39 protein-coding genes and 2 pseudogenes (1 of these 41 running past the window's edge) are annotated in these 42,949 nt (G+C 34.7%); 13 read left to right on the top strand and 28 right to left on the bottom strand.

Annotated elements, in window-relative coordinates:
* Positions 1 to 444 precede the first annotated feature (444 nt).
* Positions 445 to 1,674, bottom strand: coding sequence for a helix-turn-helix domain-containing protein (locus DN408_RS20180; RefSeq protein WP_002017151.1), 1,230 nt, complete (start codon positions 1,672 to 1,674; stop codon positions 445 to 447).
* 481 nt (positions 1,675 to 2,155) lie between these two features.
* On the opposite strand from DN408_RS20180, the gene DN408_RS31525 reads away from it, so the two are divergent.
* Both DN408_RS31525 and DN408_RS32545 read left to right on the top strand, forming a co-directional pair.
* Positions 2,156 to 2,299, top strand: a complete 144-nt coding sequence (locus DN408_RS31525; RefSeq protein ID WP_000132592.1) for a hypothetical protein — start codon at positions 2,156 to 2,158, stop codon at positions 2,297 to 2,299.
* Positions 2,300 to 2,426: 127 nt separating this feature from the next.
* A complete protein-coding gene (locus tag DN408_RS32545) occupies positions 2,427 to 2,603 on the top strand; it encodes a SpaA isopeptide-forming pilin-related protein (RefSeq protein WP_157835323.1) in 177 nt (58 codons plus the stop codon).
* Between the two features lie 743 nt (positions 2,604 to 3,346).
* On the opposite strand, the gene DN408_RS20165 is transcribed toward DN408_RS32545, so the two are convergent.
* Positions 3,347 to 4,228 (bottom strand): CPBP family intramembrane glutamic endopeptidase, encoded by an 882-nt coding sequence (locus tag DN408_RS20165; RefSeq protein ID WP_147740322.1) that lies wholly within the window; start codon positions 4,226 to 4,228, stop codon positions 3,347 to 3,349.
* 360 nt (positions 4,229 to 4,588) lie between these two features.
* On the opposite strand from DN408_RS20165, the gene DN408_RS20160 reads away from it, so the two are divergent.
* The 3 genes from DN408_RS20160 to DN408_RS20150 all read left to right on the top strand — a co-directional run bounded on the left by DN408_RS20160 (position 4,589) and on the right by DN408_RS20150 (position 8,610).
* On the top strand, positions 4,589 to 5,926 hold the full coding sequence (locus DN408_RS20160) for an erythromycin esterase family protein (protein WP_078179038.1): 1,338 nt from the start codon (positions 4,589 to 4,591) through the stop codon (positions 5,924 to 5,926).
* A gap of 203 nt (positions 5,927 to 6,129) precedes the next feature.
* Positions 6,130 to 6,708 carry a sensor domain-containing protein gene (locus DN408_RS20155; protein ID WP_016127249.1) on the top strand — a complete coding sequence of 193 codons (579 nt, stop codon included), beginning with the start codon at positions 6,130 to 6,132 and terminating at the stop codon, positions 6,706 to 6,708.
* A gap of 114 nt (positions 6,709 to 6,822) precedes the next feature.
* A complete protein-coding gene (locus tag DN408_RS20150) occupies positions 6,823 to 8,610 on the top strand; it encodes a helix-turn-helix transcriptional regulator (RefSeq protein WP_078179037.1) in 1,788 nt (595 codons plus the stop codon).
* Positions 8,611 to 9,107: 497 nt separating this feature from the next.
* Here DN408_RS20150 and DN408_RS20145 read toward each other — a convergent pair.
* A pseudogene (locus DN408_RS20145) lies at positions 9,108 to 9,422 on the bottom strand (tyrosine-type recombinase/integrase); the annotation flags it as partial.
* A 528-nt stretch (positions 9,423 to 9,950) separates the two neighbouring features.
* Entirely contained in the window at positions 9,951 to 11,429 is a 1,479-nt protein-coding gene (locus DN408_RS20140; RefSeq protein WP_078179035.1) for a DHA2 family efflux MFS transporter permease subunit, read from the bottom strand.
* A 477-nt stretch (positions 11,430 to 11,906) separates the two neighbouring features.
* On the opposite strand from DN408_RS20140, the gene DN408_RS20135 reads away from it, so the two are divergent.
* The gene (locus DN408_RS20135) at positions 11,907 to 12,509 is read left to right on the top strand and encodes a hypothetical protein (RefSeq protein WP_147740321.1); all 603 of its coding nucleotides are present in this window, start codon (positions 11,907 to 11,909) and stop codon (positions 12,507 to 12,509) included.
* A gap of 803 nt (positions 12,510 to 13,312) precedes the next feature.
* On the opposite strand, the gene DN408_RS20130 is transcribed toward DN408_RS20135, so the two are convergent.
* The 6 genes from DN408_RS20130 to DN408_RS20105 form a co-directional block, all read right to left on the bottom strand.
* Entirely contained in the window at positions 13,313 to 13,942 is a 630-nt protein-coding gene (locus DN408_RS20130) for a class I SAM-dependent methyltransferase (RefSeq protein WP_016127255.1), read from the bottom strand.
* 129 nt (positions 13,943 to 14,071) lie between these two features.
* A complete protein-coding gene (cuyA, locus tag DN408_RS20125; RefSeq protein ID WP_003190388.1) occupies positions 14,072 to 15,067 on the bottom strand; it encodes a D-cysteate sulfo-lyase in 996 nt (331 codons plus the stop codon).
* Between the two features lie 268 nt (positions 15,068 to 15,335).
* On the bottom strand, positions 15,336 to 16,568 hold the full coding sequence (locus DN408_RS20120) for a DUF4073 domain-containing protein (protein ID WP_016127256.1): 1,233 nt from the start codon (positions 16,566 to 16,568) through the stop codon (positions 15,336 to 15,338).
* Between the two features lie 402 nt (positions 16,569 to 16,970).
* Entirely contained in the window at positions 16,971 to 17,429 is a 459-nt protein-coding gene (locus tag DN408_RS20115; protein ID WP_000615631.1) for a VOC family protein, read from the bottom strand.
* A gap of 537 nt (positions 17,430 to 17,966) precedes the next feature.
* Positions 17,967 to 18,602: a LysE family translocator gene (locus DN408_RS20110; RefSeq protein ID WP_147740320.1), complete on the bottom strand. Its 636-nt coding sequence runs from the start codon at positions 18,600 to 18,602 to the stop codon at positions 17,967 to 17,969.
* Positions 18,603 to 18,818: 216 nt separating this feature from the next.
* The gene (locus tag DN408_RS20105) at positions 18,819 to 19,400 is read right to left on the bottom strand and encodes a DJ-1/PfpI family protein (RefSeq protein ID WP_016127258.1); all 582 of its coding nucleotides are present in this window, start codon (positions 19,398 to 19,400) and stop codon (positions 18,819 to 18,821) included.
* 142 nt (positions 19,401 to 19,542) lie between these two features.
* Here DN408_RS20105 and DN408_RS20100 point away from each other — a divergent pair, with 142 nt between their 5' ends.
* Positions 19,543 to 19,980 carry an Lrp/AsnC family transcriptional regulator gene (locus tag DN408_RS20100; RefSeq protein WP_000372086.1) on the top strand — a complete coding sequence of 146 codons (438 nt, stop codon included), beginning with the start codon at positions 19,543 to 19,545 and terminating at the stop codon, positions 19,978 to 19,980.
* A gap of 95 nt (positions 19,981 to 20,075) precedes the next feature.
* On the opposite strand, the gene DN408_RS20095 is transcribed toward DN408_RS20100, so the two are convergent.
* Together DN408_RS20095 and DN408_RS20090 are read right to left on the bottom strand one after the other, a co-directional pair.
* Positions 20,076 to 20,210: a hypothetical protein gene (locus DN408_RS20095; protein ID WP_016127259.1), complete on the bottom strand. Its 135-nt coding sequence runs from the start codon at positions 20,208 to 20,210 to the stop codon at positions 20,076 to 20,078.
* 67 nt (positions 20,211 to 20,277) lie between these two features.
* On the bottom strand, positions 20,278 to 21,198 hold the full coding sequence (locus DN408_RS20090) for a class I SAM-dependent methyltransferase (RefSeq protein ID WP_078422476.1): 921 nt from the start codon (positions 21,196 to 21,198) through the stop codon (positions 20,278 to 20,280).
* A 213-nt stretch (positions 21,199 to 21,411) separates the two neighbouring features.
* Here DN408_RS20090 and DN408_RS20085 point away from each other — a divergent pair, with 213 nt between their 5' ends.
* Together DN408_RS20085 and DN408_RS20080 are read left to right on the top strand one after the other, a co-directional pair.
* The gene (locus tag DN408_RS20085) at positions 21,412 to 21,993 is read left to right on the top strand and encodes an AAA family ATPase (protein WP_078422473.1); all 582 of its coding nucleotides are present in this window, start codon (positions 21,412 to 21,414) and stop codon (positions 21,991 to 21,993) included.
* Positions 21,994 to 22,138: 145 nt separating this feature from the next.
* A complete protein-coding gene (locus DN408_RS20080) occupies positions 22,139 to 23,263 on the top strand; it encodes an LPXTG cell wall anchor domain-containing protein (RefSeq protein WP_078422474.1) in 1,125 nt (374 codons plus the stop codon).
* Between the two features lie 72 nt (positions 23,264 to 23,335).
* On the opposite strand, the gene DN408_RS20075 is transcribed toward DN408_RS20080, so the two are convergent.
* Both DN408_RS20075 and DN408_RS20070 read right to left on the bottom strand, forming a co-directional pair.
* Entirely contained in the window at positions 23,336 to 24,007 is a 672-nt protein-coding gene (locus tag DN408_RS20075) for an ABC transporter ATP-binding protein (RefSeq protein ID WP_002128101.1), read from the bottom strand.
* On the bottom strand, positions 24,007 to 25,071 hold the full coding sequence (locus DN408_RS20070) for an ABC transporter permease (RefSeq protein WP_016120494.1): 1,065 nt from the start codon (positions 25,069 to 25,071) through the stop codon (positions 24,007 to 24,009). The genes DN408_RS20075 and DN408_RS20070 overlap by 1 nt, the downstream gene beginning before the upstream one ends.
* 183 nt (positions 25,072 to 25,254) lie before the next feature.
* On the opposite strand from DN408_RS20070, the gene DN408_RS20065 reads away from it, so the two are divergent.
* Together DN408_RS20065 and DN408_RS20060 are read left to right on the top strand one after the other, a co-directional pair.
* The gene (locus DN408_RS20065; protein WP_078203565.1) at positions 25,255 to 25,878 is read left to right on the top strand and encodes an ArsR/SmtB family transcription factor; all 624 of its coding nucleotides are present in this window, start codon (positions 25,255 to 25,257) and stop codon (positions 25,876 to 25,878) included.
* 224 nt (positions 25,879 to 26,102) lie between these two features.
* Positions 26,103 to 27,362: an MFS transporter gene (locus DN408_RS20060; protein ID WP_078203566.1), complete on the top strand. Its 1,260-nt coding sequence runs from the start codon at positions 26,103 to 26,105 to the stop codon at positions 27,360 to 27,362.
* Positions 27,363 to 27,479: 117 nt separating this feature from the next.
* On the opposite strand, the gene DN408_RS20055 is transcribed toward DN408_RS20060, so the two are convergent.
* From DN408_RS20055 to DN408_RS20030, 6 genes are all read right to left on the bottom strand, one after another.
* Positions 27,480 to 27,950: a DinB family protein gene (locus tag DN408_RS20055; protein WP_147740319.1), complete on the bottom strand. Its 471-nt coding sequence runs from the start codon at positions 27,948 to 27,950 to the stop codon at positions 27,480 to 27,482.
* 237 nt (positions 27,951 to 28,187) lie between these two features.
* The gene (locus DN408_RS20050; protein WP_002185432.1) at positions 28,188 to 29,564 is read right to left on the bottom strand and encodes a sensor histidine kinase; all 1,377 of its coding nucleotides are present in this window, start codon (positions 29,562 to 29,564) and stop codon (positions 28,188 to 28,190) included.
* Between the two features lies 1 nt (position 29,565).
* On the bottom strand, positions 29,566 to 30,243 hold the full coding sequence (locus tag DN408_RS20045) for a response regulator transcription factor (protein ID WP_002013739.1): 678 nt from the start codon (positions 30,241 to 30,243) through the stop codon (positions 29,566 to 29,568).
* A 235-nt stretch (positions 30,244 to 30,478) separates the two neighbouring features.
* Positions 30,479 to 31,318: a YitT family protein gene (locus DN408_RS20040; protein WP_003190353.1), complete on the bottom strand. Its 840-nt coding sequence runs from the start codon at positions 31,316 to 31,318 to the stop codon at positions 30,479 to 30,481.
* Positions 31,319 to 31,668: 350 nt separating this feature from the next.
* Complete coding sequence (locus tag DN408_RS20035) at positions 31,669 to 31,938, bottom strand: 2TM domain-containing protein (RefSeq protein WP_002128109.1); 270 nt, start codon at positions 31,936 to 31,938, stop codon at positions 31,669 to 31,671.
* A gap of 179 nt (positions 31,939 to 32,117) precedes the next feature.
* Complete coding sequence (locus tag DN408_RS20030) at positions 32,118 to 32,759, bottom strand: F0F1 ATP synthase subunit alpha (protein WP_002128110.1); 642 nt, start codon at positions 32,757 to 32,759, stop codon at positions 32,118 to 32,120.
* A 290-nt stretch (positions 32,760 to 33,049) separates the two neighbouring features.
* Between DN408_RS20030 and DN408_RS20025 the strand changes: the two genes are divergently transcribed.
* Both DN408_RS20025 and DN408_RS20020 read left to right on the top strand, forming a co-directional pair.
* Positions 33,050 to 34,081 (top strand): S66 family peptidase, encoded by a 1,032-nt coding sequence (locus DN408_RS20025; protein ID WP_147740318.1) that lies wholly within the window; start codon positions 33,050 to 33,052, stop codon positions 34,079 to 34,081.
* A gap of 222 nt (positions 34,082 to 34,303) precedes the next feature.
* The gene (locus DN408_RS20020) at positions 34,304 to 34,699 is read left to right on the top strand and encodes a DUF3224 domain-containing protein (protein ID WP_002128116.1); all 396 of its coding nucleotides are present in this window, start codon (positions 34,304 to 34,306) and stop codon (positions 34,697 to 34,699) included.
* Between the two features lie 231 nt (positions 34,700 to 34,930).
* On the opposite strand, the pseudogene DN408_RS32125 reads toward DN408_RS20020, so the two are convergent.
* The 8 genes and pseudogenes from DN408_RS32125 to DN408_RS19980 form a co-directional block, all read right to left on the bottom strand.
* Positions 34,931 to 35,071, bottom strand: a pseudogene (locus DN408_RS32125) (enoyl-CoA hydratase); the annotation flags it as partial.
* Between the two features lie 69 nt (positions 35,072 to 35,140).
* On the bottom strand, positions 35,141 to 35,650 hold the full coding sequence (locus DN408_RS20015) for a DUF4303 domain-containing protein (RefSeq protein ID WP_033730804.1): 510 nt from the start codon (positions 35,648 to 35,650) through the stop codon (positions 35,141 to 35,143).
* A 144-nt stretch (positions 35,651 to 35,794) separates the two neighbouring features.
* Positions 35,795 to 37,042 carry a DUF1015 domain-containing protein gene (locus tag DN408_RS20010; RefSeq protein WP_033730805.1) on the bottom strand — a complete coding sequence of 416 codons (1,248 nt, stop codon included), beginning with the start codon at positions 37,040 to 37,042 and terminating at the stop codon, positions 35,795 to 35,797.
* Between the two features lie 13 nt (positions 37,043 to 37,055).
* Complete coding sequence (locus DN408_RS20005; RefSeq protein WP_002185427.1) at positions 37,056 to 38,228, bottom strand: 3-phosphoglycerate dehydrogenase family protein; 1,173 nt, start codon at positions 38,226 to 38,228, stop codon at positions 37,056 to 37,058.
* A 12-nt stretch (positions 38,229 to 38,240) separates the two neighbouring features.
* Positions 38,241 to 39,323, bottom strand: coding sequence for a 3-phosphoserine/phosphohydroxythreonine transaminase (serC, locus tag DN408_RS20000; RefSeq protein WP_002128120.1), 1,083 nt, complete (start codon positions 39,321 to 39,323; stop codon positions 38,241 to 38,243).
* Between the two features lie 209 nt (positions 39,324 to 39,532).
* Positions 39,533 to 39,724: a DUF378 domain-containing protein gene (locus DN408_RS19995; protein ID WP_002084566.1), complete on the bottom strand. Its 192-nt coding sequence runs from the start codon at positions 39,722 to 39,724 to the stop codon at positions 39,533 to 39,535.
* Between the two features lie 88 nt (positions 39,725 to 39,812).
* Positions 39,813 to 40,880 carry a glycoside hydrolase family 113 gene (locus DN408_RS19990; RefSeq protein WP_002165418.1) on the bottom strand — a complete coding sequence of 356 codons (1,068 nt, stop codon included), beginning with the start codon at positions 40,878 to 40,880 and terminating at the stop codon, positions 39,813 to 39,815.
* A gap of 175 nt (positions 40,881 to 41,055) precedes the next feature.
* Positions 41,056 to 42,949, bottom strand: partial view of a penicillin acylase family protein gene (locus DN408_RS19980; RefSeq protein ID WP_033730806.1) — the 3' portion only. The gene runs 497 nt beyond the window's last position; 1,894 of the gene's 2,391 nt are visible here — the last part of the coding sequence; its start codon lies off the right edge, out of view; its stop codon occupies positions 41,056 to 41,058.

The following is a 42,949-nucleotide window of genomic DNA, read 5'->3' as shown; positions in this document are numbered from 1 at the left end:
ATGTATAATTGCATATAATATAGATATATCAAGTGATATATGTTATTTTGTTAAATTTTATGTAATAGCCCCTAATATCACCATTAATAAATACTTAACATGAAGATATTAATCTATAAACTTATCCATCGTTATTACTATAGGTTTTAAAATTTTAAAAAGCCGCAAAGCTTTCTCGAAAAGAACCTTTGCAGCCTTCTGTTTTTTGTTTCCTTAGAAAAATGATGGTTAGTGTACTCTTTAAAATTAACAACATGGTATAAATCTTTCCATTGTCCTTTAGCTTGGCTATATGTTTCATGGACTCTTCAAGATCTATTTGAATACATATTCCTTTTCTAGATCAATCACATACCCTTTCTAGAGTAAAAGAAACAGTATGCTCAAGTTTTAGAGTTACTTGGGCATATATTAAAGTTTTTGCACAAGAAACTGATACTAAGCTTATATTACGGTATATTTTTCACGATACTGTCTAGGGGTCATGTTAGTTGATTTTTTGAAAACCCTTGTAAAATAACTTTGGTCGTTAAAATTAAGCCAAGCACAAATATCTGATAATGGATATGTAGTGAGTGTTAATAATTTTTTTGCTTCTTCCACTCGTTCCCTTTGAATAAATTCACTTAAAGGAATTCCCACTTCTTTTTTAAATAATTTAGATAAATAAGTAGGCGTAATATCCAAATGATTAGCGAGTTCATTGAGAGATATTCCATCGTAAACATTTTTACTAATATGGTTCATACATGTAGTAACCGCATTTGAAAATTTTTGCGCATTGAATTCTTTCACCCGATCTGCAAAAGTACGTAAAGCATCTCCCGACAATCGCCTTACAGAGTCCACGTTATCTAGTTGTTCCATGGTTTGGATATACAAAATACTAAGAGCAAAAGCAATGTCTGGTGGGAGATTACCTTCTATCGCATATCGAGTAGCTAAAGTAATCGCAATAATCCCATGGTTTTTTTGGTTTCTGAGTGGATCCGCTGTTAAAATTAATTCAGTATCTTCCTGCGAAACTGCATACATATATTGCAATAACTTCTTTTTATCTCCTTCTTTGATTGCTGAAAAATAATTATGTACTAATGCCATGTTGTGAGTTTTAGGTTTATTTTGTTGGCGTTTTAAAATATATAGATCAGGTTTCACAATTTTATAGGGAACTTCCTCTAGCACTTTATTTTTTTCTAAAACAATATCTACATCTAACTTTTCATTGAAAATCATGTAATGTAATAAAACTCCCATATCAATTAAAGTAGTTTTTTTAATCTCAGGTAGGCACTGATAATAGGCTAGTCTTTCTTGAATATTATTATTTAAGTTAAATTCTTTCCGAAGTTTAAAGGTTATATCATCTGAGCCCTTTGGATGTATAGTGGGACCGATTATAATAGTCCCTTTTATGTAATCATGATTTGCTATATGAATTAGGACGAAATTTTCAAGATAACTGTTACATCTGAAAAGTGGCAAGTTATTGGGATCATTTTCTTGATAAATGTCACTAAGATGTTCTTCTTTAGAAGAATAAAAAGGACTACAAATATCATCAGAAGTAGAATGATATAAGATTTTTTTGTCTGTGGATAAAATGTGAACAGGTACATTAAAGACTTTATGTGCGAGATCACACAAGTGTTGTATATCGATAGAATTATTCATTACCTTCTCCTCTTAATTAGATTAAATGATAAATTTTTACATCGTTACTGTATAAATTCCTAAATTTTTTTCCGTCAGGTATAACTCACGACAAAATATTACTATAAAATATCAAAATAGTACAATTCACGACAAAATATTACTATATTTTTTTTATGAAAATCATATATTATTTATTTGTAATTAGCATCTACATATCGGAGAAGTTAGGAAAAGTGTGAAAGAAATAGATTCTTTTCTTATAAGTTTTTAAACGACAATGAAATGAGCGGGGGTCGTTTCTTAATTCTCCAAGATCTAATCATAGAACTTGAGAAAACAGTGAAGAACCTACAAAATACAGAAACAAGGGATGATTGGAGTATACAACTCTAGTAAGTAATAGCTTCTTGCTAATCCTGCGAAAAATCTAGCCTTTGCGGATACATTGCCAGACGAACTAGAATATGCCCCAGGTACATTACAAATAGTAGGCTAAACAGTGACAGATACATTCGATACAGACAAAAGTAAATTTAATGTAGGAAAAGAAAACGAAGAATTTTGGGATGTGACACATACAGAGTGGCATACAATGGTACTCCATGCGAGGGACAAGCTGGAAAAAAGATTAAAAATACAGTGAAAGTCCAAGGAGATACTGTATCACCGTAAGAACTAACAGCCAAAAATTCAATCACTTGGACAAACTGAGATTAAAAAAGTGGATGCTGCAAATTCGAATATAAAACTGATAAACTGCTGTATTCCAAATTTTTGACAAAGATAATAAAGAAGTCGAAAATTTAACAGCAGATGAAAATGATAAAGCTATTTCTGAACCACTATGCTTCGGAAAATTCACGTTGGAAGAAATTCAAGCACCAAATAGGTCTACGTTATTTAAAGATCTAATTGAGGGAAAGGTCTTATCATCAGTACAAAAATAAAAATAGAAAACACAAAAAGCGAATGGAATATTAAAAATACTGACGATATAGGTCCAACTATTTTTATCTAATTGGCACTATATTACTGGTCGCAACATTAGTTTTAGTTTCCGCAAAAGCGGAAGAAATAAATAGATTCCAAAATTATTAGGAATAGCAGCGGTGACACAACATATAAATAATTTTTTTATATGTTGTTAATCTTTGTAGTATCAGTCTTTATGCTACCTAGCTTTATTACTCCATCACATAAACATATTATTTATTTTCTAAGTACAATGGCTATTAATTAACAAAAACAACACCTCTAATTAAGAGGTGCAGTAACATAAATCCAAAGTAATAGTAGACATTAGACACTTATTTCACTGTAAATTGACCTCAAAATAATAGTTACTGCAATATCAGGATTTGTTTATTCTATAACAAAAGAAATGTCACTTAAGCATTCTTTGTATGCTACTTTTAATTAATATATATGACACCCTTAATTTCCCACTCTATTTTTAGTTAAGAATCAAAATACTGAAGCCAATGAAATTGTATTACATTGGCTTCAGTATTTCAGATTTAAAATTACGAATAAAAACAAAATATTGTTTAAACACCCTGTTTTTAATCGTGTGGAATTTAATCCTTATCGATACGTATGACATTCACATGACCACTAAAAACCCTTAAAAAGCAATCTGAGAGTCCGTTTTTCTGATTCACAATCATTTTTTTAAAATTTATGTAAAAAATCAATATTTAGTAAATCTTATTATCCGAGACACAATTATTGCCGTAATCAAGATAATAAGGGCGGTTATCAATCCAGATTCTCCAATCCAAATCTCAGTTTGATATCCTGTACTTGCACGTGCGAAAGGTCCTTGAATAATGGCATTCCAAGTAGTATGGATGATAACCGAAGGCCAAATGCTACCTGTGATAAGTCGTAAATAAGCTGTAATATAACTGAATGGTACAATACAAAAATAGATGCCAAGTACTGAAAGAAAGACAGATGGTCCCTCTACATATAGACCAGCAATAACAATTGGAACATGCCACGTTGCCCAAATCAATCCACTAATAAGGATGGGCCTTGAAAACTCTGCATCGACTAGCCTTGTGAGCATATAACCTCGCCAGCCCATTTCTTCTCCTAAAACTGGGATTAAGTTAAGCAAACTTCCTAAAATGCCGCTCAATATTACTAGATAAATGAAACTGAATGGTGCCGATAGATACTGAAGTCCAAGTATATTGTAGATTGGTTCTAACATACCACCTTCGGGATGCTGAAACTTCGCAATTCCGCTCAACCAGGCGATAGAATAAGTAATTCCACAAATAATCATAGGTATTAGCAGAGCAAGACCAATTCCCTTCCATATCTTTAAGTTACCGAGACTAAAAGATACATCTTTAAACCCTTCTTTCAGTATTATGCGAGTCAAAATAGAAGAAAATGCTGGGGTAAACATATATACCACAATAAGCGGTATACTTTTAGTAATCATTACTACTAAATTTAGAATAATAGAAGTAATGAACAAGATAGTTAAAAAGAGTCGAAGTCCTCTTTTTGCACGTTGGACTTTATCTTTATTGCGGCATGATTCTGCATGTAATATCATTGTAATCCGCCCTTCCCCTTTTATTAATTTGTTTATCGAACCGACTTCCTGTCATTTCAACAAATTCAACTTAGAATGAAAATATTTTGGCATATAGATTAATCCATCTTTAAAACCCCTCTCAAATTTATAATCTAGTCTTACTTGCGACTCATCAATGTAATTATTATTTATAAGTTGTCATAGCCGATAGTACAAAAGTGTAATGATTAGCCAATGACCTGTGTCAATTAACCTTATGACAATATGTAACTAGAAAATATGATATGGGATAGATAACAATTGAATTAAGGCAATTGATTCGTGCAAGTACATGAATCAATCTCGCTTTTAAAAACAATTCAATTGAGGTGGAAAAAAATGAATAAGAAAAGAATAATTGCAATGGTTAGTACAGCTTTATTAGTCACAGGATGTGGAGAAGTAGGAAACGCTCAAACAGTAGCAGTCGAAAATTCAGGTCAATCAATCCAAAAAAATATAGTTAAATCAATACAATCACAGGCTTACCCATTAAAAACGATAGAACCGTCAAAATCATTTGAGGATTTAAAACCACTTAAGAAAATGATTGGGAGTGCACAATATGTAGGATTAGGAGAGAATACTCATGGAAGCTCTGAAATTTTCACCATGAAATTTCGCCTTGTGAAATATTTGGTTACTGAGATGGGTTTTACGAATTTTGGAATGGAAGAAGATTGGGGAAACGGCTTAAAACTAAATGAATATATCCAAACAGGAAAAGGAAACCCTAGGGAATTTTTAAACTTGTTATATCCTACTGATGAAATTATTGCCATGATTGAATGGATGAAGGATTATAATGCTAATCCTTCCAATAAAAAAAAGATCCAATTTATTGGACTAGACTTAAAGACGCTGGACCAAAGTGTCTTTAATAAAGTAATTGATTACGTAAAGCTGCATCGACCAGATTTGCTGGCAGAAGTAGAAGAAAATTATAAAGAACTGTCATCTTTCACTGGAAGTGTACAGGAATACATGACGCTTGCTCCTGAAATGAAAAAAAAGTTCAAGGCAAACGCTGAGAAAGTAGCCCAATTACTTAAAGATGATAATGGGCAGGCAAACACAGAAATAGTTTCATCCGAGTATATCTGGGTAAAAGCAACAGCGAATGCAATAGAGAAATTCACCACAATGCTGCTTCCTAATGACTATCCAAGTATGATAAAGCTACATGAGCAATACATGGCCGATCAAGCAATGTGGGCACAAGAGACATTGGGTGGTAAAACTATGGTATGGGGACACAATATTCATATAGCTAAAGGAATTATCGATGAGAAATTATATCCTTATGCTGCGGGGCAGTTTTTGAAGGAACGTTTAGAGAATAATTATGTCACAATTGGTAGTACAACTATGGAGGGGACATTCACATTATACAGCGAATATAATCCTTCCACCGGAGGTAAGATTGCAACGGATACTATTCCACAAGATGTAAATAGTTTCAATTATACCCTTGGAAAAGTCCCGTATCAAATGTTTTTGTTAGATAACCGTCACCTTAAAGGGCAAGCAGATAAATGGGTTAGAGAAAAAAGGCCATTACTGAGTATTGGGGGACAACTCCTCCCGAACGGTTCGTTATACTTTGATACTTCATTGCGTGAGCAATTTGATATTATTTTTCACATTCGAAAAACAAGTCCATCTCATATTAAATAAAAGTACAAAACAATCCCGTTCTTGCATCTGCAAGAACGGGATTGTTTTATGGAGATTAATATAAGCATCTTTTTTAACCAGAAGTAGGTTACTCTCCCCTTTTTAGCATCATTTAAAAATGTCATATGACATTTTTACACTGGTGAATTTGACAAAAAAAGCAGTATGATGCGGTTATTACACAGAGAGGAGCGATGAACTTTATGAAATCAAGATTCATCCAGAATGGTTATTTTTTATTGCTAACTTTCGTTACAGGATTGTTTTATTTTTGTTTTTACCTAATAGCTTTGCTATTCAGTTTCACCCTTTCATTTACGGTAGTTGGGATTCCATTAGTTATACGAGTACTACAGACTACCACACCTTTTATCCAATTCGAGCGTATACAGACGAAAATTTATACCGATATTTCGATTGACTCTTACGATAGAAGTATAACAACGGATACATCAAACTGGGCTCAGGTGAAATTAGGACTTACGGATCGTCGCACCTGGTCTGCTGTATTTTGGTTAATGCAGAAATTTGTGATTGGCATTTTCAGTCTCATTAGTGTAATCATTTTTTATATAATGCCACTTATGTTCCTGTTGGCACCACTACTGTATCGATACATCGATATGAATATTATTTTCATACAGATAGATACTTTTTCCAAGTCACTCTTTGTCATGTCTATGGGTATAGTGTCTATCGCCATAAGTATTCGAATAGTAGATGGTTTGACAAAGAAATTTGGTGGTTATACACGTAGTATGATTCGGCAACTAAATCGATAGAAGTTTGCAGTCTGTGAGAGGATCGCAGTGTAAAATTAAAAAGTATAACAATGCATAAAGGATTAATTTATAATATAAGAAGTAAAAAGGTAGGCTACTTAGGGGGTAAATAACTTGTTAGATATGGTTAAGTATTGGTTTTGGTATGATTGGATTATGTTAGGGGTCCGTCTAATTGCTAGTGTGTCTATCATCCTAGCTACATTAAATTTTCAGGATGGTTTAACATTGCCACTTTGGATTATTATTCTTTGGGAGGTTGTTGCCTTCTCTATTCCATGGGTAGCCTTACTGTTCAATTATAAATATTACTTGTTCACAGAAATACTGCTATATGGTGGACTGTCTATATATTTAACCTCTTTATTTCCGGAAGCTTACAACACATTTCTTATATCGGTATTTCTTATCGCTGCGAATAGTAAGCATTCGTCCTATTATTGGACAGCTCCAACAACAGTTTTTATAACAACTGGAATTTTTTATGCAGTTGCGCCAAGTAATAACTATTGGATTATGGTCACCTACTACGGACTCTCTTATGTAATGGGGTTTGCTTTTCATTTATTAATCGTCAATCATAAACAAAATGAAGCGATTCGTAAACAAAACGCGGTACTTGAGCAATATATGTCTCAAATCGAACGCATTACACTGGCAGAGGAACGAAACAGGCTGTCGAGCGAGCTTCATGATACAGTTGGTCACGCTTATACTTCTATTATTATGGGGATGGAAACGATGCGCACCGAGCTTGCTACCGAAATGGGTATTCAGAGGCTAGATTCTCTGCTTGAAATGGGACGTAAAAGCATCGAGGACGTGAGAGGTTATCTACATCAAATGGAGTCTCCGTGTCAATCGCCTTCCTTGATTCAATCTCTACAAAATCTTGGAGCCGAATTTCAGGAGCACGCTCGGGTGAATGTAAGCTTTCGAGCATTCGGAGAAGAATACCAACTGTCTCGGCAAGCGAAGATAGCGTTTATTCGTTGCTTACAAGAGTCCCTTACGAATGCAGTACGTCATGGTCAGGGGACTGAAATTATAGTTTCATTGCAGTTTGAACAACAATATACGAGGCTGGAAGTTCAAGATAATGGAAAGGGAAATGTAGAATGGCAGGAAGGCTTCGGTATGAATGCTATGAAAGAGCGGGCAATGAATTTACAAGGTCAATTGTCTGTATATACAAAGCCAGAGGAAGGAATGCTTGTTACATGTACCATACCGCGACAAACTGAAATAAGAGATGGACTTATTCGTTTGTTAATTGTAGACGACCAGCCATTTGTTCGGGAAAGTTTGAGGACACTACTCGATAGATATGAAGATTTAAATGTAGTCGGTTTGGCTGAGGATGGCAATCAAGCCATCGATTTGTGTGGGCGCCTTCAACCCCACGTTGTACTTATGGATTTAGATATGCAGCACATGGATGGAGTCGAAGCAACCAAAAAGATAAAGCAACAATGGCCACATATCCGCGTATTGATTTTTACAACGTTTCAGGATACGGAACAGGCGCTGGACTCGCTTCGTAACGGTGCGGATGGTTTTTTACTTAAATCTATTGAAACATTGGAGCTAGCTAATACGATCCGACTTATTCACAGAGGTGGGACACTAATTGATCAGGGAATGTCTCACAAAATATTTGAGAAGTTTGATGAGCAAATCGAGACACCAAAATCAAAAGCTACTGCTTATGAGCTAACAACCAGAGAGATAGAAATATTGCAGCTAGTAGCAAAAGGACTCCGATACACTACAATAGCTTCAAGGTTATATTTGTCGAGTGGTACAGTCAGGAACTATGCTTCCTCGGCTTACACAAAGTTAGGGGTGCGTAACAAGGAAGAAGCTGTCCAGAAGGCTCTAGAAATTGGAGTTATTGAATAAGAAAAATGTTTGTTGTTTCTTTAGAGCTAAGTAAGCTGTAGTTACAAGATGCCGTAAAGGATAAAACTACGAATTTTATTGAATATCATTTTTGATAGATAATTTTAGAAAGATAAATTCTGTTTTAATAAACTTTAAATAGCGTTACTACATTCAATATGTAATAACGCTATTGTTGTCTATATTGGAATTACACGTCTTTATTATCACTATACAGAAGACAGTTTCAAGTCTTTTCATCTGATAATTATTCCTTTCTAATTCAAAATAAATATCTCGTAATTTCTCCACCTACAGAACTATTTACATGTGAGAATCCCTCTAATCCAAATGTCTCCTAATTCACTAGCTGTCTCTATACTTATCTACCCAATAACAGGTGAAATTATAATTTTATTTCTTTACCAATAATTATCCATTTATATTTCCGCATGAATAAAACCTTATTTAATTATATAAAAAATACATAATTAAATAAGGTTTGGAGTGTTTCAAATTCACATCAACATATCCGCATCGCATCCGCATGAAGTACCCACATTATTCTCCCGTTTCATATGCTTCTCTAAATAGATTTTTGTTGTTTGGATATTTTCGTGGCCCAGCGTTTGCATTAAATGATATAGATCCGCATTTCCTTGTTCAACTGCCATGATTGCAAATGCATGACGGAATGTATGTGCCGTTACAGGATTTTCACGATACTGTAGAAAATCTAGATTTGTCTTTTTTATCATGTCTGTTACTTGATTTGATAACGTTTTTGGATTATAAAAATTCCCTCTTTGATTTACCAATAAAGGACATTCTTCTCTATTTACCTATATCTACATTTTTTATAATTTATTATGAAATATATATTGATTTAAAATATTTTGTTCAAAATGTTCAATTGGAATTTTTAGGGACTTAAAACAGTTATTTGTTCTCTTTTTTAAAATTCACATAATTTCCAAATATCTAAAGGGCATATGTTAAGGTTTGGTATATAATAAAAGCAACCCGTGGTTAGAGTGTTTGCTCCGATTCAAGTTATGAGATAGTTTGTTTCACTTTTTATTTTCAAATTCAATATTACGGGTAGTACCAGCGAAGCTGCCACTACCCGTAATAAGGTGAAAAGATCATTATCATGGCTAGTGTTGAACACCTTATTAATGTTCACATAAAAAAACGTAGAGGAATCCCCTACGTTTTTCACTCACTCCTATTTTCAATATTTTTCAATGCAAATTTCACTGGAAGTTTCTTTGATTTGATAACTACCAGATAAAAGCTTCCTTGTCTAACTAATCAGCAAAAAAACTTGTAGGAATCATTATCTAGAGTTTTATTTTTCTCTATCGATTTAACCTCTCGACAGCTTCCGCGCTTGTATCTACACGTTTAACGAAAAAAACTAATAGCAGTGCAACAACATTCATGCCAAGCGCTACATAGAATGAATATTGAATTCCCGATAATAAAGCCTTCTGAGTTAATACTGCCTTCGTAGCTTCTGTGAAGGTCGTTGGATCTACATCCGACATTAGACTTTCAGCTTTTGTTGTTGTTACAGAATTCATAATCGTAACAAGAATAGCAGTACCAATCGAACCGGACACTTGTTGAGCTGTATTATTAACAGCCGTACCGTGCGGATTTAAGCGAGTTGGCAATTGATTAAGACCATTTGTCATAAGTGGCATCATCACCATTGCCATCCCAAACATCCGCAGTGTGTAAATAAGAATAATATGTGTGTGACTAGAGTCAATTTGCAGGTTTGCCAACATATAAGTTGAAACAGCTGTAATGGAAAGTCCTACTATGCCAAGAATCCGAGGGCCATATTTATCAAATAGTTTACCTGTAATTGGTGACATAACCCCCATTATTACCGCACCTGGAAGCATCATCAGCCCAGAGTTCAGCGGCGAAATACCACGGACGTTTTGTACATAAGCTGGTGTTAAAATCATACCCGAAAACATGGCCACCGCGTTGACAATTGCAATTACAGACGCAAGTGCAAACATTGGGTACTTGTAAACACGTAAATCCAATAACGGCTCATTCATTTTTAATTGACGGATAATGAAAGTAATTAGGGCAATAGCGCCTATGATTAAGGTTGTTAAGACAACTTTATTCGTCCAACCATCGGAGCTTGCAGAACTGAATCCATATAACAAACCGCCAAAACCGACAGAAGATAATAGTAATGAGAGATAATCAAGTTTTGCATTTTTGTTTTGTTTCATGACATTCTCAGATTTCCAAATCCCTAACAGTAAACTAATGATTGCTAACGGTAAAATCATTTCAAAAAGCAAACGCCAGTCATAATACTCTACAATATAACCTGATAGTGTCGGTCCAATTGCTGGAGCTGTAATCATAACCAATCCAAAAATCCCCATTGCTGTTCCCCGTTTTTCTCTTGGGAAGCTTACTAGCATAATATTCATTAACAAAGGCCCCATGACTGAAGAACCTGCTGCTTGAACCATCCGGCCAGTAAGTAATAAACCAAAGTTCGGTGCTAAAGCCGCTAAGGCCGTACCAAGAATAAAAATCACCATAGATGTAATAAATAAGCTCCTATTGGAGAAGCGGGTTATTAAAAATGCTGATGCCGGAATTAATATACCACTTACAAGCATATACCCTGTAGAAAGCCACTGGATCGTTGAATAATCTTTAATGTCTAAATCCTTCATTATTGATGGCAAGGCTACATTTAAAAGCGAGTTGTTTAGAAATGAAACAAATGCCCCAATAAAAAGTATTACAAGCATTAAATATGGTGGTTTTCTTTTATGTAATGTTTCACTCATATATTTATTTGCCCCTTCATTATAAATTCCATTGATTAGTTTAAATCGTTTGCATATCTGCAAACGAATACATTATCCTTGCAGTATTTTGCCAAACTCTTCGAATGGATATTCTCTTTTTAGCAATTCTATTTGCTCAACATAACATTTTAAAATCTTTTTTATTGATTAAACCTTTATAAACATTTAAATAAGATTTTGAATGAATATTTAAACACGTTTTTTAACCGAAATTAAATTAGGCTGAAATAAACAAAAGGAGCAACTGAAAATACCCTTCTAAAATAAAGTGAAACTTTACTCAGTGGGACTTTTACAGGCAGTCCCCCCCTCAAACTTCTTTGCTTTCGCTGACAAGACCAGACACCCATTCTTTTAAATACGGGCTTGTAAATCTAGTTATGTAACCATCCATAAAAAGGAATATTACATAGGCTAAGTCTAACATTACATTTTTAAAGTGAGGGGAATAAGCTTATGCACCAATATTGGTATTTGAATTCAAAGGGAAACGGTGGGCAATATAATAACCAAATTTCAATGTCATCATTATATTCACAGCCCCAAATAACTAAAGCTGAGGAAATGAATGGTCTGAAGATTCCTGAGAATTGGAGTTGTCGAGTCTATCCATTTGGTTGGGATTCACCAACCAATTATACGGGTTTCAATCCCCAACCCCCTCCCTTCCCTTGGGGTCAGCCAATCCATTATGCAGGGATGATGCCCCAAGGACATCCTGCTAATTGGATTCCATTACCAGGCCATGCAGGTTTTAATTTTCAAAAACATCCCTTCCCCTGGGCCCAACCATTCAATCATACAGGGATGTTCGCACAAGGTCATCTTGCCGCTTTACTATCGCCGCCAGCCAAGCCTTTTAATTTTAATACCAATAACTGGGGTGTTTTTGGAAACCCTCCAGGGTGGGGAGGACAGGTAAGTCCCATGGGATGGGGGAATAATGGAGGTAACGGTCAGGCAGGAATGCTTGGAAACTTACTTACAGTAGGAAAAGGCACCATGAATGGAATAGGAATGCTTAGTAGTCTAATCGGTATGGGGAAGTTCTTCTTTTAGTTAATTAGAACGGGAGGATAGGTCCATAGCCCAGACTTAAAAATCATTTCCTTTTCCATTGATTTAATCTTCTCAAACATGCCCCCTCAATGTATTTATTGTATGCTTCCAATACTCCCTCCAAGTGTCTTTCAAATTATAAAAACATCTGTTACCTTGTATCTGATAAGGGATAGTTGAAGGTGATTGCATCTGTTAGCTTAATAGAGATGTGGTCGCACCAACAAAACGCGAATTTCGTACGCTAAGATTCTTTCAACATAAAGATTGTTGATAACTTGTACGTGTCAGTAATACCATCTAGCTGTAGAGTGCCGAAAAAAAGTGAAGCAAACAAAATATTAATCTCTTTCTCCCTATTTTAGAAAGAGTTGGAGTAGATTACGTAGTTCCTTTCGCGTACTTCATATTAACTTCCGCTGTTATAGCAATTATATTAGCAGTTTGTGTTTTACTCTATTTAATACAGCAATTATTTTATTTTCCCTTTGGTTCGGTTACCATTTCACTTAAAATACAAATATAATCCGTAACCTAAAAAAATTATTAATATTATAGAAATACTGAGTATTGTGTATATGACCCCTCTTAATGTTGTACTCATATAATCACCCCTCTCACGCTTCAACAATTCCATTATATAACAAATAATTCGTTGGAAGTTTAAAACATGTTTTAAACTAAATTAAGCGAAGTAAGGGATGCCATTTGACTTCCCTTACTTCGCCTTTAAAGAATAATTAGTGAGTAGCTTACACATCAAGCTTATTAAGTAACCTTTCACTATTTTTACACAATTGTAATTATAGTGTTTTTTGACATTTGATCATTATAAATTTAAATGGAGGCTTACTTTCCATATTTTTATGCGGCTCCACAATTTCCGTAGTTTCTATCAGTCCATATTTTCCAAAGTCTTGTTTTACCGAGTCAACATCATAAAAATACATTTTTACCCCTTCCATTATTTCAAAGTAGTCTTTACCCAGTTGTTTCCCCTTCCCAAACATTGGGGCATCTTTAGAAATAGTAATAAAAATCATATATCCGTTTGGTTTTAACTGACTATAACAATCTTTAATAAACTTCTCTCTCTCATCCTTATTCAACAAATGAATAAGTGCATAAGAAAATATGCCATCATACAGTTTGTTATCAAAAGGCATATCCGTAACTGAACCATGGAATAAATTAGCATTAATTTCATTTTCCCTCGCCAATTCGATCGCTGTTTTTGAAATTTCAATACCTGTTACATGTATTCCGTTATCAATAAAAACCTTTGCATTTCTTCCATATCCAATACCAGGAATCAATATATCCTTCACTTTCTTTTCAAGGAAAAAATCCTTCGTCAAAATTGCGGAATCTGCAGCTTCAAATCCCCACATCATTTGATTTTCTATAAAACTTGCTTCCCAAAACTCTGTCATACATCAATCTCCTTTATATATCGTTGTTTACCGTTGAATGTTGAAAAATCATCGCATATTCACGAAATTGTATCAAATTTCAACATTAATTCAAAACAAAAAGCATTGGATACCCAATGCTTTTTACACTTACGCAAACAGAGACGTATTCGCATATAAAGCTGGTGAGCCACCTGAATGTACGAATAAAATGTTGTCCTCTTTATTAAATTTGCCTTTTCTAATTAAATCAATTAATCCTGCTACTGCTTTACCTGTATAAACTGGATCAAGTAAAATACCTTCTGTTTTCGCAAGTAATTGAACTGCTTCTACCATTTCTGGCGTCGGTAACGCGTATCCTGGTCCTACATATTCATCAAAGCATGTAACTGCCTCGCGTGAAATAGAGTTTGGGATACCAACGTGAGCTGAAGTTTCATCTACAAGTTTTGCTACTTTCTCTTCTTGCTCCGCTTTTCCTCTACTTACGTTAATTCCGATTACAGGAATTTTACTTTGTGTTCCGGAAAAACCAGTAATTAAACCAGCATGCATACCAGCGCTACCACTTACACAAACAACTGAACTGAAATCAATTCCTTGCTCAAATGACTGAGCCATAATTTCTTGCGCACAAGCAATATATCCCATTGCGCCAGTAGGGTTCGATCCACCAACTGGAATGACATATGGTGTATTTCCTTTTTTACTGACTTCTTTCGCTACTTTATGCATCTCTTCCATAAGGTCTGTTCCGTTTGGTACAACAATTACGTTTTCAGCACCTAATAAATGATATAAGAAATAGTTTCCATTAAAGTCTGGCTTTTCTTCTGGCTCAAGCCCTTCCTCTAACACAAGAATACATTTCATTTTTTCTTTTACCGCAGCTGCAAGTGTTAGACGGCAATGGTTTGACTGAATACCACCAGCTGTAATTAACGTATCTGCACCCTTTTCCTGTGCATCCGCAACTAGAAACTCTAACTTTCTCGTCTTATTACCGCCAGCTGTTAAACCAAGTAAATCATCTCGTTTAAAATAAATAGTCGGCCCACCAAGTACTTCAGAAAAATTGTTTAACTTTTCAATTGGTGTATATGATTCTGTATATTTTTTTCTCGGGAATTTAGCTAAATTCATCAATAACGCTCCTTTTATACTCTTTCACAGTAAATGTAACCATACTATTATTACATGGAAAAATGATGAAGTCACCTTTCTGGATTAAAAATGTATTAGAATTCGGTAAATGCAATTTATATCAATGATTTTTAACTCCAGTACGGTAAATGAAATTATATGAACGGTTTTCTTAATATATCGATTCAACGACAAAAATATACAAATAGAGGCCCGTTTCTCATCAATCAAAAAAGAACCCACACATTTAAATGTGGGCTCTCTCCAATCACTTATTTGCCGAAAAACGAAGAAGTTGCGTTAATCCTGCTTCTAAATTCATTTCTCCTTTATGGCGTACATATACAATCTTGTCCCCATCAAATTTTGGCGGGTTTGCTGTATAATACGTATGCCACTCATTCGTTCCTTCTACAGAGTACTCCATATATTCAGTAGCACCAACGATTACATTTTTATTATCATCTGCTGTTACATCTGGTGCCATTTGTGCAATTTTTGCGTCACTAATTAATAAGTTCTTTATGCCCTTATCCCGTTTATAATCGTAAGCCGTTACGACAACATCGTTACCGTATGCTTTCACTTGCAATCCTTGTTTGAAAGAAGATCCATCCGGAGCAGTCTTCTCTCCGCCATTTGGTCCAGCTGACATCCAGCCTGTTTCAATTCCGCCCGTATTTACAACCGTAAATCCTTTTTCATCTCCGCCTGTAATTTTCTTTTTACCAGCCCAGTCTGGCAAGTTTAAATCCCAATGCGTATGACTCGTAAAGAAAACAACTTGCGGGTAGTCTTTTAATATATCGTACAATTTATCCACGTTTAAATAGTCTTTTAAATATGGTGATTGTCTTGATCCGGATACAGAATCAGGTAAAACGTGATGAGAGAAAATGAAAATTGGCTTATTTTTATCTTTTTGACTATACTCTTCTAAATTTTGTTTTAGCCATCCTAATTGCTCATCACTCATATATACTTCATCCCACATTTTCGAATCGTGGTATTTCATATATTTTTCAGTTCCTAAAAATAAAAGCGGATAACCGTCTAATTCTTTTTTATGATATACCTTATCTTGTCCGCTAAATTTTAAATATCGATTAAACAATGTTTCTTCCGTTACACCATTTGGCCATGTATTTTGAGAGAGTTTCCCATCAGCTGTCCATTTACCAGCGTAAAATTCATGATTCCCAACAGTTGACCATACATTTTCCGGATGCTTATTCTTGTTTAACACACGCTTCACATCATCATATTGTGACTGCTGCCCAGTTTGCGTTATATCCCCATTCATAATAAGCGCTCTGGAAAGTGGTGTCACTTTGTTCATATCTTTTAATACGTGATCAAAGTCCCCTAAATCTCCTTGAATGTCACTAATAACGTTAAAAGTTGTAGCTGATTTTCGAACTTGCTCTTTCCCTTCCGCATGCATCGAAAGTGTCGGTAATAAAGCTGCCATAACAGCCAATGAAGCAACTGCCTTTTTCATACAATTTCTCCCCCTAATAATAGAATGTATAAACTGACATGTTTTGCGTTCTCTTAGTTGCTTGTCCAATTCATATTATAAAGAGGGATTGTAAAGATTGATGGAGTAAAAATTTAAGTGTTTTTTAAGAGATTTTGTCTTTTTTTCGCACTCCACAATTACCGAATCGCGCCAATCTTGCTCTCTATTCACTAACATTAAATAAATGTAAATTTATACTATAAATCTCTTAGTTAGGTACGTTGTGTTTTAATCTAAATTATATAACCGCAACACAATACTCTATCTTTTTAAGTTCTCTTCATTTAATCCGAATAACTCTGGTAAAGTAAAACGTCCATCTTTTCTGTATATTTTTCACAAAAAAATAACGTTTTCCCCCCTTTATAGATACAATCTCATTTATTTTTCTTGGTGCTCCGCATCCCATTCACTTAAATAAGATGCATATTCTAATTCATCCGGATTATCATGTAACATAGAAATAAACTCTAATTTATTCCCATCACAATCCAGAAAGTATACACTTGCAGCTGGCATCCACCTTTGGACAATTGGCTCTTGATTTCCTTTCCCTTGGCTCCCCACCACTTCTATTCCACGATTCTCTAACCACAATTTAGAAGTCTTTAGAAATTCTAAATCTACACCAAAAGCAAAGTGTTTTATCTCAAAATCTTCAATATTATGTACTTCCCATAGTCCAAGCATTTGCTTTTTACTTTCTCCTACCCAAAAGAAAGCCACTTTTCTTTTCGATAGTTTTCTTGCTAACGCTAACCCTAACTTATTTTGATAGAAATCTATCGCCTTTTCTAAATCTCTTACATGTAAATGTGTTTCATATATGTTCTGTATCATTCTGCTTATTCCTTTCTTTATTAGTTAAGTAGTTACTGTAATTCTAAATCTGAAGTATGTATAATCATTGTAATTTATCTCCATATCCAATATACCTATTTACTATTCTATCGAAATTGAAATATGATAAATCCAACTGAAGTAGTAAATTCAAATAAAAATTCTACTACTTTTGCAGGAGAAATTTCCAATACATTCAGATGAAATCATACTAAAATAATAAAAAAGCGCTATTCTTTTAGTAAGAATAGCGCTTTTCACTCTTGAATTCAGTTAATATTTTCCAGTAAATAGATATGTGTAATTACCCCATCGCTATCAAGCTAAGTTCATACACCGTCAATTATAGTAGAGGTTGTTTCTTTTTCTAAAGCCTATATGTAAGGAATTTAACCCTCCCCTAGAAATCAAAGAATTCCTAAGGGGATACCTACGTAATATAACATATTTACAATTACGTTGCGTTTGGGTTTAAAATGCGTATCTTTTTCATTTACATTACAACCGCCATGTTTAAGTTTATAAAAGTTATGCTTTTTAAATAAAAGTAATTACTTGTTTTATAAACTCGTAACCAAAATAACCACTAAATCCGAATAGTACTATTGCGGTAAATATAGATACCCATTTAATAAAGGTTGGATTTAGAAACCGTCTAGTAAAATGAACAAAGCTTAATAAGACCATATCATGCATAAAGATACCTAATAAAATACCTACAGCTATTAATATAAATGTTGATGTACTTGCATTACCTAATGAAGAAACTAGAACCGGCCCAAAGACCCCTATCCAAAAGACAATATTAGCCGGTGATATAGCAATCATAAAACCAGATAAATAAGCTGTTAATAAAGATTTATTAGGATTTTCTCCCTCTATGTTAACTTCTGACTTTGCTTCTTTAATACTTTCTATTCCAATAAACATTAAAAACCCAAAACCTAGTAACCACATAACTGCTTCTACCCACGGATTGGTTAATACACTAGAGAACCCTAGATAAATCAGAACTATTAAAGATAAATCTACAGTCATTCCTCCTATACCTACAAACCAACCATGTACGAAACCATTTCTCATTCCTTGTTTAGTCATTTGGACAGTCATAGCACCTGCAGGTATTGATAAAGATAAACCTAACAATATATATGTAAAGAGTGTTACAATCATAAAAATTCTCCTATTTTAATCAATTATTATTCTTTTTATTAAATTATGCATGAAAAGGGCACTTACCTTTGATCGATTCATTACCATCTGTTATTACATATTATTTCCATTCTCTTTTATCTGGAGCAATCACCCAATTAGATGACCACTCTTTTGGGCCATGTTCGTTAAGATATTTTAAAATACTCCAAGTATCCCTTTGTTGAAGAGCAATGCCTAAAACCCCATAAGATCCTTTACATGTTTAACGTTCTTTTTAGATGTTAGTTTTTCAAGTAATAAAAATGCAACATCAAAAGCTGTACCTGGATTTGAAGATGTAATAATGTTTCCATCTTGAACGATTAAATCATTTTGTACTATTGCACCGAAATTCTTTAACTGCTCTTTTCGTTTACTCGTTGGATGACTGTATGTGGTGGCTTTTTTATCTGTAAGAATCCCGCTTTTTCCAAGCGCTAATGATGCGACACATATACTGGCAATAGGCTTCTGCTTGGCATAAAAATGTTGAATAACATGTAAGAATTCTCTACTATATGCATCCCGATAAAAACCAGCTTCTTCAAAACCTCCTGGAATAGCTAATGCATCAAACTCATCTAATTGAATATCATCAACCGTTTTTTCGGGTATGACAGTAAAATTCCAAGTACAGGTTAATTTATTCCGAAGGCCAACTGTTACGACCTCAGTTGATCCATCTCCCTCCCATTTATTCCAACCTAGTACATCTGTAAATACACTAGCTTCTACTGCTTCAAATCCATCAGCTAATAATAATAAAACCTTTTTCATATCGTAAATCGCCTCCTGTTATCCTTATTTTATACAAATATATAAGGCTGATAAATGAGTTTAATAAGGATATTCGATTGTTTGGCTTTATTATATAAGGAATTTAGGTTATCCTATTTTATAAAAAAAGGTTGGATAATTTATGGATCAAATTGATAAAAAAATCGTGGGATTATTACAGTCAAATGCAAAAATTTCAATGAAGGATCTAGCAGAAGCCGTTCACTTATCTGCTCCGTCAGTAACTGAGCGAGTACGGAAGTTAGAGGAGCAAAAAATTATTGAAGGTTACCATGCACATGTTTCTCTAAAAAAAATAAACCGTCCAATTTCTGCACTTATATTGTTTAAATCAAAGGATTGTAAATCATTAGCTAACTTTTGCTATAATCATCCAGATGTACTTGAGTGTTACAGAGTAGCAGGGGAAATTAGCTATATTGTCAAATTAGCAACGTATTCTGTAGAAAGTTTAGAACAATTTATTGATGATACAATGCAATATGGTACACCATCAACGAATATCGTGTTATCTTCTTATGAAAAAAAAATAATTGCTCCCTTTATTAGTGAAGAATAAAAATACTGGCACAATCAATTAACTATTACTTACTCAATAATCCTTAATCCTTTAAAAATAGCCCTGATTTTTTGACTGTATAAAAATCAGGGTCTCTAATCATTTTTATCGTTTTTGGGTAACCCATTTTTATTAGCTGGGTAACGATGTGCACTTCCCCCTATATAAACATTTAAATTATTCTTCACAATCCCTCTACTTCCAATAGCAACATGCTTATTACTTCCCATCACTACACCTCATTTCCTTTTTTACAAAAAAAAGACACAGAGATCCCTCCCCATGCCTACTAATTCTCTACTTCTTCACCGCATGTACATAATGCACCGTCTCAAAAGCTTCTAAATAATCGTTTCGTCCCTCAAAATATAATTTATTAATATCCTCTGGTGATAAGTGCTCATAAATGAGTAAGCCCACCTTCTCTAACAGTGCTTCCATTTCGGTATAAGAAAAACACGATTTCATCGGCTCTCCGCCTATCTCAGCCATCTTTATCATATTTTCAACTCGATTGGATAATCCTTTTTCCGTAAATAAGTTTTCATCGGGATAATCGAAAACGATAGAACTTCCTGCTGGAACTATCTCGAATAAATATTCTATTAAACTGGAAAGTTCCTCTTTCGTTAAATAATACGTAACACCTAAAAGGCTAAAGAAAGTTTTTGTATTTTCAAATCCTTCATTACGTAACTTTTCATAAGGAAATTCTTTTGTAAAATCTATCGAAACAAAATGAAGATTACTTGGAATTTCAAGCCCTGCTTCTTTCACTCTTTCCACCTTAAAACGCTGCGTAGAAGGATGATCCACTTCAAATATTTCTATTTTATTCTCTAACTCTCTATGTCTAAAACTAAATGTGTCTAAGCCCGCACCGAGTATGACGTATTGCTTTGCACCTAATGCAATTTCATGTAATAGCACTCTTTCACAATATGCCGCGCGTGCCAAAGGTGTTGGTGATAATTGAACTTGTGTAATCCATTTTAAAATTCCTTTCGGATTGTCTTGAAACTGCTGTGCAATGTCTTTATTGAAAAAATGTATTCCTTGAACCATGTTCGTTTCAATATCATTACGTTCTTTTTGTGAAATAAGATCTCTAGCTACATAATCATCAAAGATTTTAGAACTATCAAATTCACTATGATACGCCCTTCCGAAAGCTGATACTAACGACGTTACACTTGCTTCACCTTGTTTCATGCACATACACTCCTTCATTTTCACAACAAAAATAGGGTTCCCCTGGCCAGGAGAACCCTATTATACACTTTATTTTTATATTGGTAAATTATAGCATAAATAAGTTTTTTTGTCAAGTTTTCAACCCATTACCGCTCCAACAATTTATGTATTCCTTGGCAGGAAGATTTCGATCCACATCGAATATTCCAGATTATAACAATACATATGGAGGCCAATATGAAACGACTAGTCATTATTACAGTAGGAAAAACGCACAGCGGAAAAACTACATTTGCAAGAGCGCTAGAAAAAGAGTTCCCCAACTCTTTCATTATGGATCCAGATAACCAAGCCGAATTTATTAACACGCATTATGAAAAATTACAGCCAACTGAAGGCCCTAATACATTTAAGCACGTTCTTTCGAAATTCATTGTTGATTATGCAAAAGAACATACGATTTTACACCTTATTATTTGCAACTCAAATAGAACCCGAAACGGACGAATGTATTTGCTGAATGAGCTGTTTAAGGAAGAGGAATATGTACGCATATTAGTTCATTTTGACATCCCAGATGATGTTCTTTATGAAAGAGTGACTCGTAGCAAGCGAAGTACAAATATATTTAGAGGTAACTATTCTAGTTTCAAAGAGGTACTCAATCGCCAACAGGCCGAATCACTGCATGAAGATGTGGTAGATCCTGTAGAAAATGAGGCTGATTATTTGTTTGTTATTCGCGATAGTAAAGATGTAAAATCTACTATAGAAGAAATTGTTCATCTTGCTGAAGATTTGTCCCCTATCCCAAAATAAGAGACTATAAGAATCACATAATCATAGATTATTATGCAAATACTTCCTCTAAGCGCCGAACATGGTATATAATGATAAAATAATCTACTTCTATATGCTCAATTTTACACAATAGAGTTCACTCATAGGAAAGAGGTACAAAAATATGAAAACAAAACAAACAATCGCTGCTTCTACACTAGCTTTAGCAATGATTGCGGGATCTACCCCTACTCATGCAGAAGTAAATGAAGCTACTCCCCAGCAAAGTACTGGAGATCGATTAGCTGAAATTAAGCAACATAAACAAGAGTTAGATGCGAAATTGCAGCAGCACAAAGAAAATGTGGATCAAACATTAAATGAACTTAACCAAGTTAAGGAAAATGTTGATACAAAGGTAAATGAACTACATGAACGTAAACAAGTTGCTGATGAAAAAATTGGCGAGATTAAACAACATAAACAAGAGTTAGATGCAAAACTTCAGCAAGACAAACAAATCGCCGAAGATAAAATCGCTGAAATTAAAGAGCATAAAAAGCAAGTAGATGAAAAAGTTGCTGAAATTAAAGAGCATAAGCAAACTGTTGATGAAAAGGTTAATGAGATTAAAGAACATAAACAAACTGTCGATGAAAAAGTGAATGAAATTAAGCAACATAAAGAGAACATCGATCAGAAGGTTAATGAACTTAAGGAAGTAAAAAAACAGGTAGATGACAAATTAGCTGAGTTAAAGAAAGCGAAACAAACTGCTGAGGACAAACTTGCTGAGCTAAAAGAAAATAAGCCGAATACTGGGAACACGTTAGAGGAGCTTAAGAAAATTAAAGGCAATTTAGATAGTCTTTCCGCTAACTTAGAACTAGCTAAACAAGATGTAAAAAACAAACTAGCTGAATTACAAGAAGCTAGACAAGATTTACTAAATAAAATAAACGAAATGAAACAAGCGAAACAAACTGTTTCAGATGATTTAACAAAGAAAAAACAAGACTTAGATATTAAAATAAACGATTTTAAACATACTGAGAAAAAAATTGATGACAAATTAGCTGAGTTACATACAACAAAGCAAAATGTAGATAACAAAATTAATGAAGTATCACAATCGAAACAAACGCAAACAGACAATAACAATACTACTGTTCCAGCGAAAAACAGTGCTAGAGAACTTCCTAACGCTGGTAGTGAGCAATCAAGTAACGTGCCTTTAGGAATGTTATCTGTCTTAGGTGGACTTTTATTAGTAACACGAAATAAAATTAAAACGTTATTCTCAAAATAAAGCCATTATATCTATTTTAAAATAATCATACAAAGGCCAACTGCACATATATGTACGGTTGGCCTTTTTTCTTTATATTAACTGTCCATCTCTAAGTGTCAATATACGATCACATACATCAAGCATTCTTTCATCATGCGTAATCATAATTGCTGCTTTTTGACTCTCTTTCACTTCACGTTTCATCATTTCCACAACTTCACGTGCACGTTTTGAGTCTAAGCTTGCAGTTGGTTCATCCGCTAATATTAAATCTGGGTTGTTCATGAAAGCACGAGTGATTGCTACCCTTTGTTTTTCCCCGCCCGATAGTTGATTTGGATAATGAGTTTTTCTTTCAGATAATCCAAATGCTGCTAGCAAGTGATCCGCACGCTTTTCCGATTCTTGTTTGCTGTCTTTTTTTAACTTTGCAATATAAAGCAATTGTTCTTTAACATTTAAATATGGAACAAGATTTGCGAACTGGAAAATGAAGCCGATTTTTTTTAAACGAATGTCTGTCATTTCCTTTTCTGATAACTTCGTAATATTTTGCTCACGAATGTAAATATCCCCTTTTGACGGTGATAATAAAGCACCTGCGATTGATAATAACGTACTTTTCCCTGATCCAGAAGGACCGACGATTCCGATAAATTCTCCAGCTTTCACATCAAGCGACATCGGATGAAGGGCTGTTACTTCCGTATTCCCTTCTCCGTACACTTTACTTACTTTGTCTAATTTCAATAATGAAGTCATTACATCCCGCCTCCAATTGCTTCTAATGCATCAACTTTTAATACTTGGTATAACGAAATAAGTGTTCCTAAAATACTAATGACGATAAAGATTGCTGCATATTGTGCAATCATTGGTGTTGTTAATAAGAACGGCATACCCGCTGGTAAAATTTGTTCTAATCCTTGTACAAGAACAATACTGATTACCATCGCAACGACTGATAAGAATAACGCCTGCACGACTAAGCTATTTGCTAAATAAGAATTTTTCGTACCGATTGCTTTTAGTACACCTAATTGCTGTGTTTTTTGCAGTGTAATTACGTAGAAGAATACACCGATTAGTAACGCAGCGATAACAAGTAAGAACGCAATGATCATCGTTAATGTTCCTTGCTCTTCTTTAAATCCTGGAATACTTTGTAGCACTTCTTTTTTGTCGATAACATGTGCATTTTTAATTTCTTTATCTGTATTAAGCGCAATTGCACTATAATCTTTTTGGTTTGGTTGTGAAATAGCGCCCCATACGTCTTCATTTACATAAACGACTGGTGTATGGCTAAACATTTGATCTTTCGTAAATCCAACGATTTTAAATTCTTTCTTTGAAACAGGATCAATAATTGTATCCCCAATATCGATTCCTTTTTCTTTAATTGATTCATCAGCAACCATTTCGTTATTTGCTGTACCTAATTTCTCACCTTTTACAATTTTCGGTTCTAAAAATGAATCACGTTCACTTGAGAAAATAGCGACATCAACTTTTTTCGAACTATCTTTCTTTTCATACGTTGAAACTTTCACACGAAACGGCACTGCCTCTTTCTCGCCTACTTGACTTACTACGTTATCTACATCGTCTTTCTTAATTTGTGAACGAAGTAATTTATTTTCCGCATCATCTGCTAAAACGAACTTATTTGCCTCCATATTTTGAATCGATGAAGCATTATCGTATGATAATCCATTTGCTAATCCTGAAATGACAAGGACTAAAAATGATAATAACACCATAATAAGTCCGATTAATCCATATCTTAATTTTGATTGTTTTAATTCACGCAGAGCTAAAAACATTTCGCTCGCTCCTTCCTCTTTCTTTCTATGCACTTATCATAAAAAAGAAATATGAACGGAATATGAACAGAAGATTACAGAATGAAAATTAAATTTTCAGAAAGTATTGAAAACAATTAAAATCCTTGATACAATTCAGTCAAATAATCTTGACCGAGTAATTTAATTTGAGGAGTTGATCATTTGAAGCCCATGTTAACACTAACTACTTATAGCCAACTAAAAGCAATAAGCGATCCACTACGTGTCGAAATGATGATGCGTCTATGCGAACGTCCTTATACAGGACAATTACTATCTGAGAAATTCGGCATTCCAAGGGCTAAAATTCATTATCATTTAAAAGAATTAGAGAAGAATGGTTTTATAGAGATTGTTTATACAGAAGAAAAGAATGGCATCGTTCAAAAGTTTTATCAATCTGTCGCTAGAGGCTTCACCCCTGCCGCGGACCTATTACCTCATTTAGAAATATTAAGCGAATCAGGTCGCCAAATCTTTTTACAAATGACGGAAAGAACGAAAAGCCATATTCTCGCTGCACCAGAAGAAGCTTTTACATTACGAAAAGTAAGCGAAGACCCAGCTGATTGGAATTACGTTTCATCCTGCTGGGAATTTGATGCTACGCCAGAACAATTTCAAGTGTGGGTGAAAAAGTTTCATGAATTAATGGCTGAATTAAACGAAATCACAAAAGACGCGGATAAAGATCCAAATAGTAAATCTTATTACATTTCTACTACTGCACTTCAAATCGACGAGCGAGCAATGCAGCGCTTTGTTAAAAAAGAAGAAAAATCATAATACGATTTTTTTTACATAAAGTGAAACTTTAATCAGTGGGGGGGTTTTGTTCATCCCCCACTGATTATTAGTTGAACCAATCGGGCTTTTACGGGCAGTTGATCCCCCCACCTAACTTCTTTGCTTCCGCTGAATTTTGAGATGGGAGTCTTACTGCCCGTTAATGCGGGATAAACGGTCAAATTTATTTTACCGAATAAATTTATTATAAAGGAGTAGATTAAATGGACATATTGAAAAACCGGAGTTTCCTCTTAATGTTTTTAGGGAGAATTTTTACAAACATAGGAGATAGCTTGTATTATGTAGCCGCGATGTGGCTCGTATACAAGCTGAGTGGTAATCCTTTTTATTCTGGATTGGCTGGTTTTCTTACGTTATTACCTTCTACACTTCAATTTCTTACCGGTCCATTCGTTGATAGATGGTCAATCAAAAACACCCTCGTCATTACACAAATTTTGCAATGCATTCTTATTTTAATCATTCCCATTACACACTACTTCGACCTACTAACAGTCCAACTACTACTCATCATCATGCCCATCGTAGCCTTTATCGAACAATTTGCCTATCCCGCACAATCGAAAGCTTTACCACTTCTACTGCATAAAACACAATTATTAAAAGGAAACTCTCTCTTTTCATTTGCTTATCAAGGCATTGACTTAATTTGTACGACTCTTTCTGGCATATTAGTAGCACTACTTGGCGCAATCACTTTATACGTAATCGACTCTTTTACATTCGCGATTACTGCCCTTTTGTTCTTTTCATTGAAAATGCCACAGCAAGCAGAAACCAATACATCACTTTCAACTAAACAATATTTCTCTGATTTAAAAGAAGGTTTTTCCATCGTCTTTCGTTCATTAATGGGCGTATTCTTAATCGGTTCAGTAGTCGCTAATTTTTCAATTGGTATGACAATGGCAATACTCCCTTCTTTCGCTGATTCTTTAGGAGGCGTGAAATCATATGGCTTCTTCTTAGCTGCTATATCAGCAGGTAGTCTCATCGGTGCATTATTCAGTTCATGGGTTGGCAAACGTAACGTTGGCCGTGTCTCTATTATTGGCTTTGCGACTGGCGCTATCTTTTGGTTTCTCTCTACGATTGTACCGTTTCAATGGCTCTCTATTATCTTATTCGGCCTAGCTTGGATTCCAATTGGTGCGACCAACATATTATTCGCGACAATTAGTCAAATTGTAATTCCAAATCAATATATCGGACGCATCAATACAGTCATAGGAAGTATGGGGAAAATTGCTATGCCGTTCGGTTCTTTAATTGGTGGATACACCGCAAATGTATTTAGTAGCCAACTCATTTTCGCGCTCGCTAGCATCGGTATTTTATTTATTTCTCTCGTATGGCTACTTCATCCGAAATTAAGGGCTTTGCCGAAAGCTGATGAAATTACAGCGGATACTTTTGAAGTTCGGTTTAAAGTAGAGCGCGGGAAAGGTACGGCTTTATAGCAGGAACAAATTTAACCCCGTTCTAAATTTGGGACGGGGTTATAATTATAATTATTTAATTTTGAATGAAAAATACTTCACTAAAAATATAACAATAGCACCAACTAAAACGTTCAATTATCGATTTGATGGCCAAGACCCCTGCATTTTCCTTAATTGAATAATTTGACCTGTATGATAAGCATCATGAAGCATAATGTCCAGTAATTTCCCCTCAAGTGAATTTTGCTCAAGCTCTTTTTCGGAAATTGCACTCAATGCCTGTCTTAAATTACGTTGGGCATTTTCACAACGTTCAACGACTTTCTTCCATTCCTTATCATCATTAGATTGATTGGTAAGATAAAAGGTTTCATCACCGTCGAGATTATGTATCCATTCACGGTCTTCCAAGTTTGCAGCAAGTCTCTCTTTGTAATAAATGAGATGATTAACGTTCTCCCAAATGGTTTTAGTTACCTCTCCATATGGTTTCCAGATAGCCTGTTCGGCTGTAAGTCCTTCTATAGCATGTTTAAACGGTGCATACCAACTCTCTTTATCGAATGTGGAATCTAGTCCGTTTAAAAACAAGTCAATTCTTTTCAAAGTAATCGCCTCCCTAAATAGTTAAAGTTTCAATAAAATCCTTATAACTCTGTAGAGATTCTACATTTTTAAATAAACTTCCTGCTAATCTTATTCCACAAACTGACCCAATTGTGAAATAGAATGACTCGCATTTTTTTAAACAACTTTTTATCACTTTACACGTAAGTGATAATATATTGACCAATTGACAAAAATAAGAAGAGGCTGTTCTAAAAACAGCCTCTTCCTTTCCATCTATTTCGGAAGCTCAACCCGAACAGTCGTCCCTTCCCCTTTCGTACTATATACCGAAACGGTTCCTTGATGCAGTTCAACAATTTTCTGCACAATTGATAACCCTAAACCGCTACCTTCTACGTTTCTCGCTCTTGCTGTATCTACTTTGTAAAAACGATCAAATATACGATCCATTTCTTCTTTTTCCATACCAATTCCGTTATCTGATATAGAGATTATAACGCTAGATTCTAATTCTTCTACAACAAATTCAACGGTTCCGCCATCGTTTGAAAACTTAATGCTATTCGTAAAAATATTACTCCATACTTGATGAAGTAAGTTTTCATCACCTTTTATGACGATGTTTGGCACATCAAACTCAACAGCGATATCTTTTTCCCGCCATTTCCATTCGAGCATAAAAATGACGTCTTTAATTTGCTTTTGTAAGTGAAACTCTTTCATTTGTAGAACTTTCTCTTCTTTATCTAATGAAGCAAGCGTAAGTAACTGTTTACATAAACTAGACATCCGCTTACTTTCACCCTCAATAATTTTCAAGTAACGTTTTCTTTCCTCTTCACTCATATTCTCCGATTGTAATGTTTTCGAAAAACCTTGTATCGAAGAAAGTGGAGATTGGAATTCATGAGAAACGTTAGAAACGAACTCTTGTCTCATTTGGTCTAATTCTTTAATGCTCTTTGTCATCTTTTGAAAATTAGTCGCTAGTGTACCAATTTCATCTTTTCGATTTTCATCTAATTCGATATCATATTCACCACTTGCAATCTTTTGAGTCGCTTTCGTAAATGTTCGAATAGGACGAACGATATAACCTGCTGCAATCGCTATAAAAATAATACTTAATAAAACGATAAACCCAAGTAATACCGCTAAGAAAATTCTCATCTCGCCAAACTGTTGCTGAATGTCAGGGCGAATGAATAAAGCGTACTGTTTATCATCGTGTTTTAGCGGTACACCGACACTATTAATTAATTCATTATCGAAAAATCCTGTAATAAAGAGGCGCGTTGGATATGTGGAAACGCCATTAAACGTTTCACCTTGCAATACTTTATGAACGGTATCATCACTAATTGTTATCTTACGAAACGCATTCCCAATACGCTTTCCATGATTTTCGTCATCTACAATATAAATTTCATACCCTAACTTCGCAATAGACTGTAAGTATGCCTCTTTATTTTCTTCACTTTGCTTTTCGTATAATGATTTTACTTCTTTAGCATACATTAAAATCTTTTCACTATTGTACGGTTTTAACTTCACTTGATAATATACGTTCGTTAATAAAAAACCGATAATACTACTAAGAAGCATAATACCGACTGTCATAAAAACAAATCTAGAATACAATGATTTCATCTTATTTCAACTCCAACTTATAACCGAGTCCGCGTACTGTCGTAATTTGAAAATCATCTGTTCGTTTTGAAAAACGATCTCTCAGTCGCTTCACATGAACGTCAACTGTTCGTTCATCTCCTTCAAAATCCATTCCCCATACTAATTCAATTAATTCTTCTCTTGAAAAGGTTCTTCCAGGATAACTAGCAAGTTGTGATAATAATTCAAATTCCTTTAATGGAAGCAAAATCGTCTGACCGTTACACTTCACTTCAAACCCTTTTCGGTCAATTATCGTCCCATGTAATGTAATAATATCAGCACTAAGCATTTGATAACGGCGCAATAGAGCTTTCATACGGAAAATTACTTCAGCTGGTTCAAATGGTTTTACAATATAATCGTCCGTACCAGAAATGAATCCTTTTTCTTTATCGACTAGCTGATCTTTTGCAGTTAATAAAATAACAGGTATATCATGATACTTCCGGATTTCTTCGCATAACGTATAGCCATCAACAAACGGCATCATAATGTCTACTATCGCAAGATGAATATTTTCTTTCTCTAAAACGCCTTGCGCTACCTTTCCATCTTCCGCTTCAAAAACTTTAAAGCCCTCTTTTTGTAAATGGTAATGCAATAACTCTCTAATATGTTTATCATCATCAGCTAATAAAATATGTATCATCTTCATTAAACCCTCTCTTGTTCATCCTTCTACATTCTTACATTAAGAAACAATTGTACTTTTTGCAAGAAAAAGAAAAACAAACTGCTATTAGTTTTTTTGAATAAGAGTTGATACATAATACGCTACAAGCCAACATTTTAAGATAAATAAAAAGAATCTATTTTGAAAAAAATTATTCAAAATAGATTCTTTCGTTTTAGTATTAAGATTATTTTAATAAAAACAATTTCTACTCTTACTAAGCTTTAGAAATATCAACAAATCCTTCTCCGAACACATCACGAACATCATGTATAGCGATGAACGCAGCCGGATCCGTAGTTTGAACAATCCGTTTTAGCTTCACTACTTCTTGCTTATTAATAACAATATAAAGAATTTCCTTCGGCGTTTTCGTGTAATAGCCATGACCTGAATACACGGTAACCCCTCTGCCCATTAAGGTAGTTACCTTCCCGGCAATTTCATTCGGGTTATCAGAAATAATCGTAATGGCTTTCTTCGGATTTAAACCTTCAATTACAAACTCCATCACTTTCGTTGCTACATATAGCATAATAATTGTTATCATCAGTTTTTCTGCACCAATGATGAAATAAGATGAAAACGCAACAATTAAATCGAAGAACAGTAAACCATAGCTAATGCTCCATCCTAAATATTTATGCGTCATCCTTGCTAAGATGGTAGTACCTGCTGTTGTTCCGCCAACGCGAATAATAAGACCAATCCCGCACCCAATAAATATTCCTCCGAAAATGGCATTTACAAGCATTTCATCCGAAGTAATCGTCCAGCCTTCTGTCAAATGAAGAAATAGCGAGTTCGTAACTACAGCGATAATCGTATAAATTGTTGTAATCTTATTTAAAAATTTATAACCGGCTATTAACAAAATCGCATTTAAAATTAAGTTAACTAAGCCTGGTGACCATTCAAATAAATAGTACGTAATAATCGTGATACCAGTTACTCCGCCTTCTCCAAACTCGTTCGGAATAACAAACAAATTCACACCTAACGCAAAAAGAAATGCACCAATAATAATAAAAATAATGTCTGTCGTTCTTTTTTTCATACAGTACCTCACTTCTTATGTAAATATTTATTCTGTCATAAACTCTCACCATTATATCGTGGAATATTCAAATCGAACAGTGGTTTATTTTTATTTTAATATAGGGTAATAAATCAACTTCATCCTACATCCACAAGTAATTAAAAAAGTAAAACAACTGTATTTATTATGTGCTACAAATAAAGTTTTGATTTCACATGCAATTCACGCTAAAAAGTGAATATGAACACTTACTCGCACAAACTTCGAATAAAAAACAAATAGGCGAAGCTATAGAATAGACTTCGCCTCAAGCGTGTGAGCACAGAGATTTATATAAATTTTTATATTCATACATTACAGAAATAAATTTACTTATCTTTCTCCATATATTCTTTAATCTTTCGTTCTTCCCACTCTTTTCCGAATATCCCAAATGGAAAAGTTGTCAAACCGTGTATAACGATACCGATTCCCCAACCTCCAAGTGGATATAAAAACCATAATTTGCTTGAATCAGAGCTTATATTTATAAAAAAAAGCATTAAGTTCACTAGTATATAGACCGTTAAATGAATGTAAAAAGCTTTTAAATTCTCCATCCTCTTTTTAGCTCGTAAATAAACCTCATCTCGCTCCATCCTTAAACACCTCTTTCATTATTGTATTTTTTAAACTCGCTCCGATTTAAACATCATATTCTAATCGAAAATCCCTTATTCTCAAAAAAACATAAAACAAAAAAGTACCCATCGAATTATCATACATATGATGATTCGATGGGTACTGCATGATACATTTGTTATTTACAAGCGTCTAATTAAGACCAAATCCAAACATCATCATTATTTTCAACGTTGCTCTTTACCTCATAAACCTTTTCAATATGATCCGTTGTGTTGTAGTTAATAGAAATTCCGCCCCAGCCTACATACTTCATATCAATTTTTACTTTCTCACCCGTATTAAATACTTGTCCTTTAGTTAAGTACACTTCAATAATAGCTTTCTTCCCATTTACTGATGGATACTGCACTACAACATATTTAGTAGAACTATCTCCTTCATCTTCCATCGTTCCTACTTTTGATACTTCCCCAATTACATAATCAGGAGAACCATCTTCTTTCATGTGCATACCTAATTTATTTGACGTATTTTCAACTGTATTTGCACTCATATATTCAGTAAAATTACGCATCATAGATCCAGTAGCTTTAACCTCATCCCCTACTTTCACATTTGAAAGGGAATCTATATATACACTTACAGGCTCCTCATATTGCTTAGATTTTACGACAATTACACCGTTATCTACTTCTACTACTCGCCCTTCTAACGTCGAGAAATTCGATTCAATAGAAGCGGCACTCGCTTTTGATAGTTCTAATCCTGGTAAATTCGTTCCTGATAATGCTGCGATCCCTAAAGCACCTGCTAAAATTATTTTTTTCATACCCATATGTAACCTCTCCATTCATGATGATTATATTTTTTGATTGGATACGACCAACCTGTAACTATTATAGTTACAGGTTATAGAAAATAGCAACCATCTTTCTTATGCAATGTTGCATACTGTAATTTTTAAATATAAATCGATTATTCCTATATTCAACACGAGTGCTAAATTCTTGAATACCAGCAGGTAAACGGATTGATAACGAAGAAATTAATGTGATGCATCATATTTTTTCAATGCTACGGTTTGTATAGTCGTAGTTAATTACATTATGTAGGAGCGGAATTAATATGTTAATGAAACCAAAAAGATTACAGCCAGGAGATATTGTGGCGACAGTAAGTTCTTCATGGGGAGGTGCTGGTGATTCTAAGCTAAGATGGCGATATGAGCAAGGAGTAAAAAGATTAGAAGACGTCTTCGGTCTTAAGGTTGTCCCAATGCCAAATAGTTTAAAAGGTAGCGAATACCTTTACAACAACCCACAAGCTCGTGCGGAAGATTTAATGACAGCATTTAAAGATACTCGTATTAAAGGAATTATTACGAATATTGGCGGTGAAGATAGCATCCGTTTACTTCCTTATATAGATTTTAATATTATACGCGAAAATCCGAAAATCTTTATGGGCTACTCTGACGATACCGTTTCACATTTGTTTTGTCATAAAGCAGGAATTCCCTCTTTTTACGGTCCAGCAATCTTAACTGATTTTGCCGAAAATGTGGAGATGGATCCATATACAATTGAAATGGTGAATCGAACTCTCTTTTCAAATGAGAATATTGGCGAGATTCAACCAGCTCATGAATGGACGAGTGAGCGTTTAGAATGGATAGAGGCGAATAAGGATCAACGGCGTACGATGCAGCAAAACAACGGATATGAGCTACTTCAAGGCTCTATCACTGTACAAGGGCGTTTAATTGGTGGTTGTATAGAAGTACTGGAATTTGCAAAAGGAACGGAACTTTGGCCTGAGAAAAAACATTGGGCGAATAGTATCCTTTTCTTTGAAACCTCTGAAGATCATCCAGAACCAAGTTATATAAAGTATTGGTTACGAAATTACGCAGCGCAAGGCATTCTGCAAAAAGCAAAAGGCATTATTTTTGGTAAACCAAAAGACGAAAAGTATTATGAAGAATATAAACAAGAAATACTGCAAGTTATGAAGGAACACAATTTAGAAGATTTGCCGATTCTTTATAATTTAAATTTCGGCCATACCGAGCCAAAGTTTATTTTACCTTACGGCGCTTTGGCAGAAATTGATTGTGAAAATGGGGCTTTCTCTATTTTAGAGAGTGGCGTGGAATAAAGTGAAACTTGAAATAAGTATAGCCATAAGTTTTATTATTATGTTTCCCTGATCCTACAGAAAGAATAGCGTATTTTTCATTTTAGGGAGTATTTTATTAGCTTGATAGCGATATGGCAGGACTCAAATAAATAAAAACACTCTTATGAGATATGACTGTGAATCGGTACTTTTTAAATGATATGGAGATTACTTATCTAATGATAAAGGGGGATTACGTGTATGGAAGTAACATTTACAGTAAGTAAATGGGATGAAAAACTAATTGATGATACTAGAAAAGATTTTCCTATTAATATTGCCCATGTTGAATATGATATTGATGGTGAATTAAAAGGAAAAGCTTTTGTTGAGTACTTATTATATTATTTAGACTCAAATATAACTGATGGTCACTTGGCTACTGCTAAAATTTCTGGATTTTTACACTTTGAAGGAATTTATAAGGGGCAACAAGGGACATTTACAGCTGTAGAGCAAGGAATATTTGATAAAGGAAATCTAGATTCCCCAGGAACAATTATTAAAGCTACCGGTAACTTAGAAAATCTGAGAGGGTCCTATAATTATCAGTTTACAGGTCAAACTAGTAAACTGATTTTAGAGTTTGAATTTTAGCAAAATACCCTATAATATAGTGGAAAGGACATTTCTTGTAATACTAGGAATGTCCTTTTTGTTGACGAGCTTATTCAACTATTCTTCTATTAGTTAAGAAAAGAACAGAGTATATTACATAACGTCTTATTATCAGTATTCAGCAATGCATAAAATTTTCGTTATGGTGGAATTAAAAATCTAAGCCCGAGAGGCATGTGCCCCCCACCTATTCATTACTTTTCCTACTAACTAAAGAATAATCCCCGAAAAACTCCCCTTCATAACTTCTTTTTTAAGTTGATTTCTACATATAAACATTGCAATAATTTTTGTGCGATGTTTTTCATCGGGTTCAAATTGTTCAATAGTTACGTCACAACGAATTGTTACTATTAATTTGTGACTTTTGATAAAATGAAAATCGCCTCTTATAGAGCGCAGTTTTACTTATATTCATTCTTATGCAAATTCTGAAGCATATTCTTCGTATGTCTTTAATGTATTAAGCAATCGAGCTGATTCAATCATGATTTCGTTCGATGAATCAGTTACACAAATGACAATAAATCGATTATCATCTCTGTCTCCAAACAAGCCTTCTGATTCAAGTTCCATTAACACATTTAACGTTTCTTTCAACAGTGTATTTACTCGTATGTTAAAGTCATCTTCGACGATATCATGATATTTCTTGATAATTTTGTTCACTTCATCAAACATTCCAAAATCGTCCCATTCGCTCCACTCAACAGCTCCGTATCTATAATAATCGTATAAAGGGTCCGACTTATTAACTTTGATTAGTCTTTCTTTATTAGCCACTGGTCCAATGCTATTGACACAATCGTCTGTTAATATGGAGTACCCATATATTGTGTCAACACCGCACCTAGTTATAAGTTCGTTATAATGACAACGAATTGCATTTTTCAACTCAACATAAAAACTTTCTTGCAGTTGCATTTTCATCGTATTTCCTCCGTTTTTTGTAGCGACCTGTCGTTACATATTTCAATCTTAACATGAAAATCAACATGAAACGTTAACTGAGCCAAAATAAGAAAAACCGAAACTATAATCATTTCGGTTTTTCCAAACTGTAGAAGTCTATATTTACTTTAGCGAATGAACAAACAACCCACTGCGCAGTTTCGGTTCAAACCACGTTGATTTTGGCGGCATAACTTCCCCTGCGTCTGCGATTGATAATAAAGCTTCCATTGATGTCGGATATAATGAAAACGCTGCTTTATACTCACCGCTCTTTACAAGGCGTTCTAATTCTTCTAATCCGCGGATTCCTCCGACAAAATCAATGCGTGAATCAGATCGTGGATCATGTATTTCAAGTACTTGGCTTAATAAATGATCTTGCAGAATAGATACATCTAAACCTTTAACGAGATCATTCGCATCAAACGTTTCCTCTTTCACAGTGAGCTTATACCACTTTTCGTTTACATACATGCCAAATGATTTTGGTTCATTTGGTTTATACGGAGAACCATTTGCTTCTTCTACATAAAAGTACTGCGTAATTTGCTTTAAAAACTGCTCGACTGATAAACCATTTAAATCTTTCACAACCCGGTTATAGTCCCAAATTGATAATTCATCATGAGGGAATAAAACAGATAGGAAGAAATTGAATTCCTCTTCTCCTGTGTAATTCGGATATTGCTCTCTTCGCATTAGCCCTACTTTTGCAGCTGATGCAGAGCGGTGATGTCCATCTGCAATGTACAAGTTAGGAATATCTTCAAATGCATTTACTAAAGTGGCAATTACTTCTTCATCTGCAATTTTCCACGCAACATGCCTAACGCCATCTTCTGCTGTAAATGTAAAGATTGGCGCATGTTCTTCTTTCCAGCTTGCAATGAAACGTTTCACTTCTTCTTTTGTACGATACGTTAAAAAAATTGGCCCCGTATTTGCGTCACACACATCTACGTGGCGAATACGATCAAGTTCTTTTTCATGACGCGTTCTTTCATGTTTTTTAATTGTATCATCTTCATACTCGTCAATCGATGTACAAACGACAAGGCCTGACTGCGTTCTTCCTTGCATCGTCAGTTCATAAATGTAAAGCGCTGGCTCCTCATCTTGAACGAACACTTCTTCTTGTATAAATTGCTTTAAATTTTCACCCGCTTTTTCATATACGCGATCATCGTACGGTGAAAGTGCCGGGTCTAAATCAATTTCTGCTTTATCAACGTGTAAGAAAGAATATGGATTCCCTTTTACAACTTCTCTTGCCTCTTCACTATTTAATACGTCATACGGTAAAGCTGCTACTTGTGCTGCTTTACCTTCTACTGGACGAATAGCACGAAACGGTCGGATTTTTGCCAAGTTTCTCTCTCCTTTACACAATCATTCGAACAGCTACAACACCTGTGATTTTGCTTATATTTTCCACAATATTCTCTTTCATTATATCATCAATTCCGTTATCAATATCAATCATTGTGTACGCCCAAGAATGTTTACTACGATTAATCATATCCGCAATATTAATATGATGTTCTGCTAAGCATCCTGTAATTTGTCCTACCATGTTCGGAACGTTTTGATGCATTATTGTAATACGTTTCTTTCCTATATACGGTAGTTCGACGTTTGGATAGTTTACTGAATTACGAATATTTCCTGTCTCTAAATATTCACGTAATTGACGTGCTGCCATGACCGCACAATTTTCTTCTGATTCAGACGTAGATGCACCAAGGTGAGGCGTTGCTGTTACATTTTTCATCTTTATCACATTTTCATTCGGGAAATCCGTTACGTAATGTGTAATAATATCTTCTTCTAACGCTTTTTGAAGAGCTGTTTCATCTACAAGTTCTCCCCTAGAGAAATTGAATAGACGCATTCCTTTTTTCATCGTCTCTATAGCGTGTTCACCAATAATCCCCTTCGTTTGGTTCGTAAGAGGAATATGAAGTGTAATATAATCACACGTTGCAAAAATTTCATCTAGGCTAAACGCTCTTTGTACTTGTGTAGAAAGACGCCATGCCGTTTCAACTGATATATACGGATCATATCCAACAACGTCCATACCTAAAGATAACGCATCATTTGCAACTAAAGCACCGATTGCGCCAAGACCGATAACCCCTAAACGTTTCCCTGCAATTTCTGATCCAACGAATTGCTTCTTCCCTGCTTCAACAAGCTGTGGTACTTCTTCTCCATCCAACTCTTTCGTCCAGCTCACTCCGTTTATAATATTACGGGAAGACATAATAAGGCTTGCGATAATAAGTTCCTTCACTGCATTCGCATTAGCCCCTGGCGTATTAAATACTACAATCCCTTTTTCCGTACAACGCTCAACAGGAATATTATTTACACCGGCACCAGCTCTTGCAATTGCCTTTAAATCTTCTGAAAACTCTTCTTGATGTAAAGAATAGCTGCGAAGTAAAATACCATCTGGATGACCTACTTTGTCTCCAATCTCATAGCGATTCCCATCAAAAATTTGCAAACCTTTTTCTGCAATTTGATTTAACGTCTGAACACGAAACATATCCCCATCTCCCTATCTATTTTCAAGCTCAAATTCCTTCATATAGTCTACTAATTCTTGTACACCTTGGGTTGGCATCGCATTGTAAACACTAGCGCGCATACCGCCGACTGAACGATGTCCCTTTAGCGTAACGAAACCGCGCTCTTTCGATTTTTGTAAAAACTGATTGTTAAGCTCTTCTGACGGTGTTGTAAACGGAATATTCATAAGTGACCGATACGTGGGATCAACTGGTGAAGTAAACAATTTAGATTCATCTAAAAAATTGTAAAGAAGTGAAGATTTCATTCTATTTTGTTCTTCAATCGCAGATACCCCGCCTTGTTCTTTCAACCACTCTAGTACAAGTTTTGCTACATAAATACTAAAGGATGGCGGTGTATTATATAGGGAGTTATTTTTACTGTAAGTTTCATAGTTTAACATCGTAGGACAAGCACTATTTGCACTGCCAATTAAATCTCTTTTTATAATTACAATCGTTAAACCCGCTGGCCCTAAATTCTTTTGCGCACCCGCATATATGAGACCAAACTTCGTAACATCATATTGTTCTGATAAAATATTTGAGGACATATCCGCAACGAGCGGCACTCTTTCTAAATGTGGAATATCCACATATTTTGTCCCCTCAATTGTATTGTTCGTTGTAATATGTACATAATCTAGTTCTTCATCATTTGGTAAATCATCCATTTTAGGAATCGTAGTAAACTTCTCTTTTTCAGAAGAAGCAATCACTTGTACTTCTCCTACTTTTCCGGCTTCTTGCAGCGCCTTTTTAGACCATGAACCTGTCAGTACGTACCCAGCTTTTTTATACGTACTCATTAAATTTAACGGTATCATAGAAAATTGTAATGACGCACCGCCCTGTAAAAATAAAACTTCATACTCATCAGGAATGTTCATTAATTCACGAAGTAAGCTACTTGCTTCATCAATAATACTTTGGAAATAAGAAGATCTATGGCTCATTTCCATAACAGACATGCCTGTCCCGTTATAATTTACAAGCTCCTTTTGCACTTTCTCTAAAACTGGCAAAGGGAGTATAGATGGTCCTGCTGAAAAATTATACACTCTCTCCATCACCCAGATAACCTCCCTATTTCTCATTTTTATTATTTTTTAAACTTTCTGAATTATAACCTATATACAATACACGGTCAATTTGTTTTCCGTTATTACGGTGCAAGACGCAATGGAATCGCTTGCATGTGCACCCTGCTTTTTATAAACACACAAAAAAGTGTTAAGTACATAATCGTACTTAACACTCTAGTAATTAAGTATAATAGCTACTTACTCGTAAAGAACCGATCGAAAATTTGATAAATAGCTGAAAGACCAAAGAGCCAATAAATAGTATCCACAAGCGCCGGCATAGAACCAAACCATTTCTCAACTACATTATAATCTAACGCCACAAACAACCAATTCAAACCGCCAAGAATCACCAAAATTACTGTAAGGTATGACAAAAATTTCATTATGATTGCCCCCTAGGTGATAAGATGGTGAAAGGCCTTTCACTAAAATATATGTAATGGATTCTAAAACTTACCTATTTTATAAAATTTATTTTCGATACCAGCCATTAATAACTGTCTCTGCTTCTTTACTATGTATTTGATATGAATGATTACTATCATTAGATCCGATAAACCAAATTGAAAAACCTTTAAAATATGGCTTCGCTTCTAATACATCTCGGTAAGCACGCCACCCGTTAAGTTGTACATCTTTTGAAAACACATTCGTAATATCTGGGTTCCACGGGCTTTGTAGTCCAAGTTCACGTGCTGGCACATTAAATCCACCAAAATAAACTGGCTTTCCAGTTGTTTTATGTAATGTCTCAAGTTGCTGAACAACATTTTGGCCCCGATTGTATACTGTCGTCGCAAATAAGCTTTGTTTTACTTCTTCGTATGATGGATTTCTTTTTCCTGAAACTTCAAACCAACTATCAATACTTACGATGTCCACCTTTTTTAAATACGGGCGATTTATTTTCTCTTTAAATTTCGCCTCAAAAGAAGGATCCCAACTTGCAGTTAACCACCAATTCATTTGATACAAAACATTTCCTTTATACTGCTGGCGAACAAAATTAATCGTATCATTCCAATATCCTTCTGCATATTCCATATTCACGAAATTAGAAGCGATTTTCAGCCCATAAATATTGTACTTACTTGTAATGGAATTAAAAATATCTTGTAAAACAACCGTTTTCCAATTCCAGAAGAAATCGTTAATATTACTAGGGTTCCACTCTGTTTCTCCAATATTTCCTTGCTGAATAAACGGAAACGGCTCCAAAATAACTTGTATATTACGCTTTAATAATTCTTGAATTAAAATAATAGCTTGTTTCTTTTGCGCCTGATTAATTACCATATTAGCCGAATTCACATCCGGAATATCTACTTGAATAGGTACATTCACCGTATTTAAATTCAAGCGCTCTACATCTGCTAACACTTTCGCTACATTGCCTACTTCCCATACCGTTACGTTTCCTGATTTTATTTTTCCAGATTGAACAGTATTTACATCCGCCTGTATATTTCCCTGGAAACAAAAAGAAAACAACATGATACACACTCCTAAAAAACTTATTAAACTCTTATTTTTTTTCATAACTTTCCCCCATAATTTTTGGCTTTCTTGATTATTTTATACAATATTTCACATATATTCCAGAAAAAATTAAATACATTTCCATTAATAAAAGTGGTATCCATATAATCCCCCTAAAAATAGTAAGGTAAATAAAAAAAGAGACCCCTACTTAAAGTAAGAGTCTCTTCTAACATTATCGCGGCTGTAAATTTAACACTTTCCCCTCTATTCCATCCGTATTCAGTGTAGTCGTATGATACTCACCATTTACCCAATCATCTATTTGATCATGATACCAATCGCTTCTAAAGTTTCCTGATTGTCCTGGCCCTACGATATGATAACCGTTTGACATATCTTTAGTATCAATCACGAATCGCCAAGAAGCTCCGTGATTTACAATACCGTTATCTCCATAACTCGCAGCTTGAACGGTAACTTGGCTTCCGCCAATTGGAACTGGTTTCTCACGATTAAATGCAAGTAATGCTAACATACTAGATGATCTCGAAATTGGATGTGTAAAAGCAAGTTGATGGTAATCGCCCCACTTCCACTCCGCAACATCGGGCCCATATTCCTTCTGTAATTTTTTCATTACATTCTCGTACGATGTATGCACAACTTTCGTGAACCCTCCGTACTTCGTAAACCAAGCGCTATTTTCTCCTGCTACTTCTTTTCGAATCAATTCATCAACAACTTGTGACTTCCCTTCAAATAACTCCATCACATCTTTCGGTATTTCTTTTGAAAATAAAGTATTCGAAATCTCTTTCATTAACAAATGGAATATTAATGGTGCCGCTTCATCTTTACTATCGTAAAAATTCCACTTTGTTAATTGTTTTACGCCTTCTTTCTCTACTTCATTTAAAGATGCTTTATTTAACTCTTTTAAAAATATAGGAGCAAATTCTTTCCCATATAAATTTTTTTGATCCATCTGTAACTCTTCTAAATCTTTCACCGTATACTTTTCCTTCTCTTGCAAAAACTCTTGAATACGCATTTGCCTGTACGGTTGCGCCCACGTATTACTAATATGGTACGGATAATTATCATCAACAATTTTATTATTTGCAGTTGAAATAAACCCTTGTTTTGGATTTATTACTTTCGGTAGCTGATCAAACGGAATATACCCTTCCCATTCATATTCATCTGTCCATCCTGGCACTGGCAAACTACCATCACCTTTTTTACGTATTGGTATATTTCCATTCGCTTTGTAAGCAATGGTTCCGTCATTTGATGCAAACACAAAGTTTTGAGTTGGTGTATGAAAATCTTGAAGAGCAGTTTCAAACTCATTCCAGTCTTTCGCTTTATTCATATTTAATACAGCCTTTAATTCAGCTGATGGCTCTAAAGCAGTCCATTTCAAAGCGAATACTGTTTTCGTTTTCTCTTTCCCTTTATCTGCAAACTCTGAAATGACTGGACCATGCCTCGTAACCGTCACGTTATACGGAATTGTTTTCCCGCCTTTTACTTTAATAGATTCATCAACAACTGTAGCTTTTTCCCATTTATCGTTATACAGAAATTCATTTTCATTAGTAGGATTTCTCTTTTCAATATATAAATCTTGCACATCAGGACCTGTATTCGTAACGCCCCATGCTATTTTGTCATTGTGGCCTAATATAACACCTGGCACTCCCGCGAAAATAACGCCACTCACATGTAAGTCTTTCATTTCAAGTTTCGATTGATACCATATGGAAGGTGTCGCAAGAGATAAATGAGGATCATCCGCTAAAATCGGCTTACCAGACGCACTCTTCTCACCGCTTATCACCCAGTTATTACTACCATTAAACTCTGGTGGAATGACCGTTTTTGCAAAACTTTGTGCTACATCCACATTTGTATTTTTCAGTTCAGCTAGCAATCTAGGTGCATCTTTCGGATATGTAGGAAATAGCTCATTTGCTTGCTCTTTCGAAAGATTTTTCAGCGCCCAATATCGAAACGCCTGTCCGTGCCAATGTCCTCCTAAATCAAACGCCATATACTTTCCAATCGTCAAAGAATCCACGATTGACCATTCAGCAGGCTCATAGCCTAATAAAGTAAACTCA

The organism is Bacillus sp. AR13-1 (genome assembly GCF_008042285.1).
GTDB classification, from domain to species: domain Bacteria; phylum Bacillota; class Bacilli; order Bacillales; family Bacillaceae_G; genus Bacillus_A; species Bacillus_A mycoides.
Note: the sequence above shows the minus strand (reverse complement) of the source record. Positions and strands in the feature narration are given on the sequence as shown.

Bases quoted from the DNA above. Each gene is read 5' to 3' on its own strand.
- DN408_RS20180 (WP_002017151.1), bottom strand. From the start codon at position 1,674: ATGAATAATTCTATCGATATACAACACTTGTGTGATCTCGCACATAAA.
- DN408_RS20165 (WP_147740322.1), bottom strand. From the start codon at position 4,228: ATGATATTACATGCAGAATCATGCCGCAATAAAGATAAAGTCCAACGT.
- DN408_RS20160 (WP_078179038.1), top strand. From the start codon at position 4,589: ATGAATAAGAAAAGAATAATTGCAATGGTTAGTACAGCTTTATTAGTC.
- DN408_RS20155 (WP_016127249.1), top strand. From the start codon at position 6,130: ATGAAATCAAGATTCATCCAGAATGGTTATTTTTTATTGCTAACTTTC.
- DN408_RS20140 (WP_078179035.1), bottom strand. From the start codon at position 11,429: ATGAGTGAAACATTACATAAAAGAAAACCACCATATTTAATGCTTGTA.
- DN408_RS20135 (WP_147740321.1), top strand. From the start codon at position 11,907: ATGCACCAATATTGGTATTTGAATTCAAAGGGAAACGGTGGGCAATAT.
- DN408_RS20130 (WP_016127255.1), bottom strand. From the start codon at position 13,942: ATGACAGAGTTTTGGGAAGCAAGTTTTATAGAAAATCAAATGATGTGG.
- cuyA (WP_003190388.1), bottom strand. From the start codon at position 15,067: ATGAATTTAGCTAAATTCCCGAGAAAAAAATATACAGAATCATATACA.
- DN408_RS20120 (WP_016127256.1), bottom strand. From the start codon at position 16,568: ATGAAAAAGGCAGTTGCTTCATTGGCTGTTATGGCAGCTTTATTACCG.
- DN408_RS20115 (WP_000615631.1), bottom strand. From the start codon at position 17,429: ATGATACAGAACATATATGAAACACATTTACATGTAAGAGATTTAGAA.
- DN408_RS20110 (WP_147740320.1), bottom strand. From the start codon at position 18,602: ATGATTGTAACACTCTTTACATATATATTGTTAGGTTTATCTTTATCA.
- DN408_RS20105 (WP_016127258.1), bottom strand. From the start codon at position 19,400: ATGAAAAAGGTTTTATTATTATTAGCTGATGGATTTGAAGCAGTAGAA.
- DN408_RS20100 (WP_000372086.1), top strand. From the start codon at position 19,543: ATGGATCAAATTGATAAAAAAATCGTGGGATTATTACAGTCAAATGCA.
- DN408_RS20095 (WP_016127259.1), bottom strand. From the start codon at position 20,210: ATGGGAAGTAATAAGCATGTTGCTATTGGAAGTAGAGGGATTGTGAAG.
- DN408_RS20090 (WP_078422476.1), bottom strand. From the start codon at position 21,198: ATGTGCATGAAACAAGGTGAAGCAAGTGTAACGTCGTTAGTATCAGCT.
- DN408_RS20085 (WP_078422473.1), top strand. From the start codon at position 21,412: ATGAAACGACTAGTCATTATTACAGTAGGAAAAACGCACAGCGGAAAA.
- DN408_RS20080 (WP_078422474.1), top strand. From the start codon at position 22,139: ATGAAAACAAAACAAACAATCGCTGCTTCTACACTAGCTTTAGCAATG.
- DN408_RS20075 (WP_002128101.1), bottom strand. From the start codon at position 24,007: ATGACTTCATTATTGAAATTAGACAAAGTAAGTAAAGTGTACGGAGAA.
- DN408_RS20070 (WP_016120494.1), bottom strand. From the start codon at position 25,071: ATGTTTTTAGCTCTGCGTGAATTAAAACAATCAAAATTAAGATATGGA.
- DN408_RS20060 (WP_078203566.1), top strand. From the start codon at position 26,103: ATGGACATATTGAAAAACCGGAGTTTCCTCTTAATGTTTTTAGGGAGA.
- DN408_RS20050 (WP_002185432.1), bottom strand. From the start codon at position 29,564: ATGAAATCATTGTATTCTAGATTTGTTTTTATGACAGTCGGTATTATG.
- DN408_RS20045 (WP_002013739.1), bottom strand. From the start codon at position 30,243: ATGAAGATGATACATATTTTATTAGCTGATGATGATAAACATATTAGA.
- DN408_RS20040 (WP_003190353.1), bottom strand. From the start codon at position 31,318: ATGAAAAAAAGAACGACAGACATTATTTTTATTATTATTGGTGCATTT.
- DN408_RS20035 (WP_002128109.1), bottom strand. From the start codon at position 31,938: ATGGAGCGAGATGAGGTTTATTTACGAGCTAAAAAGAGGATGGAGAAT.
- DN408_RS20030 (WP_002128110.1), bottom strand. From the start codon at position 32,759: ATGGGTATGAAAAAAATAATTTTAGCAGGTGCTTTAGGGATCGCAGCA.
- DN408_RS20025 (WP_147740318.1), top strand. From the start codon at position 33,050: ATGTTAATGAAACCAAAAAGATTACAGCCAGGAGATATTGTGGCGACA.
- DN408_RS20020 (WP_002128116.1), top strand. From the start codon at position 34,304: ATGGAAGTAACATTTACAGTAAGTAAATGGGATGAAAAACTAATTGAT.
- DN408_RS20015 (WP_033730804.1), bottom strand. From the start codon at position 35,650: ATGAAAATGCAACTGCAAGAAAGTTTTTATGTTGAGTTGAAAAATGCA.
- DN408_RS20005 (WP_002185427.1), bottom strand. From the start codon at position 38,228: ATGTTTCGTGTTCAGACGTTAAATCAAATTGCAGAAAAAGGTTTGCAA.
- serC (WP_002128120.1), bottom strand. From the start codon at position 39,323: ATGGAGAGAGTGTATAATTTTTCAGCAGGACCATCTATACTCCCTTTG.
- DN408_RS19995 (WP_002084566.1), bottom strand. From the start codon at position 39,724: ATGAAATTTTTGTCATACCTTACAGTAATTTTGGTGATTCTTGGCGGT.
- DN408_RS19990 (WP_002165418.1), bottom strand. From the start codon at position 40,880: ATGAAAAAAAATAAGAGTTTAATAAGTTTTTTAGGAGTGTGTATCATG.